At 42.7% G+C, this 57,671-nt stretch carries 62 protein-coding genes, 1 pseudogene and 1 riboswitch (2 of these 64 only partly in view); of the genes and pseudogenes, 54 read left to right on the forward strand and 9 right to left on the reverse strand.

Annotation, left to right across the window (positions count from 1 at the left end; all coding sequences use genetic code 11):
- From D829_RS32340 to D829_RS0106310, 16 genes are all read left to right on the forward strand, one after another.
- Window positions 1–1,112 carry the end of an NlpC/P60 family protein gene (locus tag D829_RS32340; protein WP_017687996.1) on the forward strand. Its footprint begins 5,755 nt before the window's first position, so only the last 1,112 of its 6,867 coding nucleotides appear in the window; its start codon lies off the left edge, out of view; it ends in the stop codon at window positions 1,110–1,112.
- Window positions 1,112–1,669, forward strand: coding sequence for a phage tail domain-containing protein (locus D829_RS0106240; protein WP_017687997.1), 558 nt, complete (start codon window positions 1,112–1,114; stop codon window positions 1,667–1,669). The genes D829_RS32340 and D829_RS0106240 overlap by 1 nt, the downstream gene beginning before the upstream one ends.
- 5 nt (window positions 1,670–1,674) lie before the next feature.
- Entirely contained in the window at window positions 1,675–2,115 is a 441-nt protein-coding gene (locus D829_RS0106245; protein ID WP_017687998.1) for a hypothetical protein, read from the forward strand.
- A gap of 13 nt (window positions 2,116–2,128) precedes the next feature.
- Entirely contained in the window at window positions 2,129–3,280 is a 1,152-nt protein-coding gene (locus D829_RS32345) for a phage tail protein (RefSeq protein ID WP_017687999.1), read from the forward strand.
- Between the two features lie 12 nt (window positions 3,281–3,292).
- Window positions 3,293–3,694 carry a hypothetical protein gene (locus D829_RS0106255; RefSeq protein WP_017688000.1) on the forward strand — a complete coding sequence of 134 codons (402 nt, stop codon included), beginning with the start codon at window positions 3,293–3,295 and terminating at the stop codon, window positions 3,692–3,694.
- 55 nt (window positions 3,695–3,749) lie between these two features.
- Entirely contained in the window at window positions 3,750–3,881 is a 132-nt protein-coding gene (locus D829_RS34230; protein WP_017688001.1) for a hypothetical protein, read from the forward strand.
- A gap of 48 nt (window positions 3,882–3,929) precedes the next feature.
- Window positions 3,930–4,451, forward strand: a complete 522-nt coding sequence (locus D829_RS0106265; protein ID WP_017688002.1) for a phage tail domain-containing protein — start codon at window positions 3,930–3,932, stop codon at window positions 4,449–4,451.
- A gap of 12 nt (window positions 4,452–4,463) precedes the next feature.
- Window positions 4,464–6,686, forward strand: a complete 2,223-nt coding sequence (locus tag D829_RS0106270) for a phage tail spike protein (RefSeq protein ID WP_017688003.1) — start codon at window positions 4,464–4,466, stop codon at window positions 6,684–6,686.
- A gap of 43 nt (window positions 6,687–6,729) precedes the next feature.
- On the forward strand, window positions 6,730–7,308 hold the full coding sequence (locus D829_RS0106275) for a stalk domain-containing protein (protein ID WP_017688004.1): 579 nt from the start codon (window positions 6,730–6,732) through the stop codon (window positions 7,306–7,308).
- Window positions 7,309–7,467: 159 nt separating this feature from the next.
- On the forward strand, window positions 7,468–7,671 hold the full coding sequence (locus D829_RS0106280; protein ID WP_017688005.1) for a hypothetical protein: 204 nt from the start codon (window positions 7,468–7,470) through the stop codon (window positions 7,669–7,671).
- A 40-nt stretch (window positions 7,672–7,711) separates the two neighbouring features.
- Window positions 7,712–8,014: a hemolysin XhlA family protein gene (locus D829_RS0106285; RefSeq protein ID WP_017688006.1), complete on the forward strand. Its 303-nt coding sequence runs from the start codon at window positions 7,712–7,714 to the stop codon at window positions 8,012–8,014.
- A 3-nt stretch (window positions 8,015–8,017) separates the two neighbouring features.
- Window positions 8,018–8,287 (forward strand): phage holin family protein, encoded by a 270-nt coding sequence (locus D829_RS0106290; protein ID WP_017688007.1) that lies wholly within the window; start codon window positions 8,018–8,020, stop codon window positions 8,285–8,287.
- Window positions 8,284–9,156: a peptidoglycan recognition family protein gene (locus D829_RS0106295; protein ID WP_017688008.1), complete on the forward strand. Its 873-nt coding sequence runs from the start codon at window positions 8,284–8,286 to the stop codon at window positions 9,154–9,156. Before D829_RS0106290 ends, D829_RS0106295 begins: the two co-directional genes overlap by 4 nt.
- Window positions 9,157–9,307: 151 nt before the next feature.
- The gene (locus D829_RS0106300; protein WP_017688009.1) at window positions 9,308–9,937 is read left to right on the forward strand and encodes a hypothetical protein; all 630 of its coding nucleotides are present in this window, start codon (window positions 9,308–9,310) and stop codon (window positions 9,935–9,937) included.
- Window positions 9,921–11,000: an XRE family transcriptional regulator gene (locus D829_RS0106305; RefSeq protein ID WP_017688010.1), complete on the forward strand. Its 1,080-nt coding sequence runs from the start codon at window positions 9,921–9,923 to the stop codon at window positions 10,998–11,000. The genes D829_RS0106300 and D829_RS0106305 overlap by 17 nt, the downstream gene beginning before the upstream one ends.
- A 63-nt stretch (window positions 11,001–11,063) precedes the next feature.
- The gene (locus tag D829_RS0106310; RefSeq protein ID WP_017688011.1) at window positions 11,064–11,813 is read left to right on the forward strand and encodes a DUF5677 domain-containing protein; all 750 of its coding nucleotides are present in this window, start codon (window positions 11,064–11,066) and stop codon (window positions 11,811–11,813) included.
- Window positions 11,814–11,972: 159 nt separating this feature from the next.
- On the opposite strand, the gene D829_RS0106315 is transcribed toward D829_RS0106310, so the two are convergent.
- From D829_RS0106315 to D829_RS0106325, 3 genes are all read right to left on the reverse strand, one after another.
- Window positions 11,973–12,644: an SOS response-associated peptidase gene (locus D829_RS0106315; protein ID WP_017688012.1), complete on the reverse strand. Its 672-nt coding sequence runs from the start codon at window positions 12,642–12,644 to the stop codon at window positions 11,973–11,975.
- Between the two features lie 36 nt (window positions 12,645–12,680).
- Window positions 12,681–13,538 carry a hypothetical protein gene (locus D829_RS0106320; RefSeq protein WP_017688013.1) on the reverse strand — a complete coding sequence of 286 codons (858 nt, stop codon included), beginning with the start codon at window positions 13,536–13,538 and terminating at the stop codon, window positions 12,681–12,683.
- A gap of 70 nt (window positions 13,539–13,608) precedes the next feature.
- Complete coding sequence (locus D829_RS0106325) at window positions 13,609–13,884, reverse strand: hypothetical protein (RefSeq protein ID WP_017688014.1); 276 nt, start codon at window positions 13,882–13,884, stop codon at window positions 13,609–13,611.
- Between the two features lie 402 nt (window positions 13,885–14,286).
- Here D829_RS0106325 and D829_RS30530 point away from each other — a divergent pair, with 402 nt between their 5' ends.
- The gene (locus tag D829_RS30530; protein ID WP_017688015.1) at window positions 14,287–14,526 is read left to right on the forward strand and encodes a hypothetical protein; all 240 of its coding nucleotides are present in this window, start codon (window positions 14,287–14,289) and stop codon (window positions 14,524–14,526) included.
- Window positions 14,527–14,635: 109 nt separating this feature from the next.
- Here D829_RS30530 and D829_RS0106335 read toward each other — a convergent pair whose 3' ends face one another.
- Window positions 14,636–14,947: a hypothetical protein gene (locus D829_RS0106335; protein WP_017688016.1), complete on the reverse strand. Its 312-nt coding sequence runs from the start codon at window positions 14,945–14,947 to the stop codon at window positions 14,636–14,638.
- Between the two features lie 265 nt (window positions 14,948–15,212).
- Here D829_RS0106335 and D829_RS0106340 point away from each other — a divergent pair, with 265 nt between their 5' ends.
- The 6 genes from D829_RS0106340 (at window position 15,213) to D829_RS30535 (ending at window position 17,566) form a co-directional block, all read left to right on the forward strand.
- Window positions 15,213–15,497: a hypothetical protein gene (locus D829_RS0106340; RefSeq protein WP_017688017.1), complete on the forward strand. Its 285-nt coding sequence runs from the start codon at window positions 15,213–15,215 to the stop codon at window positions 15,495–15,497.
- A gap of 12 nt (window positions 15,498–15,509) precedes the next feature.
- Window positions 15,510–15,842, forward strand: coding sequence for a YolD-like family protein (locus D829_RS0106345; protein ID WP_017688018.1), 333 nt, complete (start codon window positions 15,510–15,512; stop codon window positions 15,840–15,842).
- An 82-nt stretch (window positions 15,843–15,924) separates the two neighbouring features.
- Window positions 15,925–16,587: a hypothetical protein gene (locus tag D829_RS0106350; RefSeq protein ID WP_017688019.1), complete on the forward strand. Its 663-nt coding sequence runs from the start codon at window positions 15,925–15,927 to the stop codon at window positions 16,585–16,587.
- Window positions 16,580–17,068, forward strand: a complete 489-nt coding sequence (locus D829_RS0106355; protein ID WP_017688020.1) for an accessory gene regulator B family protein — start codon at window positions 16,580–16,582, stop codon at window positions 17,066–17,068. Before D829_RS0106350 ends, D829_RS0106355 begins: the two co-directional genes overlap by 8 nt.
- A complete protein-coding gene (locus tag D829_RS34235) occupies window positions 17,061–17,192 on the forward strand; it encodes a hypothetical protein (protein ID WP_017688021.1) in 132 nt (43 codons plus the stop codon). Before D829_RS0106355 ends, D829_RS34235 begins: the two co-directional genes overlap by 8 nt.
- Before the next feature lie 8 nt (window positions 17,193–17,200).
- A complete protein-coding gene (locus D829_RS30535) occupies window positions 17,201–17,566 on the forward strand; it encodes a hypothetical protein (protein ID WP_017688022.1) in 366 nt (121 codons plus the stop codon).
- A 254-nt stretch (window positions 17,567–17,820) separates the two neighbouring features.
- Here the strand turns inward: D829_RS30535 and D829_RS0106370 are convergent, their stop codons facing one another.
- Window positions 17,821–18,039, reverse strand: coding sequence for a helix-turn-helix transcriptional regulator (locus tag D829_RS0106370; RefSeq protein ID WP_017688023.1), 219 nt, complete (start codon window positions 18,037–18,039; stop codon window positions 17,821–17,823).
- A 121-nt stretch (window positions 18,040–18,160) separates the two neighbouring features.
- Between D829_RS0106370 and D829_RS0106375 the strand changes: the two genes are divergently transcribed.
- Window positions 18,161–18,358 carry a hypothetical protein gene (locus tag D829_RS0106375; protein WP_017688024.1) on the forward strand — a complete coding sequence of 66 codons (198 nt, stop codon included), beginning with the start codon at window positions 18,161–18,163 and terminating at the stop codon, window positions 18,356–18,358.
- A 300-nt stretch (window positions 18,359–18,658) separates the two neighbouring features.
- Here the strand turns inward: D829_RS0106375 and D829_RS0106380 are convergent, their stop codons facing one another.
- Entirely contained in the window at window positions 18,659–19,843 is a 1,185-nt protein-coding gene (locus D829_RS0106380) for a tyrosine-type recombinase/integrase (protein ID WP_017688025.1), read from the reverse strand.
- A gap of 1,340 nt (window positions 19,844–21,183) precedes the next feature.
- On the opposite strand from D829_RS0106380, the gene D829_RS0106390 reads away from it, so the two are divergent.
- Both D829_RS0106390 and D829_RS0106400 read left to right on the forward strand, forming a co-directional pair.
- Entirely contained in the window at window positions 21,184–22,203 is a 1,020-nt protein-coding gene (locus D829_RS0106390; protein ID WP_017688027.1) for a phosphotransferase, read from the forward strand.
- A 1,432-nt stretch (window positions 22,204–23,635) separates the two neighbouring features.
- Window positions 23,636–24,355 (forward strand): hypothetical protein, encoded by a 720-nt coding sequence (locus D829_RS0106400; protein WP_017688029.1) that lies wholly within the window; start codon window positions 23,636–23,638, stop codon window positions 24,353–24,355.
- 74 nt (window positions 24,356–24,429) lie between these two features.
- Here the strand turns inward: D829_RS0106400 and D829_RS30545 are convergent.
- Window positions 24,430–25,609, reverse strand: a pseudogene (locus D829_RS30545) (IS3 family transposase).
- Window positions 25,610–26,962: 1,353 nt separating this feature from the next.
- On the opposite strand from D829_RS30545, the gene D829_RS0106420 reads away from it, so the two are divergent.
- Window positions 26,963–28,264 (forward strand): aldehyde dehydrogenase, encoded by a 1,302-nt coding sequence (locus D829_RS0106420; RefSeq protein ID WP_017688033.1) that lies wholly within the window; start codon window positions 26,963–26,965, stop codon window positions 28,262–28,264.
- A 103-nt stretch (window positions 28,265–28,367) separates the two neighbouring features.
- On the opposite strand, the gene lexA is transcribed toward D829_RS0106420, so the two are convergent.
- Window positions 28,368–28,994 (reverse strand): transcriptional repressor LexA, encoded by a 627-nt coding sequence (gene lexA, locus D829_RS0106425; protein ID WP_017688034.1) that lies wholly within the window; start codon window positions 28,992–28,994, stop codon window positions 28,368–28,370.
- 296 nt (window positions 28,995–29,290) lie between these two features.
- Here lexA and D829_RS0106430 point away from each other — a divergent pair, with 296 nt between their 5' ends.
- The 4 genes from D829_RS0106430 to D829_RS0106445 all read left to right on the forward strand — a co-directional run bounded on the left by D829_RS0106430 (window position 29,291) and on the right by D829_RS0106445 (window position 31,428).
- Window positions 29,291–29,668, forward strand: coding sequence for a LysM peptidoglycan-binding domain-containing protein (locus D829_RS0106430; RefSeq protein WP_017688035.1), 378 nt, complete (start codon window positions 29,291–29,293; stop codon window positions 29,666–29,668).
- A gap of 95 nt (window positions 29,669–29,763) precedes the next feature.
- Window positions 29,764–29,973 carry a DUF896 domain-containing protein gene (locus D829_RS0106435; RefSeq protein WP_017688036.1) on the forward strand — a complete coding sequence of 70 codons (210 nt, stop codon included), beginning with the start codon at window positions 29,764–29,766 and terminating at the stop codon, window positions 29,971–29,973.
- A gap of 125 nt (window positions 29,974–30,098) precedes the next feature.
- Window positions 30,099–30,608 (forward strand): hypothetical protein, encoded by a 510-nt coding sequence (locus tag D829_RS0106440; RefSeq protein WP_017688037.1) that lies wholly within the window; start codon window positions 30,099–30,101, stop codon window positions 30,606–30,608.
- Window positions 30,609–30,636: 28 nt separating this feature from the next.
- Window positions 30,637–31,428: an HAD family hydrolase gene (locus D829_RS0106445; protein ID WP_017688038.1), complete on the forward strand. Its 792-nt coding sequence runs from the start codon at window positions 30,637–30,639 to the stop codon at window positions 31,426–31,428.
- Window positions 31,429–32,376: 948 nt separating this feature from the next.
- On the opposite strand, the gene D829_RS0106455 is transcribed toward D829_RS0106445, so the two are convergent.
- The gene (locus D829_RS0106455; RefSeq protein WP_017688040.1) at window positions 32,377–32,922 is read right to left on the reverse strand and encodes a cupin domain-containing protein; all 546 of its coding nucleotides are present in this window, start codon (window positions 32,920–32,922) and stop codon (window positions 32,377–32,379) included.
- Between the two features lie 180 nt (window positions 32,923–33,102).
- Here D829_RS0106455 and metH point away from each other — a divergent pair, with 180 nt between their 5' ends.
- The 23 genes from metH to thiS all read left to right on the forward strand — a co-directional run.
- On the forward strand, window positions 33,103–36,543 hold the full coding sequence (gene metH, locus D829_RS0106460) for a methionine synthase (protein WP_017688041.1): 3,441 nt from the start codon (window positions 33,103–33,105) through the stop codon (window positions 36,541–36,543).
- 76 nt (window positions 36,544–36,619) lie between these two features.
- Complete coding sequence (rnz, locus tag D829_RS0106465) at window positions 36,620–37,558, forward strand: ribonuclease Z (protein WP_017688042.1); 939 nt, start codon at window positions 36,620–36,622, stop codon at window positions 37,556–37,558.
- A 360-nt stretch (window positions 37,559–37,918) separates the two neighbouring features.
- Window positions 37,919–38,725: a TIGR01457 family HAD-type hydrolase gene (locus D829_RS0106470; RefSeq protein ID WP_152416970.1), complete on the forward strand. Its 807-nt coding sequence runs from the start codon at window positions 37,919–37,921 to the stop codon at window positions 38,723–38,725.
- Window positions 38,726–38,731: 6 nt separating this feature from the next.
- On the forward strand, window positions 38,732–39,553 hold the full coding sequence (locus D829_RS0106475; protein ID WP_017688044.1) for a DNA-formamidopyrimidine glycosylase family protein: 822 nt from the start codon (window positions 38,732–38,734) through the stop codon (window positions 39,551–39,553).
- Complete coding sequence (locus tag D829_RS0106480; RefSeq protein WP_026081034.1) at window positions 39,543–40,391, forward strand: deoxyribonuclease IV; 849 nt, start codon at window positions 39,543–39,545, stop codon at window positions 40,389–40,391. The genes D829_RS0106475 and D829_RS0106480 overlap by 11 nt, the downstream gene beginning before the upstream one ends.
- Window positions 40,392–40,410: 19 nt before the next feature.
- Window positions 40,411–40,749, forward strand: a complete 339-nt coding sequence (locus D829_RS0106485) for a cyclic-phosphate processing receiver domain-containing protein (RefSeq protein ID WP_017688046.1) — start codon at window positions 40,411–40,413, stop codon at window positions 40,747–40,749.
- Window positions 40,749–41,066 carry a thioredoxin family protein gene (locus tag D829_RS0106490; protein WP_017688047.1) on the forward strand — a complete coding sequence of 106 codons (318 nt, stop codon included), beginning with the start codon at window positions 40,749–40,751 and terminating at the stop codon, window positions 41,064–41,066. The genes D829_RS0106485 and D829_RS0106490 overlap by 1 nt, the downstream gene beginning before the upstream one ends.
- 2 nt (window positions 41,067–41,068) lie before the next feature.
- The gene (locus D829_RS0106495) at window positions 41,069–41,842 is read left to right on the forward strand and encodes an ATP-binding cassette domain-containing protein (protein ID WP_026081035.1); all 774 of its coding nucleotides are present in this window, start codon (window positions 41,069–41,071) and stop codon (window positions 41,840–41,842) included.
- 6 nt (window positions 41,843–41,848) lie between these two features.
- Window positions 41,849–42,898, forward strand: a complete 1,050-nt coding sequence (locus D829_RS0106500; protein ID WP_017688049.1) for an SAM-dependent methyltransferase — start codon at window positions 41,849–41,851, stop codon at window positions 42,896–42,898.
- Window positions 42,899–43,125: 227 nt separating this feature from the next.
- Window positions 43,126–44,604: a serine/threonine protein kinase gene (locus tag D829_RS0106505; RefSeq protein ID WP_017688050.1), complete on the forward strand. Its 1,479-nt coding sequence runs from the start codon at window positions 43,126–43,128 to the stop codon at window positions 44,602–44,604.
- Window positions 44,605–44,630: 26 nt separating this feature from the next.
- Window positions 44,631–45,650, forward strand: coding sequence for an SAF domain-containing protein (locus D829_RS0106510; protein ID WP_017688051.1), 1,020 nt, complete (start codon window positions 44,631–44,633; stop codon window positions 45,648–45,650).
- Between the two features lie 75 nt (window positions 45,651–45,725).
- Window positions 45,726–46,439 (forward strand): hypothetical protein, encoded by a 714-nt coding sequence (locus D829_RS0106515; RefSeq protein WP_017688052.1) that lies wholly within the window; start codon window positions 45,726–45,728, stop codon window positions 46,437–46,439.
- On the forward strand, window positions 46,436–47,266 hold the full coding sequence (locus D829_RS0106520) for a ParA family protein (RefSeq protein ID WP_017688053.1): 831 nt from the start codon (window positions 46,436–46,438) through the stop codon (window positions 47,264–47,266). Before D829_RS0106515 ends, D829_RS0106520 begins: the two co-directional genes overlap by 4 nt.
- 7 nt (window positions 47,267–47,273) lie before the next feature.
- The gene (locus tag D829_RS0106525) at window positions 47,274–49,100 is read left to right on the forward strand and encodes an ATPase, T2SS/T4P/T4SS family (protein ID WP_017688054.1); all 1,827 of its coding nucleotides are present in this window, start codon (window positions 47,274–47,276) and stop codon (window positions 49,098–49,100) included.
- Window positions 49,090–51,156, forward strand: a complete 2,067-nt coding sequence (locus D829_RS0106530; RefSeq protein ID WP_017688055.1) for a hypothetical protein — start codon at window positions 49,090–49,092, stop codon at window positions 51,154–51,156. Before D829_RS0106525 ends, D829_RS0106530 begins: the two co-directional genes overlap by 11 nt.
- A gap of 61 nt (window positions 51,157–51,217) precedes the next feature.
- Window positions 51,218–51,703: a hypothetical protein gene (locus D829_RS0106535; protein ID WP_017688056.1), complete on the forward strand. Its 486-nt coding sequence runs from the start codon at window positions 51,218–51,220 to the stop codon at window positions 51,701–51,703.
- A 16-nt stretch (window positions 51,704–51,719) separates the two neighbouring features.
- Window positions 51,720–52,118, forward strand: coding sequence for a hypothetical protein (locus D829_RS0106540; RefSeq protein ID WP_017688057.1), 399 nt, complete (start codon window positions 51,720–51,722; stop codon window positions 52,116–52,118).
- Complete coding sequence (locus tag D829_RS0106545) at window positions 52,115–52,666, forward strand: hypothetical protein (protein ID WP_017688058.1); 552 nt, start codon at window positions 52,115–52,117, stop codon at window positions 52,664–52,666. The genes D829_RS0106540 and D829_RS0106545 overlap by 4 nt, the downstream gene beginning before the upstream one ends.
- Window positions 52,653–53,636 carry a hypothetical protein gene (locus D829_RS0106550; protein ID WP_017688059.1) on the forward strand — a complete coding sequence of 328 codons (984 nt, stop codon included), beginning with the start codon at window positions 52,653–52,655 and terminating at the stop codon, window positions 53,634–53,636. The genes D829_RS0106545 and D829_RS0106550 overlap by 14 nt, the downstream gene beginning before the upstream one ends.
- A gap of 137 nt (window positions 53,637–53,773) precedes the next feature.
- A complete protein-coding gene (locus D829_RS0106555; RefSeq protein WP_017688060.1) occupies window positions 53,774–55,324 on the forward strand; it encodes an ABC-F family ATP-binding cassette domain-containing protein in 1,551 nt (516 codons plus the stop codon).
- A gap of 103 nt (window positions 55,325–55,427) precedes the next feature.
- A riboswitch (TPP riboswitch) is annotated at window positions 55,428–55,537 on the forward strand.
- 193 nt (window positions 55,538–55,730) lie between these two features.
- Window positions 55,731–56,426 carry a thiamine phosphate synthase gene (locus D829_RS0106560; RefSeq protein WP_017688061.1) on the forward strand — a complete coding sequence of 232 codons (696 nt, stop codon included), beginning with the start codon at window positions 55,731–55,733 and terminating at the stop codon, window positions 56,424–56,426.
- A gap of 17 nt (window positions 56,427–56,443) precedes the next feature.
- Window positions 56,444–57,610 carry a glycine oxidase ThiO gene (thiO, locus tag D829_RS0106565; RefSeq protein ID WP_017688062.1) on the forward strand — a complete coding sequence of 389 codons (1,167 nt, stop codon included), beginning with the start codon at window positions 56,444–56,446 and terminating at the stop codon, window positions 57,608–57,610.
- Window positions 57,607–57,671: the start of a sulfur carrier protein ThiS gene (gene thiS, locus D829_RS0106570; RefSeq protein ID WP_017688063.1), read on the forward strand. Its footprint extends 139 nt past the window's final position; the window shows 65 of its 204 coding nt (coding positions 1–65); its start codon is at window positions 57,607–57,609; its stop codon lies beyond the right edge, outside the window. The genes thiO and thiS overlap by 4 nt, the downstream gene beginning before the upstream one ends.

A 57,671-nucleotide genomic window follows, 5' to 3' on the forward strand; every position in this document is an offset into this window, starting at 1 on the left:
AGCAGAAAAAGTTACTGGACAATGCGAGAGATGAGGAGATTAAACGTATCCAGGCAGAGAAGGATGCTTTCACCTCGGCTCAAGAGGCCAAAATCAAAGCCATTGATGATCTGATTCAAGCCATGGAGCGAAGTAACGATCAGGATGACTATGAGAGATTACGTGCGGAGAAAGTAGCACGTCTGGAAAAACTTCAGTCCGCTGTTGGACCAGAAGGTATTGAAGAGCGGAAACAGGTTCAGAAGGATATTGAGGATATGGATCGTGAACACGGGCGTAAGCTTGCGAAACAAGCGCTTGAAGATCAGAAAACGGCGTTGCAAGAGGAAAAAACAACTCGCGAAAAGGATTTTGACGATAAAATCCAAGATGCTAAATCTCATTATGATAATCTTTCTTCCGCTTTTGATGAATTTTCTTCGAATACTGAGCTGTCTGCTGAGAATTTGAAAAACATTCAGATTTTGAAGGAGAGCGAGAAAAACGAAACGATACTGGGAATGCTTGATGCATTTGTTTTGGAATATCAGAGCCGTCTTGATCAGATTGCTGCAGCAAGTGCTTCACTTGGAGTGACTGATGTCTCTGGGGGAGCTTTGGCTCCAGGAACCGCTTCGAAGGACTCTGCATATCAAAAGGAAATTGATCTTTACACCTATAACGCTAATAAGGATGCTTGGGATGCAGCTAAAGCTCGTGGCGATGCTGAAACCATGCGACTCCTTCAAGAACAAAACGATGCCATTCGTAAGAAATATGGAATCGATAAAGATACAGGTAAACTCCAACATTTTAGTGAAGGGGGAGTAGTCAAAGGTCCTCGTGGGGCAGCGGTACCAGTAATCGCACACGCTGGAGAAGCTATCCTCAATGACCGACAACAGGATTCGTTGTTTAATCTCCTAAACCTACGAATGCACAGACTAGACTTCACAATGCCTGAATTCTCAGTTCCTCAAGGTTCAAACGGAGTAAATCCGGAGAGAACCAGTAATCAATTCGTAATTAAATCAGGAGATACTTATATCGCGGACGAATCGGCTGCGAAGGTCTTCTGGAGTGAACGCGATAATTTGATGCGGAGGATGCAGGCAAGGGGAGGTAAAGGCTGATGATTGACGCTACAGCGGACGGTAAGTCTTTCCGATCAATTGGTCTTGGTTTAAAAAAACACAACATCCCGGTTTTGCCGCCAACGAGGGACTACAGTCTCGAAATTGCAGGACGGGATGGAGAGATCGATTTTGGTAGCACCTATGGTCCAAGATTAATTAACCTAGAGTGTATCGTCATGGCTGATGATACTACCCTTGACTATCAAAGAAGAGTCGCCCAAGTGGCGGCTCTTTTTAATGCAAAAAAAGGGGATATCGTATTCACTTTCGATGATTTACCAGGAAGGAGATACATCGGAAGATATGCTGGCACTCTTGATATTGAAAAGATTCTTTTTGATGGAGAACTGACAATCCCGATCAAGATGGGAGAACATCCTTTTCCGGAAAGTGATGAAAACATGCTGGAGGAGACAATCGTTAATTCACCTGAGACTATAAAAGTTGTGTCATTGGGGGACGAACGTGCCAGTCCTGTAATTGTTCTAACTAACACAGGCTCCAATACGATTCAAAGTTTCAGGCTTCAGAATGAATATTTATTAGAGGGGTGAACATCTTGGCGAATATCGGCAAATATTTAGCAAACAAAATCCTTAACGCCACAGCTCGCGGCGAACAATTTGTGTTTCCTGAGAAACTGTACGTGGCTTTGTATACATCTAACCCGACATGGAATGACACAGGGCAGGAAGTGAGCGGGGGCGCATATGCGCGGAAAGATATTTTATTTGACGCACCGGCTCAGGCGACTGTTAGAGAATACCACCCTAAAACCGGAGCCCTGAGCGATATTCAGAAGATGGTCATTAAGTCTTCCGCAGATGTCGCCTTTGATGTGGCTTCAGGCGATTGGGGCGTGGTTACGCACTTCGCTTTGCGGGATGCAGCAACTGGCGGGAATTTATATTACTTCGGTGAGCTGGAGTCACCTCGCAGTATTCTGAGTAACGACATATTTAAATTTTTGGCAAGCCAAGTTGAAATCCGTTTGAATTAAGGAGGAATGACCTTTGCTTGGAAGCATGTACCCAGCAGCGGCCAATAGCAGGCAAACCGAATTGGCTGCTGCAATCAATGACACACAAACCAGCTTTACAGTATTGGATGGATCTGTTTTGCCTCCTGCACCGAACCAACTGACGCTAGGGACGGATGAATCTGCTGAAACGATACTTTACACCGGAAAGAGCGGAAACGAGATTACAGGCGTAACACGAGGGTTTGAGGGCGTGGCTAAATCGTGGGTTGCCGGAACTAAACTGGCAAGGTATTTCACGGCTTACGATCATGATACATTCCGAGACAACATAGAGGATCTTGACGAGCGACTGAACAATATCCCTGCGCCTCAGGATGCTTCATTGACTGAAAAAGGGATTGTACAGCTCTCCAGCGCTACTGGATTGGATATCGAGGACCAGGCGGCCACACCGAAAGCGATTAAGACGGTGAATGACTCTCTTGCCACACATACGTCTGGCACATCAGTTCATGGAGCTGTAAGTGCAGCAACAGCTAATCGCCTGATTATTCGAGACGCTTCTGGTAGAGCTCAGATCGCTACTCCAAGCGCAGCGGCAGATATAGCTAGGCTGGATACGGTAACCGGACAGGTAGGCACGTTGGCGGATTTGCAAACAACCGTTAAAGGAAATGCAGTCGCCGCTATCAATGAGCTTTTTCAGTCTGGCGTTAATGCAAAGCAAGGCGTCGTGGATGCCATTAACGCTATGGGAGGTAGTGCATCCACATCTGATACATGGGCAACGCTTGCAACTAAAATTCAATCAATAAACACAGGTAAAAAGTTCGCTAGCGGTACGACTACATCGACAACGAGTACTTTCAGAAACTTCACAGACAGTGCTGGTAATACCGCTAGTGGTAGATACGTTCAGGTTTCTGGAATCTCATTCAGGCCCCGGTCCATATTACTTACAAAAAATACAGACAATTATACTGAATTTGGGTATTACCGAACGATTGCCGCGGGTAGCAGTGCATATGGAATTGGTATAGATGTGTTACGGGGACCTATAAGAGTATATGAACGTCCCGGTACTGTTACAGCAACCAATGACGCATACATTAATGATTCTGGATTCTTGTTGCCTGCACAACTAAGCGGTGGCGCATACACTTGGTATGCCTACGGAGATTAAAGGAGGAGCATTATGTTCATTGGAATGAAAATATACTATGAGATGTCGACAGGTAACGTCATCTTGAACACTGGCGAACGTTTGGGTGATGTTGCACCAACAACTAAAGAGCAAGACTTCTCCACTTACATCCCATTGAATGATCGCGTACCTAATACGGTCGGTGTGCTCGAACTCGAGTACGGAGAGTGCCGCTCAGATTATGAATCGGGCGGTTACATTAGCAGGGTTGATCTTGAAACACTCCAACCGCTATTCACCTATCCTGATCCAATCGATCCAGAGACACCACAAGAGCCACGTCCGGCACTCAGTAAACAGGTGGATCAGTTAGCTGCAGAAAGCAATGCAAACCAATTGGCACTCATGGAGCTTCACATGATGTTGCTTGGCGAGATGACAGATGCGGAATAATCTAGCCAGACTGCTGATACGTTGGGCTGTAGCACTCATGAGAGGGGGTGACACTATGTTAGTTGTATACGTAATGATGATTCATAAAGGCTTGATTAAGCTGGAGCAAGTACCAGCAGGCAGCCGGGATAAAGTAGCCGCAGCATTGGCTGATGGAGACATGGACCAAAACGGTAATATTGTGTAACAGGCGCTCCGATATAGGAGCGCTATTTTTTATGGAGAGGTGAGGGCCATGTTTAACAGAGGGGCTTTTAACCGCATGGCCTTTAACCGCCAAATATCCGTATTCGTCTTTGGCCGGGCAGTTGCTGACATATCAGGATCTGCTGTAGCTGCTGCAACGATGGAAATGACGGGTTCGGCGGTTATGGATGTCAATGTGGGAGCGGCGGGGGATTTTGTCCGTGAAATCTCATTTGCGGCTGTTATGGATGTAGCTGCTGGAGCTAAGGCGGATTTCATTCGAGAGATTACCAAACGGGCGATTATGAATGTTGGTTTCGGTGCAGTTGCCAAAGGGAGTCGGTACCATGTGGAGTTTTTGGAATTCGCGGGACCATTTAAACCTGGTGATCAAGTTGTTATCGATGCCAATTCGTACAAGATAACTCAAAATGGAGTTAATGCTTCACATTTACTTGAAGGTGATTTTTTTGATTTAAACCTTGGAGAAAACAATCTCACATGGACAGATCCTGAAACAGGCAGAAACGTACTGATCCGTGTTACACATAGAGACAAATTCCTGTATTAATTGAGGTGTGATATGCCTAACCCAACAATGAAAGTATTTGATAAGAACATCCGGCGTGTAGGTACGTTGATTGATAGTTCAGATATACAACGAAGAAGACGTATTAACAGTGACTATGAGGTAACATTTATGGTCCCAATGACCTCAGATGATTACCGCGAAAAAATAGCAATCAAAGGCCACGTTCAAGACGAACGGGGCCAATTTTATGTTATTCAGTCTAGAAGCCGGTCCCGTGAAGGTCGTAAGCTCATGGCTTCAATTTATTGCAACCACATTATGTTCAAACTGAATGATTTTAAGTTTCCTTATGCCTCATATATTGACGAAGCTTATGGAGTACATCTCAACGAACTGACGGAGTTAATTACAAAAGCTACAGGCGGGAGATTTACATTCGTTATTCACGATACGTTTGATCTACATGACGTTAAGGATTTTGGGCGAGGTACATGTCTTGAAGCTCTGAACCGGATTGTAGAGATGTACGAATGTGAGGTTGAACCTGACAATTTCGTTATTAACCTCAAAAAGAGAATTGGATCAGACCACGGCTTACAGTACCGGCTTAAAAAGAATATCGTATCCAGTTCCTTCAAGGACAAAGGCGAATCCCTCGTTACCCGGATGTTTGCTCAAATGAAGGATGGCCGGACATTCATCGGTATGGATGCTTCCTTGCTGACGGATCTGGAGAGAAGTCTATTGTCGAGCATACCAGGAACAATTGTGAATGGTAAACTGGCGGTCAACTATCTAATATCACCATTTGCTCAATATTGGGCGAGTGATTCGGTTCCATTTTACGATGGAGAAATTATTGAACAAGATATCGAAGAAGCAGAGGACTTGCTGAAGGCTACACGTAAGGCGCTGCTTGAGCAGGAGGTTGTTTCTCTGGAGGCAACCATATCCACGGCAGACTTGTTCAAAATCGATCACACCGAACCTAAACCTCATTTAGGTGATGATGTCATGTGTATCGACCCGGACATGGGGATGAACCGGATGAAGGCTCGTATTACAGAACTTACCGAGTATCCATATAGTATGGATAAGCATGCTGAACCAACAATCTCCAATTTGAACTTGAGGGACTATGATGACATCATAAGTGACCTGGAACGAAATAAGAATATTACCAACAACCTGTTTTCAAACGGGAAGATCCGGACGGATGTTTTTGAATCTTTTGCCAAGCAAGCGGTCATTGACATCAACAACAGCAAAACCGAGCTGATCTACCCACCAGAAGGCGGGATACTGGCTCAAGAAAAGACGAATCCTCTGGAACAAGTCAGATTCACTTCTAAAGGTGTAGGCATATCCACTGATGGATGGAAGTCAATAAGAGCAGCAATCACAGCGCGGGGTGTTGTTGCGGAGCAAGTAATAGGCCAACTAGGTAACTTTGTCTCCATGCTGATCGGTAATGGTGAGGACATTGTACAGATCAACACGAATGGTATTGCAGCAGGGGCCTCGTCATTTAATAGCGCACCTTTCAGACTAAATATGAAAGGTGACTTGATAGCGAATAGCTTAACAGCGAACTATGCCAATATCGAATATTCCAACTTTAAAAACGGGGCCATCGTCGGTTCCTCAATAAACGTAGGCAATGGGATGTTCACAGTTACTTCAGGCGGGATAATGTCGGCTGTAGGAGCAAACTTCTCTGGCTCTATAACAGCCTCTACTGTAACAGGAACAAATATCAATGGCGGTACAATTACCGGTGCTTTAATTCGTACAGCAGCAAGTGGTAGGAGAATAGAACAAGACTCTCAAGGATTCCGTTCATATGATGCCGGTAATCGAATACGTATTCAAATCGCAACAACAGATGACGCTGCTGCTGCGGCAATTATCTGGAGAGATACAAACGGATCTTCAGTAGGCGAGATAAATTCATATCAATCTAGTGGACAACTCACGATATTTAGTAATAACTTGTTTCTTGGATCAAATAATACTGGTAATCCTATTCGTTTACAGGGGGCGACTACATTTGGTGGTGCGGCTTATTTAAGAAGTGGAGCAGTTTATGGTTTAAACATCACAGATGTATCCGGCCTTCAAACAATGCTGAATTCTCTTCAAACAAAGATTGATTCTTTGCAGGCGGCCTACAACAACCACAGACATAACGTAACTACTGCTCATCACAATCATGGTAATAATGCAAACAATCCAAATACTGGTGGTGGAACCTTCACAACATCTACTCCGTAATGTATCATAATAGGAAAATAGAACCAATTGCGGAGGTATAGACATGAAGAAGTTTGCACACAAAGTTGCGTATATTGCTGGTGGTTTCATCATCGGCATAGTTTTTTCGACACCAGCAGGATCATTTGCTGATGCGGTTAAAAGTATGGTCGGCAAAAAGGTAACTGGCGAATATACAATTGTAGTTGATGGCAAAAAATTATCGGACAAGGGAGCTGTCATTGACAATAAAGCGAACGTTCCAGCGCGTGCCCTGTCTGAAGCATTAGGAGCTGATGTTTCAGTGAGCGGAAAGACTATAAACATTACATCTGAAGGTGAAGGATCGAACGTGTCTGGTTCGGGTATTACGACCATTGATACTTCACCCTCAAGTAACAAGTATATTGGCTATTCGAAATCAAGTTTGCAAGATTTAAGGAAAAGTACAGTGGATAATATTCTCACGCCAACTACAGCGGGTAGAGAACAATTAGGAAAAGGATTAGAAGAGGCTAAAAAGACAGGAGATCCATCAATTATAGAACAAGCTGAGAAAAGAGTTGCTGAATATGATGCTGAGATAGCGAAATATGAAGCAGAATTAAAACTAATTGATGAAGCATTACTTACTGCTAAATAGATTAAGTCTCTGAGGGTTCGTTATCGACGGACTCTTTTTTTTGTTTGTGTGACTATAAATACGTAGCCACTCCGTAACAAAGATAAAAGATAATAAATACATGAAGCCCTATTCCTTAATTGGAAGGGGCTTATTTTCGTATAGAGAGGAGGAAAGGTCTTGGCAAAGATGACACATACACTCCAAGTTGAAATGGATTTGAATAAACCGGTTGAAGAATTGACACAGGTGATTACTACTGTTCTTAGCTCGCATCCACTTAATCAAAAAGAGATTCTGACAGCTTTAGATTTGGAGATCGGGAATGCACTAGCAGCAATTGAGATTCAAGAACAAAAAGATAAACAAGAAGTTGTTGAATAGGTCAGGAAATTTATCCTGAACAGAGAGATGGGGGATTAATTTGACTGACACAACTATAAGTGAGGTGAACAGTGTTGTGGAAGAGACTACAAAAGTTCTTATGGGTATCCAGGTTCAATTGGCCCGGATGGAAAAGACACTTGAAGGAGTACCGGCAATGGCTGCCACGTTGGAAGCTACACGGGATCTGGCAAAGGAAGCTATGCAATCCACCAAATCAGCCCATCACAGGCTCGATAAGATTGAGAATGCTCAAACCTGGTTGTGGAGGACTATTGCAACAACACTGATTGGTATAGCTATCGGAGCAATTGTTCTAATTTTGAAGACAGGAGGAGTGTAGAAAATGGATTGGAGTACTGTATTTTCACTTATTGATCCTAAGTTATTTATTGTATTGGCTGCATGCTGGGTACTTGGTATTGGCATAAAGCGCATCCCGAAGATTCCGGACTGGACCATTGTTTTCATCGTGACTGCATTCGCTATTGTTATTACAAGTTGGACGCTTGGCTGGTCTCCTGAATCGCTTATCCAGGGAATATTGGTTGGAGCATTTGCGGTGTTCGGTAACCAGGTGATTAAGCAAGCGAAGAAAGGAACAGAACAGTCATGATCTCAAAGGGGAATTTCTTGCTACTTGAGCCATCCGAATTTAAAGGGTGGCTCGACAAACAGACAATCACCAGAAGCATAGACAAACTTCAAGTCCATCATACTGCTGCGCCTAACTATTCCACTCGTCAAATAGTCAATGGAGTAGCTAAACAAGATGTCTGGAAATGTCTTGAGGGAATGAGAGCGTACCATCTGTCACAGGGATGGTCTGGTACAGGTCAAAACATAACTGTACTTGAGGATGGACGTATTGCTATCAGTTTAGATCGGAATCTCAATAAAACGCCTGCGGGAATCAAGGGAGCAAATACAGGCGCTTTGTGTATAGAAATTATAGGTAACTTTGATCAAGGTGGAGACACAATGACTGTTGCGCAGAAACAAGCTGTAGTCCACCTATACGCTTGTCTCGCACTAAAACTAAACATACCTGTTGATACATCTCATATCGTATATCATGCCTGGTATACAGCTTCTGGAGCGTGGCTGGGAGATTATAAAAAGGGTCAATCAAGGAAGACATGTCCAGGAACCAAATTCTTCGGTGACGGGAATACACGATCTGCTGCTGAGCGAGGATTTATTCCGGCTATCAAAGTAAAACTTAAGCGAATTAAAGAAGGGAATGGAAATCCAATGACATCAGAAGAAAAGAAACAAATCGAGGAATTGAAGGCTACTGTTGAATCTCAGTCCAAGTGGATCAACGCTCAGAAAGCCAAGGAGAACATGGAGTGTCCAAAATGGGCAGAATCAGCATATGAGTATTACAAGGACTATTTGTCGGATAAAACTGGAAGTTACGACTTTTGGAGACAACTTGTGATTAGTTATCGAAAAGAAAATAAAGTGAAAATTATTCTATGATGAATGCTCAATCCCCTATCGGTCTCATGACGGTAGGGGGATTTTTTTGTTTCAAGAATATAATTCGGAATATTTAACGGAATAATTTACGTGAATTTTGACAAATGAATAAGTATAAAATATAATATCCTTATATAAGGAGGTGGGTTGCTTGGAGGCGCTTTTAAAAGCAGATGCTATCGAAATTCTTGAACCATATATAGTTAGAATCAAAGAAGCAGTTTCCATTGCTGTAATGGAATATTTTTTAGGAAATGAGTATGCCTTAACTAGGCATAAGCATAGCGCTAGAACAGCAGCTTCTATATGTCATGATAATATTAAAGATCAAATAAAAATGAAATTTGAAGATCTCCCCAAGACTAGAATTAAGGAGAGAAGCGGTCTTTTCATGTTGATTATCGAGGAAAAGATAATACTTCGCTTCAAAAAGTTCGATGGGAATTTGATGTCATCAGGTATAGCAACTAATCAAGCGATGGCATACGATTTACATGACACGGTTCAGTTAGAACTAGACGGCATGCCTGCAAATGGACTCCTTTACGTAGGTTATACACTAAACAGCCTCCAATCAAATATCGACGGAGTATTTATTACAAGTCGGTATGGAAATGTTAACATATGGGACTGGGAAGTCACCAACGAAGGTGAAATTCCAACTATACAACCAGTATTGTTTCCGCAACCTACAACCACAGAAACTACAACTAAGAAAAGAAGAGTTCGGGCAAAAGACAAATCTATTAGCGCTGGTGATATGAATGCAATTAACGAATAGTGTTGATTATAACAATCAATTGGTTGTTTTAGCGAGGGAGTCAAGATTCATTAGCCAAAGTGAATTGGCTAATAAACTCGGGTTTTCGCAGGGGAAATTATCCAAAATTGAAAATGGGCTAATTTCCATAACGCAAGATGAACTGAACAAAATATCTGAGGCGTTAAACTACCCTAACAACTTTTTTCAAAGAGAAGAAAAGGTATATGGCGTGGGATTGAGTGAGTTTTTTCACAGAAAAAAACAAGCTGTTCCTCAAAAAGTTTTAAGTACAATTTATGCAAAATTGGAATTACGCAGAATGGAAATTCAAACTTTGCTCAAATCGGTGGATACGGATGATCCAGCATTTTTTCATATGGACCCTGAGAAATATGACGGTGATATTGAGATGATAGCACAAACGGTTCGAGCGGCTTTAAAAGTTCCGAACGGTCCTATTCACAATGTGGTGGATATCTTAGAGGATGCAGGAGCTGTGGTTATTCCTTTTGATTACGGTGGTGCCAATATAGATGCCATTTGTTTATCTAATCCTGGCGTTCCCCCTCTAATTTTCACAAATTTCGATCGTCCAATGGATAGGATCAGATTCACTCTATGTCATGAATTAGGTCACATCATTATGCACAGGAAACCTCCTACAGAAGATGTGGATATCGAAGAACAAGCTGATCGTTTTTCTTCGGAGTTTCTTATGCCTAGAAAGGAAATATCACATTATTTAAGCGGAGTTAATATCCAAAAATTAGCTGCACTTAAACCCTACTGGAAGGTGTCAATGAATGCTCTTTTGAAAAGAGCGGTTGACTTAAATAAAATAACGGAAAGACAATCACGTTATTTATGGACTCAAATGGGGAAATCAGGGTACCGTGTAAAAGAGCCTGCTGAACTCGATTTGCCTTACGAAAAGCCATCTATGCTGGAAGAGATTATTCAAGTACATCAGAAAGATCTACGCTATACTCCAAAAGATCTGAGTTCAGCTACTTTCCTAAGTCAATCTGAATTTGAAGAATTATATCCAGTTGAAGCTCCACGAATTAGGCTTATAAAATAATTTGTCCATTGAAAACAAGGTCAGCAGAGAGACCTTGTTTTCAATGTAGATAGGGGATATCCGATGAAACAAGAACAATTAGATGAATTTCAAAATAAAATGACGTTACTTTTTGATTTATTAGAGGCAAACGAAAAGTTTAAGAAACCCGAAAATGGTAAGGTGGACAGTTTGGTGTTCCATCTATACTCTAAGGCTAGAAGATTGTTTATGACTTGCCATTTTATATTAAAATCGCCAATGGAATGTAACTATTTAGAAGCCATGCCTTTAATTCGGATTTTATGCGAGACCTATCTACACATTGCATACATAGAAAAAAATATAAAGAGTGAATCAATCTATAATGAGTATGAAAACTTAGGTAAATTAAACAGGTGGAAGATGGGATACTACCTTAAAAAATGGGGAGATGATAGACTGGGTGGTTTGCATCCTGACTACGAAGGTTATGTACAAGAGCATTATTCAAGAAAGCAAAAACCAGCGGTTCCTGATAACCTATTAAAATTTTATAAGTTAGCCCAGGCTGTTGGAAGATATGACTTCTATATCGAAATTTATTCTGTCCTAAGCAGTTATATCCACTATGATCCCACTACACTATCCAATTACGGAAGCACATTAAATGGATCATTTGTGTTCAACAAAATGACCTACGATGAACATCTTGATAAAGCAACTAGAAAACATTTAATTATGATAATGCTACTACTGATTCAGTCAATTATAAATATATTTAAGTTAGACGAATTCGAAAGAAAAGAATTTAATACTCTAGCGAAAGAATGGGAAAAAGTAAAAGTAATTTAAAAGAGGGCAGTCTCTATGCTACCCCCCTAACAGATGAAATCCAATCGTAATCATTTTAAATAGTTTTAATATACAACTTTAATCGTTACGAGTTATCCTTAAATCGCAAGCAAGTTAAGCAAAAAGAGCAGTAGGGTCCAACCTCACCGCTCTTTTTGCTTAACTTATCTCATAAATCAATTCTTCATTGTTATTCCGCACATTACCGACTTCCTTTTGTACCTCGTAAGCTCGCATCTCAGACGCTTGATATGGCTTCAAAAGGCCAAGCAAAGACTGAACATTGTCATTATCTCTCCCAAGCCATTCCAACTCATCCTCGGGTCTTAAGATAACCGGCATACGATTATGAATGTTTTCCATAAGACTATTTGGTTCAGTGGTGATAATGGTGCAAGTACTCAGTTTGTTACCGTCCGGATCTGTCCAAGTATCATACAAGCCGGCAAGAGAGAATAAGCTGTCATCTTTCATCAGAATACGCATTGGTTGCTTTTCCGTTCCTTCCTTACGCCACTCATAAAATCCGTTCGTGGGGATGATGCAGCGTTTGGAGCTGATTAGACGTTTGAAGGAAGTCTTCTCGGTTAACGTCTCAGCACGGGCATTAATCATCTTGTTACCGATCTTGTCATCCTTGGCCCATGAAGGAACGAGTCCCCATCGGAGCGCACCCAATCGATTACCGTCTTTGCTGCCAATAATTGTAGGAATGTACTGCATGGGCGCTGCATTGTAATTAGGCTTGTAGTCAAAGCCATCAGCTATAGATGCATAGTACCTGTCCATTATCGCGTCTAAGGGGTCAGTGATCGTAAATCTACCACACATACAAAGCACCTCCTGTATTGTCTTTACAATATATAATCACACGATAAATTGATCAAACACAGGGATACGCAGCAAGCCTGATTTGGTCCAGTTGCGCATTTTAACTCTGGCCTGAATACGAGGTTCAAGGTAAACGTTGTTCTTGTCTTCACCTGTTATCAGCTGCTGGCAAACTCCACGAAATGCTTGCTTATGTTTTGGACTCGGGCCATGCTCAATAATCCCTACCGGGCGCATCTTGCCTGACGGATCTGGAACAGCAGCGAGCCATCCAAACTCAGATTTCTTGTATCCTGTGATGAACACATCAGCGTAGGACCAGTTAATAACCTTCAACCAATCCTTGGACCGTCTGCTGACGTACTGGCTGTCTTTGCGCTTGCCAACCACACCTTCCATACCCATAGTCTCTATCTGAGCATATAGATCTTCTCCAGCCCCTTCTATATGGGGCACTACTCCAAAGTTAGGGGAAGGAAGAGGTAGGTTGTGTAGGATCATCTTGCGTTCCATAAGAGATAGCTTACGTAGATCCCGGCCTTGGTAGAAAAGAATATCAAATATAGCAAATGTGGCAGGCAGTTTATGAGTGAGCTGCGTTATCTTGCTGGTCTGCTTTGTACTGAATCTACTCATAACTGCTTCAAAGTCGTTAAGCCCTGTCTCTGGATCAGTGCAAGCGACCTCGCCGTCCAAGATAACATCAGAGTCAAACGGCAGAAGTAATTCCGGGTACTGACGGGTACAGTCGTTGTTGTGACGAGTGAATAGCCGGACTTCTCCGGCTTGTAGCGAATATATCAACCGGTGACCGTCAACTTTAGGTTCAAAAATGAATTCTGAATGTGAGAAGGGACCCGGTGCTGTTCCTAATAACATAGGACTGATAAACATAAAAACACCTCAACCCAATTATAGCGGTTTGCCATAAAGGATAGAGGCGGTAAGTTGTGGAACTGTGATTTTAATGCTGTAATGATTTTTCAATGATCTGTTCTAAAGTTAAATCTTTGTTATTAATCCACCAAGCTGCAGAAGTCTTTTCTTGGAGTGGACCTAAACTCACCAGAGTAAGATCTTTGTCATAAGCCTGATTGAAAAATCTGATTCTTATATCTCTCGCCCATTTAATTTGAGCTACAGAACCTTTGAGGTCTGGTATGTTATAGTGACTCTCAATTTCACTTGCTAAGTTATTTAAATAATCTTCCATCTCTTTGGAGTGTACAATCTTAACCAAGGTAATCACCTCGTTTTTAGTTTATAAGGATTATTTGTATCGTTTAGAAGAGTTTCTTCATACTGATTAGCCAATTTTTATAGAATATCTTTTTCATTCTTCTTTCTCCTGATATAGTAATAATTAACAATATGACTAGTCTATCAGAACTAGGTATATTTTTCTATTAAATTGTATGGGTGTGAAAAAGTGAATACATATAGAGTATTGCAAACAGACACAGAATTCCTAGTGGCAGCATTATCCCAGACACGCGTATCAGTCTGGTTTGTCTTACCTGACCGAGAACGTATTATGGACTATGGTGGGTTATTGGAAGCGTACAGTGATGTGTCCGTAAAAATCGCTGGAAATCGATACTTTAGAGACAAGTTTGAATTTAGAGCGGAGAGAGGTAGGTAAATGGTTAATCTTAAGAGCATTATTGATGAGGAATTGAGGAAGAGGTTTAGTGAAGCAAGAGCGGCCGGTAGCGAATACCTGGATGTTATTTCAGGGGATATACATAAGGAACTTGGTTTCAAAAACCGAATGCCTTCTTGTTGTCATGCTATGAGAGAAATGATGAAGATGGGCGATGCCATTTTAGAAGCACCACCTAAAGGTGATGGAGCAAAGTTTAAAGTCCGCTATTTCTTGTAAACCTTAACACAAAAAAGAGCAGGAGGGGGAACCTCACTGCTTTTTATTCACTATGAACTGCACAGATACAGTCAAACATACTTACTATTTTATTATTATCTACAAAAAATTACTCCACCTTCATTACAGTACCTTTATAGTTTCCGTAATATAATCCGTTTGAATAGGTAGTTGATAATAGTGGTAGCTCTCCATACCAACCGTTTTGATAATAACTGTATGTTGGTGGAACAAACTCTGGTTTTCCGTATTTATTATTTTCATCATGAAAAATCACAGTTTTATACGTCGACTGAATTGTAATACTTTGTGTAGCTACAGAATCTTGAGCTGAGGATTGGGCAGCAGCAAATGATGCTGGAACAGCAATACTTGCTACAATAGCAGTAAGTGCTCCGAGTGTGATCAGTTTCTTTTTCATGTAAATACCTCCTAAGTTTTATGAAGATAATCGTGATACTTTACTTTCTAAAAATACCATATAATACAATGTAAAAATATGACATGTATCACGTCGTATTTAGTCTTTAGCACCTCTTGAGATTTACTAAAGTTAATTCGGTTAAGATGTTACTACTCTCTCTCCCATGAGTGCTACTATAAAAATACCTAGTCTGTGTGACTGGGTATTTTTGTTGTTGATTAAAGAACGTATGTTCGCATATAATATTCATGAGGTGATTTACATGCTAACGGATTATCAACGAAAGGTCCTTCGGATCTTATATAACTACAAAGGTGGACGGCGTAGGTTTCCTACAATCCATGAACTTACAGTTAAAACGGGTAAGCATAAGCCGGAGGTCTTGGCTGCTCTGGACGCTCTTGTGGCTGCGGAATACATACATTGGGAAGACAGGTCTGACACGGCCAACATAGTGATCTTGGAAGGCTGGGAACGTGAGGGAGAACGTCCCAAGGTGGACCACACACCATCGTCTGGGAACATTGACTATTGGACTCAATATTAAGGGGGGCTTATCATGCGTAGCAGACTGAAGGAAAACGGGTTGTATGAGACATCCAGGATGATTATGCCTGAACATAGAGAGGCATGGTTGGCTCAATGTGAACAACAGAAGAGACGCGGTAAGCCAGATCTGGACGATCAAGAGATACAACAGATCAGTGAAGTTTTAGTGGAGTCCTATAGTAGTAGCCGCACAGTTGATCTGGTGTTATTCAGCCCATTCGATGATGAGGATGTTTCCGGGATAGTTGTTGGACTAAATACGTCTCATCATAGAGTTAAGTTGATGTTAGAAGAAGAATATAGATGGATTCAGCTTGCGGAAATTATATCTGCATCTGTATAGCATTTGTATGAATTTGGCTATGGAATTGCCACGTTGTCCTTTATAATAACTTTAAAAGTTATTTTAATTAGGATGGTGCCAAGTGGGGGTAATTGCTTATATCTTGATAGGTGCATTTGATGTATTTGCTGTCCTGGCACTGATGTTGAGGCTTTATCGTTTGCCAGTAAGGGATAGATTTTGGGAAAAAATCATCTTTTCTGTTCTGGCCGCAGTAGCATCATATTTCATAAGGATTGTAATTGGAATACCTATGATAGATACTGCTGTGTTAATGCTCCTAGTTATACTATTTATGCGTTATGTACTGGAGATCAAACTATTTTACGCGGCTCTCATGTCTAGCGCAGGTATGAGCGCGTATGTTGCTATTCAATTAGCGTTAGCTATGGGTTACATGGCTATCGGTGGCAATGCGCAGGCCGTTATAGTTGAGACGCATGGATACAAAGTTCAATTGCTTCAAATTACAGCGATATGTATTGCGTACATTGTCTCGTCGATAATGACGCTGTTCCGTTGGGGATTCTCATTTGTACCTCTACCACCGCACGATTTCAATATTGAATTGGACTACTCTAAGAACAAGGGTCTTTTGATTACAACTATCGGTGTTCTAATCTTCATTTCATTCGCTATGGTGTTATTGCTGAATTACATGATTGTGTTGTTGGTTCCAGCAGCCTTGCTGAGCTTCGGTATATCATATTATTTTTCAAACCGGAGGGATCTCCAAATTGATTGAATTGGTATCACGTAAGTTTGCAATGTCAGTTAAACGTGCATATCCGCCGGCCAATGAGGAAGTAATAGCTTATGAGGTGGGACGGCAACTAAATCTTTATTCTATTGTTATATTGACAATAGTTTTTTCATTGTTAATAGGTCAATTAATTGGGTCGATTGTTGCCATGTGCACCTTTGCATTTGCCAGAAAAATTACTGGTGGGTTACACCTTAAGTTGACTCTGTGTACAATAGTTACTGTGTCATTATTCATAATAGCACCTGTAATTCCCATGAGCACATTTAGTGTGGTAATATTAAGCGTGCTAGTATCCTTTTTTTACATGGGACTTAGAAGAGAACAGTCACGTTGGTTGATAGTGATCGTCAGCCTGGCTAACGTGAACATTCTTTCTTCAGAAATTACACTTGTGCTTATGGCGCAATTATTGTTGGTATGGGCGGCCAAGATAAAAGGAGGTGAAAACGTACATGAATGAAAAAATTGCCAAAATGTTATCTCTTAAAATCGAGCAAGATGCAGCCGATAAAGTAGATAGCAAGAAAGTGTTCATCGGATCACAACCAGTTCCGGAGGCGCTTAAAAAGAAGAAGCAAAAGTAGAGTGAATTATGGATGAATTAAAGCATCATGTGGCTGGATCAAGAACGGTTGATGGCAAAGAAATTGGAGAGTATGATTTCTATAGTTTAGCGGAACTTTGTTACATAGATATGTTCTCTCCTAAAAAGAACTACCTTGTCCCTCACTATCATACGAAGCAATTATCCTTCAGTGATATTCGCACGTTTGAAGCATCTAAAAAGCTTTATCCGAATCTGGTGCAATTAGATAGTGGTTTACTAGTTAACATGGATCAAGTAGAGAAGATAGAGGAAACGAGGTTCGGCCTAATGGCTCACTTTTACGGTGGACTTCAACGAGAAATAGCGAAGAACAAGATCCACTTGGATTTTGTTAAAGACAAGCTGAAATGAACCCGAGTTCTTCGAGAATCGGGTTTTTTTGTACCATGAATTAACAAAAGTGTCAAGAAATTTCGATACTAGGTACGAAATACTGAAAGCATCAGGGGATAGACGACACTCTTCGACATATTCCACTATTTTCATGTGCTATGCTTTATTTGGAAGTAGAGGGGAGGGGTTGAAAGAAGTTGTTAGATGATTTTCACTATAAAAAGTATCTACCCGTCGATACTTTTTCCCGGGGGGGCGCCTGCTTATAGGCGTTAGGGTTCGATATGCCAGATATACAAATCCTCAGCGTGGCAGTCGAGGATTTTCGATATAAGAACAGCGGCTTCGTAAGGCATTGGCTCACGATTATTGGCCCAGTTAGAGATACGTTGTGGCGTATACCTGGTTCTCCGAGATAACTGTGCTTGAGTCGTACGAGCCTCCTTAATCCTAACTTTAAGCAGACATCTGCCCCGGGAGATTTTACTCACTTCTTATTCTCCTTATATGGGGTAAGACTATTTAGTTTCGAGAGACATTATAACATGGTGGTAATATCAGGTAAACCCTATACTATGACAGCACATCACATACATCGTGGGAGAGATAATTATGCAAAGTCCGGAGAGAGATTTTTTCCAAATAAAAGATACTGACAAATTCAAATTTATTCTTGAAGGAGGAACCGTAGAAGAGTTGAAAGTAGGGAACATGTTGGAGAAAGAGTGGGAGTATGATGGGAAGAAAATATCCAATAAAAACTTAGTGAAAATTCTCAATTTTATTAAGAACATAACCTTAGCGGATTGAGGCCAATAAAATGCTTTGGATCAAAGTTTCCTAAGCTATTTATTGACCGCATTTTGACCGCGCATTCTGAAGAAATAGGAATAATTAAAAGAATATATAGTTTATGATTTTTATGAAAACCGTAGTGAATACTATATAAAAGTATTTAAAAATACGTAGAAAATGATACTGGCTTTGTATAGAACACAAGTCCACCAATGGGAACGCGATCAATATATTACGTTGTACTAATTGAAAAAACCTTGTAACTACGGGGTTTTGAAGAAATGAACCGGGGGACGTTTTGGGAAGATTGCACTTCTATTGAGGTTGCGTCCCCCAAACGTCCCCCGGTTTTTGATTTTCTGATCCAAAAATACGGGAAGTGTACTCTTCATACTTATCAATGTTCCGCTTTTCTAGCTTTTTAGAAATATGAGCATACACATCTGATGTAATTTGCACACTGCCATGCCCAAGCCGCTCTTGTACAAATTTTATATCAGCCCCAGCTTCAAGCATCATCACAGCATAGGTATGTCTCAAGGAATGAATTGTTAATTCCTCACTCAAACCAGCCTTTCTCAAAATCCTCTTTGAAGCATTAAAGAGACTGGATTTAGGCATCGGACTACCATCATTCCTGCACAAGACCAGATTTAAATCGTGTCTGTACATGGACTCCCCTAAATTGATCTTATTTTGATTCTGCCATGAAGCATGGTACCTCAAATCATTTATGATGCCGTTACTTATACTAATGGTGCGTGTAGATTTTTTGGTTTTTGTATCTCCGAAAAGTTCATCCTCGTTTGCGGCTTGAAAATCGAGTGTTTCATCCACGCGGATCGTCTTTTCTTTGAAATTGATATCCGACCACTTGAGAGCGGCAGCTTCACCTTTTCGTAAACCCGTTTCAATGAGCACTTTGAAGAAAATCCAATAAATGTACGCATCACCTCGAGCCGTATGAAGAAATTGGGGAATGTCCTCTGAATCAATGAATTGGATCGTCTTCTTTTTGTACTCTCCTTTAATAATTGAACCTTTACATGGATTTCGTAATATTTCCCCTTGAATCAAAGCATGCTCTATGGCTGAGTATACAGTGGAGTTGATGATCTCGATCGTGCGCTTGCTGAGTCCCTTTTTAAATAAAGAGTCCAAAAAGACTTGATACATATCTGGTTTCAAATCCTGAAGCATAAGACGCTTAAAGTAAGGTTGGATATGGGTGTTTAAGTTATTCTCATGTTGTTTGATCGTATTCTTTCGTACAACTCCTTTTTTGTAGTTATCTATCCAATTTCGAATGTAATCGACCAAAGGAATGTCTGTCTGTTCAAACCCTTGCTTTAGCTGCCTTAAAAATTCAGCAGCAGCTAGTTCAGCCTCTGGTTTAGTTCGAAAACCAGCCTCGGATTTCTCTTTTTGTTGTTGAGTGAACGGATCGGTGTACTTTAACCGATACCTCCAGCCACTTTTCAATTTCTTGAAACTTGCCAATTTCATTCCTCCTACTAGAACGTTAGTTTTTTTGTATGTAAAACCGCCTCACAGCGGTGTAAGCGTAAGTTAATCAATTTTGAGCAGAGTAGTGAAATGTTCTGGGTTAAAGATGAAAAAGGAGAAAGAGCTTCGAATTAGAGTCGGAAAAGATATTTTAAAAAAATCATCAAAAAACGAGCCTTCGGTAACTAAGGCTCGTTTGTGCAGGAGTCATATTTGGCTCCAATAACTATGTTTGGATTAGTGCAGAAGTTTCTTGCGGAAAAGTAACTAAAACAATTCTACCCTATTTCACAGGATTTGACCATACTTTAGCTTTAAAGTTCGAGACCAGAAATTGTACCGATTGCCGAAAAGGACAAGGAAATGATCTGATTACCGATTAGATAAGTATTTAACTACTTGTCACTGCTCTAATTCATTAAGCTAGCGGGCAGTTTAGTTTAAGATTAAACTGCGGTGAACCATATCATCGCTAGTGATAAAGCAGAGAATTGAACTGGATATCGCATCGGCAACGCTGAGTTTGCAGGAAGAGCTTAAAGTATTCACGTACTCGATACATGTGGAGTGTCTTATATTGATGGTCCGTAAGGAATAGATGAGATGTGACAGTTTAGCTCAAACGACTTAATTGTATAGTGTTGACACTTCGCCCACTTGGAGTAATATGTTACTATTGAGATAGTATTCTATTTCCGATGAAGACATATTTTAGTTTGAATGTTATTTAGGAAGGAGAGACACTATGACAAGGTTCGAGATATGTTCTATGCAAAGTCTATTTTATGAACAACGGCGGGTGTTTGTATAGAGCTAATAATATAAGTAACCGCTTAAATCGGGATAGTGATAATTGTTATAGTGTAGACTTTGCTACCTTAAAATTCAACTATTTTTAGGAGCGGCTATCATGAGATATGTAAATGCCGAAATCATCTTTCCGGAAGAATTATTAAATGAAATACAAAAGTATATGAACGGTGGATTGGTTTACGTCCCTAAATCAAAAGGTTTGCGTTAAAAATCGGGGTGAAAATTCAGGCAGCAGAAAAATTATAATCTTAGAAATGATGAAATCCGGCGAAAGTTTCTCGATGGTGACACTATCGAGAAACTTTCAGATCGATTTTTCCTTTCAAGCGATACTATTAAAAAGATCGTTTATACAAAATATAGCTTAACAAAAGTCGCATTGGAAGAAATCCTAATGTGACTTTTTTGTGTATAGTATAGTTTAAATTGTTTATTACATATTTTCAAGCTTTTACTATCGTTATAATAACATATAAGAGAAGTAGTTGATTTACTTCATAAAAACTGCAGGGGGGTAACAAATGAATGATTTTTTTAGATTTGATACTGATGAAGAACGGCGGGCGTTATTAATTAGAGCAAGGAAAGTCGCTTTATCTGCAATTCGAAAGTATGACTTAGAGTGGGATAACATCCAGTTTATTCAACTATCCGATACGATCACGTATAAAATTGAAACCAGTACAGATAACAATTATTTACTTCGCATTCATTCGGACCGATTAAGCAGAGAGGAAATTCGTTCGGAACTCCTACTGTTACAAGCACTGAACAATTCGAAAGATCTAACTGTACCAGAAGGGATGGCAAGTTGTGATGGTACTTATGTATTGGACATCGAAACAGAGATAGGATATAGGCGCCCTAATGTAACGATGATGCGATGGATAGAGGGTGAAAAAGCAACAGGTGACTTTACGGATAGTCATGCATATAATATGGGTGTATTGATGAGCAGGCTCCATGCAGCGGCAAAGGATTTCAATCCTCCTTCTGATTTTGTAAGACCTACTTGGGGAGTAGAAAGTTTTAAACGTGAAATGGCTAAGTTGGAACGTTATTATGAACGTTTTTTATCCGAAGAGGGGTGGAAGCTGTATCAAGATGCAGCTGAGAAGGTTGTATCCCAACTTACCACTATGCATCCAAGTGAACATAACTATGGGCTCATTCATGCTGATTTACATACCGGTAATATGGTTTTTGAGGATAATCAACCCTATCCGATTGATTTTGGAAGATGTGGGTACGGATATTATCTCTACGATATGGCAGGCACCATATCGGAGCTTTGGCCAAAGCATCGATGGATGCTTATCCAAGGTTATGAGAGTATTAGGAAGTTGGAAACGGACTATATTCGGGATCTGGAATGTTTTTTTGTCATGTTCATGATCGAGAACTCCTGCCATCACTCCTCTGATCCAAGAGAAACAACCAGTTTAATCGATGAACAAAAGTATGCCCAAGCATACATAAGAGAATATTTAAATGGTAATCCATTTTTATTCGAAGTGATCGAGCCTGTAAATGTGGATTAATACTAACCGATACCGGGCTAAAATAATGATATCTTATGGTGATGATTTACAATAGGTCGCTGTTTAAAGTGTTTGTTCATATCATCAAGTTTAAAAACGTGAGCTATGACTTCGAGTTTATATAAGATCTACTTGTGTACTTAGCGCTGAAACTTTTCTGTTTATTATGAAGATTTATGCTTATTCATGAAGTTTGTCCGATCCAGTTGTTCTTCAGCTTCTCTAGTTCCCCTTCATTTTCGGGGTATATTTTGACGGAGCTGTTTGGGTCGTTTCGTGATTTTTTAAACTGGCATTGAGTTGGAATGAAGGCGACTCGAATTGGTGGGTCGTCTTTTTTCTTTTCTAGGGGCTTGATGGTTTGCGCCGGATGTTCAGGTCAGCGAGATGCCAAATACGGTTGAGGCATTATGGAAGATCGAGCTTTTATATGGAAAGCATCCGTCCTATACGGAGCGTCCAGAATGGGTGGCTGTAGGAATGATGGGAAAACTTCTGATAAGAGATGATGGCACATGTCGAGAGAACGGGTACTGTATAGAACGTTATTTCTTTTTTTGTGTATGTAAAACCGCCTTACAGCGGTGTAAGCGCAAGTTAATCAAAGTATCGAACAGAGCAGTAAAATGTTGTTGTTGAAAGATGTAAAAAGGAAAATCTTCGAATTAGTAACAGAAAAGATATTTTACAAGATACATCAAAAAACGAGCCTTTGTATATAAGGCTCGTTTGTGCAGGAGTCATATTTGGCTCCGAAAGTTATGTTTAGTCTACTACATTTGTTTTATCGCTGAGAAAGTAACTATAACAATTCTACCCTATTTCAGAGAATTTGACCATACTTTAGCTTTATAGTTCATGTCCTTAGTTCGAGACCAGAACTTGTACCTTGTATCAAGTGTCGGAATAGAGATGTGTCTAATAATTGTGCGTTTAACTGAAAATATCATTTAGTATCCTAGCGCATGAGAAGTTACATATTATTATATAGCAACTGAAACGCTGAGATAGGGAGTCAGATATTAAAAAACGAAATATAGTACTGAAAATAGCTGTTGAGCAAAGGGAATTATACTGGTTAAAGCTATCATCATAAATATTATTTAAAAACTTTAAGGTATATAAGAGAAATTATACCAAATTTATGTTATAATATTTTTGAGTTGGAAATACAATACTTGATTCTGTGAACAAGAGGTGAGAGTAACTATGAAAAATAGAAACATAACAGGTATTGTATTGGCTATAATCTATTGCATTGTTCTTTACTTTATTTTAACAGATTCTCCGCCTGGTGAAGCTCCAAATAATCCGTTCTGGGTTTATTTGTTTATTCCAATTGGGGCTATTGTGATTACATCTTTGTTTGATTACGTAATCAAATTCGATTTTTTTAGAAAAAAGAAAGATTAGAATTGAATGGAGGACTAAAATGATACAAACAATGAAAATTGCTAAAACATTTTTAGCCGGAGTCATGCTTTCTACATCTATCTCAATTCCAGCATTCGCTCAAGATCAGGCAAATTCTTTACCAGCACTTCAAGTGGAAAATAGCCTTTTAGAACTAGTCGAAAGTACAACCGATAATTCCATCACTTTTAAAGACGGTTCTACATTAATTCAATATGACAGCTATTATATTGCAACAGATTTAAATGGTAAAGATGAGTTAAAAATTACAAAAGTTGATGAGACTAAAGTAAAGTATGAAAATCTTCAAACTGGCGAAGTGAATTATGCTACAAACGAAATAAAACCTATTCACGAAGATCTCAGTTTCTCGCCACAAGCATTAGCAGACGGTTATGTATATAAAGGCAAAGTAGAAAATTCCACAGAGATAATATATGCAACTGCTTCTGCAATAGCAGGTATACTTGCTTCCTTTATAGGAGGACCTGTAGGTGGTAGAATAGCGGGCATACTTGTAAGCATCGGTGGTTATTATCTTTCTAAGGATGCTCCTAGAGCCTATTGGGTAACAAAAACATATACTAGAGATGTTAGGCATAGTGATTTTAGTGCGACATTATTCATCAGGAAGGACCATCACTATTATAAATATCATGATTATACAGGTTTCATTGAAACAGCATCGACAATCCAGACTTGCCAACCTTTTGGTTGTGGTCCAGTAAACGAGTATTAATTCTTTTATGTTGTGGGATAGAAAATATCCCATTAAAGTGGTCATACCCCTGTCAAGTAGACAGATGAAAAAAGCTATGCTGCCAGTGCGCATCGATATTCAATCGGTGCGCGCTGTTTGAGTTTGGCTTGAAAACGTCGGTAGTTGTAATTGTACATGTAATCTTCCACGGCTTGTCGAATCTCTGCTTCTGAATTACACTGGTTAAGGTACAGCTTATCTGTCTTGAGATGCGAAAAGAAAGATTCGATGCATGCGTTATCCAGGCAGGTTGCTTTGCGAGAGTGGCTGCCCTTAATGCCGAATGCTTCTAATCGTGTGTTGTACGCCTGAGACGTGTATTGGAAGCCCTGATCCGAATGGAGCACGGCTTCTGAAACGTCTCTTTTTTGTGTCCATTGTTCCACCGTATCCAATACGAGCTGAACATCGTTCCGTTTAGATAACTGCCAAGCTACGATCTCGTTGTTGAACAAGTCTTGAATCACGGACAGGTAAACAAATGAATTCCCATCCGAAATATAGGTAATATCCGTCAACATTTTTTGCTGGGGTGCTGTAGCGTGAAATTTGCGTTTCAGGCGATTAGGATAGATCACAGATGGCGTATAGCTGGACTTCTTCCGCTTCTTACGAATTACCGATTGGATCGATAGTTCCCGCATGATTCGCCTACTTTCTTGTGATTCACGTTCAGACCAGCCTCCCACAACGCCGTTGTCATGCGAGGATAACCAAACTCTTTGTTTTCAAAATGAATAGCCATCATGTGTTCTTTGATCTCACGGTCACGTTCTTGTCTTGCGTCTCGCTGCGGCTGGGTTGCTCGCCATTTATAGTAACTGGATCGGGGTATTCCTGTAATCGATAGTAGGCGTGTAATGCCATGCGAGCAGCGCAATTCATCGATGATATCGTAGTTCTCCCGTTGGCTCAGCGCTTCTCCTTTACTAGATTTGGATATCGCTTTTTTAAATAATCCACCTGTGCTTGAAGATAGTCTCGTTCTTCCTCCACGCTGCCAAAGGCTGTACGGGGACGTCCCTTCAGTGGATTGGGCACACTGTTTTTTCGTTGATCGAACGCTTCCCCGTTTTTCCACTTTTTCACCCACACCTTCAGTTGTGAACAGTTGCGAATTCCTTCGCGTTCAGCGACTACTTTGTAACTTGAAGAACCTTCGACATAGGATCTAACTGCATTCAATTTGAATTCTTCCGTATACGTCTGAAATGTTCGCCCTTTTTTCGCCATAAAAATATCCCCTCCAAGTATCACTTGAACCCCCATGATAACATGAAGGTTTTTTCAAGTGTCTACTTAAAGGGGATAATACCAAAAGTCGCTATTATAGCGGCTTTTTTGTTTTATTCGTACAAGTTCATTTTTCGATTACCGATTAGATAAATATTTAACTACTCAGCAGAAACTAAATAAATTGATAGAGTGGTCTTACGAAAAAGCAAAGCTCAACCGATAAAGCAATTGATGCTTTAATCCGTTGGCAAAATATTAAAGGAGTAACAAGCAGGTTTCTAACTGGCGTAGGTGGTGTTGTCACTCTTCCAGTAGCTAAACCAGCTGATTAATGTACGTGCAAATACGAGTGATAGTTGCCATTGCTCACATGTGTGGTTATAATCCAAAAGATGATGAAGTTAAAACGTTGGTTTTTTCGTGTCTTACCAGACAAGCTGCTACAGATATTTTGAAGGCTGGTATAAAACCGGGCAGTATACCTGTAAAGAATGCGATTAAAAAGATTCCAAACGTAGCAATTAAGACTATAAATCAAGTTTGGTGAAAAAGGTATTATGTTTTCTTTCCGATTAAGTGTAGCCCAGCTGAATTAGACTTAAAAATAGTTTTAAGATAACGGACAGGATAGTGTAATTATTACGCGAATTATCCTAGGGAGTTGCATAAAGAAGGAAAAACGTATCTAGAAAAAATAAAAAAACTTCTTGGTGAGACTGGTGGAAAGTGTGCAAACCCGGGATGTTTAAGAATAGAGCCTGTTGATTACCCTCAAATCAAGGTATGGGCAATTCATAAAAAACACGAAACTAGGCACATGATTGCGTGGAAAACTTAAAATAACTGATGATGAGTTATATAGATGGAAGCAGATAAAAGGGTCACCAAAGAAGCCTATGTTTGTCTGTAACCATGGCTTACTTTTAACATGATGCATTCGTTCACCGATAAATAATCGTAAAGCTCTCTTTTCATTAATGAAAGGGGAGTTTTTTATATGTGGTAACTAAACATTTCTATTTTGAAGAAATGTATCAATTCATGTTAGTAACAGCGCAAATACCATTATCATTTATCTACTAACCTATTAAAGAGAAACTGAAATTAAAATTCTTTCTACAGTGCATTAAACTGTCTGAAACAAAAGATTTAAATCAAACTTCCTTAGAAATTCTGATAGCCACGAAATAGAAAGGAATACTAACATTCACTCTTTTAAAATTCAAACCATCATTCAAATACATACAATGTGAATGTTTCATTTGTATGTTGAAAGTTTCATATAGAAGAGGTATACTTTAATTAAATTTTGAACAATTTAATTTTAAATAATTAATTGGAGATGTTAATATGAATCAGGCAAAACAACTGGTGACAGAACAACGTACATTTTTTTATACAGGACAAACTAAAAATATTGAGTATCGGATTAATGCGCTTCAACAGCTTAGAAAGGGAATTGAAAAGTATCAGCAACGGATTCAAGACGCACTTCGGGCGGATCTGAACAAATCTGAGGCGGAAGCTTACGGTTCCGAGATTCGCATTGTTTTGGGTGAACTGGATTTTGCATTAGAACACCTGCAGGAATGGGCTGCACCAAAACATGTCCCAACCAATTCGGCTATGCCGGATGGGGTGAGCACCATTTACCCTGAACCATACGGGGTGGCTCTTATAATTGCACCTTGGAACTATCCTTTCCAACTGGCCTTTGGTCCACTGATTGGAGCAATTGCAGCCGGTAACTGTGCAGTTATCAAGCCTTCTGAATTAACACCAGCCGTATCTCGTCTGACGTATGATCTGATTCAAGAGATCTTCCCTCAGGAGTATATTGCGGTTATGGAAGGGGAAGTCGAGGCTAGCACAGCATTGTTGAAAGAGAAGTTTGATTATATTTTCTTCACAGGCAGTACGGGGGTTGGTCGCATTGTTATGAAGGCAGCAGCGGAGCATTTGACTCCTGTAACCCTGGAGCTAGGGGGCAAGAGTCCTGCTATTGTGCACAGTGATGCAGATCTGAAGCTGGTGGCCCAGCGTATTGTTCGTGGTAAGTTCCTGAATGCGGGGCAAACATGCGTTGCTCCGGATTACTTGCTTGTGCATGAACAAGTTCATGATGAACTGATCAATCTGATTGGCGCAGAGATCAAAGATAAATTTGGGGATGATGTGTTACAGAACGCTGATTTCCCGCATATTGTTAACGCGCGTAACTTTGATCGGTTGTCGAAATTCCTCACAGATGGCAAAACGCTGATAGGTGGGCGTTCTGTACGTGAGCAGTTGCTTATTGAGCCGACGGTAATTGGTGATTTGAACTGGGAATCAGCTGTCATGCAAGAAGAGATCTTCGGTCCGATTCTTCCTGTATTTACGTACAGTGACCTGAACCCTATGCTGGATGAGATTGTCCGCCGGCCAAAACCATTGGCGCTATATCTCTTCACACAGGATGAGCAATTGCAGGATCAGGTTCTGAATCAAGTATCCTTCGGTGGCGGATGTATTAATGACACACTTTCTCATATGACTTCACACTATCTCCCGTTTGGTGGTGTAGGAGAGAGCGGTATGGGCTCATATCACGGACAACAGAGCTTTGATGTGTTCTCGCATCACAAGAGTGTTCTGAAACGCAGTGAGTAATTAGCCGCTAAAATAACATAAACATGAAAAAGAGGTTGTCCTGTTCATCAGGACAACCTCTTTCGTATTTCATTGCATCTAGTTTTGTTACTCAAGTTAAATATTAATGAATATCTCGGAAAAGGCCAATGACTTTACCCAGAATACTAACGTGTTTCAAACGTAAAGGTTCGAAGGTCGCATTCTCCGGTTGAAGGCGAATATGATCTTTCTCTTTATAGAACGTTTTCACTGTAGCTTCATCGTCTTCAGTCATTGCAACGACAATATCACCGTTATCAGCAGTTTGCTGTTGACGGACAATAACGTAATCTCCGTTAACGATTCCAGCTTCCACCATACTATCTCCGACTACCGAAAGCATAAACACTTTCTGTTCGCCTACATAATGTGTAGGAAGAGGGAAGTAGTCTTCAATGTTCTCGGTTGCAGTGATCGGAACCCCGGCTGTAACCTTACCAACGACAGGAATACGTGCGACGCTATGAGCAAATTGATGAGAATGCTCAGATTCTTCCTGGCTCAAAAGCTCAATGGCTCTTGGCTTGGTAGGGTCGCGTCGGATCAAACCTTTTTTCTCCAAACGATCCAAATGTCCATGTACTGTTGAGCTGGAAGCTAGTCCAACAGCTTCACCAATTTCCCGTACGGAAGGAGGATACCCCTTCAACCGGACTTCATTTCGTATAAACTCCAGAATAGCCTGCTGCCTGCTGGATATCTTCGACATACCGTATCAACCCCATTTTAGTAACGTTTGGGAAAATTATAACATAGAACCTCCGTTCGTACAAACATAAGTTCTAAATAAAATGGCATTAAATCAGTGTTTTTTACCTTTCAGAACAGAATTTGTCCAAAAGTCAGAGCATAATACTGCAAATGCTTTGCAAAAGGACATCAATTCAGATACCTCTGTTTCAAAAAAGAAGCGAACAATTGTTCTGAAAATCTATTGAACAAAACAAGTGTTCGTGTTATATTGATTTCAACAGATAGGAACAAACGTTTGGAGGCGGGTATTTAATGAGATATTCTACTTATCAAAGCATTTATGAACCAATGAATTCGGAACTGGTGAAGTCTAACATAGGGAACTACAAGAAGGTTTTAGCGCGTTTCAAGATTTCTTCATGGATGTTAAAGGTAGCCATTACCTCTATGATTATATTTATTGGATGCAGCACCGTTTTAACTGTATTTGCCGGCAATGAGAATGATGTTCTGCCTGGAGGAAAGATAGCTGTTTCACAAGGGGAAACACTATGGAGTATTTCTTTGGAACATAAACCGACGAATATGGATACACGTATTTATATAGAAGCAATTAAGAAAGTGAATCAACTTCATACGACTTCCATCCGAGTGGGACAAGTACTAGCTCTACCGCAATTTGCAGAATAAAATGCACATCAATGAGTGTTAGCGCGTGTCAGCTTGACAAGCAGCCTTTATCATGGCAAAGTTAATATGACTTTGTATTTTTGGAGGGGACAAGCTTGGATATAGATAGTCTGGTAGCGCGCATTAACGAATTGGCTCGTAAGCAAAAGTCCACTGGATTGTCGGAGGAAGAACTTGCTGAACGTGCCGAGCTAAGAGAGATTTATTTGAGCAATATTCGCAGTAATTTCAGACAACAACTGGATACCATTGAGATTGTTGATGATGAGAATGACAAAGGCCACCAAGGCAAACTCAAACACTAACGAAACCTAATGATATCATTATGATATTTAGGTTTCTTCCTGTTATTTTGAGTGTGCAATTTATAGGGGGAAATGTTGGTTTACAGTTATGTAAGCCGATACAAAGACACATAAGGGGGATTCTCATGTCGCGTTCGTTCGAGAGAACGGTTAAGAAAAATTCCAAGCAGTTAAATCAGCAACGCAAAAAAAGTGGTCAACCAATCACAGGTACACCAGGTGAAGAAGTCTTTAAGGGACGCAGCCTGTTGTTCCCTATATTTTTGATCGGTCTCGCCTTTTTGTACCTGTTTATGAGCACGTTCCTTGTGCAAGCTCCGATGACAACCTGGGACTGGGTGACGATGCTGCTTTACGTATTTTTGGCAGTCATCTTCATGCTTCGCCGTCCATACATCAAGATTAGCAGTAATCGGATTATAACGACGAAGGGTAATCGTGAACGTTCAATCGGGGTTGACGATATTGTTAAATTCAGAATTGAACCAGGTACAGTTGTTATCGAACATAACAGTCGCGGGAAAAGATGGGTGTTCACCAAGTTATTGAATCGTTACGATACAGATGCGATTGCAGAACGTTTGCTGAAGTTTGCAAAAGCACACCAGATCACCGTGGAAACCGTCGAAAAGTAATTATTGCATAAAGGGGTAGATGATCGGAATGGCGTTAAAAGCGATTTTGTTCGACCTAGATGATACTTTATTGTGGGATGAGCGTAGTGTTCGAGAAGCTTTTCATGAGACTTGTCTCATTGCGGCTACAGAGACTGGTGTTAAACCAGAAGAACTTGAAGAAGCTGTTCGTAATGAGGCACGTGGGCTGTATGAATCTTATGAAACCTTTCCTTTTACCAAAATGATTGGAATCAATCCATTTGAAGGCCTATGGGCCAATTTCACAGGGGGAGAACAACCGGAATTTCGTCAGCTTGAACAGTTGGCTCCAATCTATCGCAAAGAGTCCTGGCGCCGCGGCTTGCTAAAGCTGGGTGTTGATCAGGAAGAGCTTGCGGAACGTTTGGCCTCGCAGTTTGGGACAGAACGCCGATCGAGACCTCATATTTATGAGGAAACGATGGATACGCTGCGTCATTTGCAAGGGAAGTACAAATTACTGCTTTTGACTAATGGATGTCCTGCGTTACAGCAAGAGAAGCTTGATGGTGTGCCTGAGTTATCTCCATTCTTTGATGAGATTATTATCTCGGGCAGCTTCGGTAAAGGCAAACCAGACCCGTCCATTTTCGAACATGCTATATGTAGACTGGGTGTTAAACCGGAAGAAAGCATGATGGTTGGGGACAAATTAACAACGGATATTCGTGGTGCGCTGTCTTCAGGTATTCTTGCAGTTTGGATTAACCGGGAAAACAAAATTAACAATGAAACCTATTCGCCAGATCATGAAATTAAGCACCTGACTGAATTAGAGGGCCTGATCGCTAATTTCTAAATTTTTTTGATAACATTAGGTTTTAATATCTATCTTTAGCACTCTCTATTATCTTAACGGATACTTATCGTTAAATAGCTAGGGATTGCTTTTTTTTTGCAGCACAAAAAAGATTATTTCACTGAATTATATGTTTTTTTGATACTGAAATATTTGTATTGAGCATTTTGCATTAATCTAAGCCCTTGTTACACAAAGGTTTTTCGAGCATAAAAAAGGACTTCACCCCAACTTGGAGAAGTTTTTTGGTAACGACACCAAAACACTCAAGAGGAGGAACTCCCCTTTGTACATTCTTCAAGAAAGTATATTTTCTTTGAGGAACTTTTTTTAAAAAAAATCTAAAGAATGGTGAGAGCATTTTCAAATGTATTCAAATAATTAAAGGCATACACGAAAAAGAACTGGAGTTTACCGAGCGCTTATTTAATTTACTCACAGAGGCAGCTGACTAAGATATGATAACTATAAGCTCAAAAGAAGGGTTAGCACCTTCATGAACTTCTATACTGATTTCAGAGCCGAAGCAAAATCGGTAAACACTTCTGAAGTGCACTCTTTAAAAAACACATTCGGATAAATCTCTGGTATACCATGGAAATTTAGGAGGTGTATTTTTATGCCAGCAATGGGATATGCCCAATTTAGGGACGTAAGACTGTTCTTGGCGAAGGAAAAAGTGTTTTGGTACAGGAATATATTTAACTGGTTAAGTAGCATAGAATAGTGTGTTAGAAATGTGGGGAAAGCTTTACAATCAAGATAGAAAATTCATCATTACATAACGGTCTCTCGTTAAAATGTAGAAGAAAGATGTAAATTTAAAAGATTGAGACAGGCATTGGGGCAACAAAGGGAATGTTTAGTGAAATATAGAAAACAAACGGAACGAAGAAAGCTGTAGCTTTGTTCGTTCCGTTTTGCATACTAAAATTTTATAGAGTCATGTCAGGCTTGTTTGATAAATGTAGGATCAGGGTATGGATCTGCAATCCAGCCATCTTTTTCGATGAACAGACGTACAGCAATAATTTGTTTGTTCTCCATTAAGGTGAAGAAGTGCGGTGTATTCTCAGGTACAGAGATAACGTCTCCAGGAGACAGTTCTACATTAAAGTAGCCCACATCATCTGTAGCTTTGATAACAAAGATTCCTTTACCAGCGACAATGGCGCGAATCTCATCTTCAGCGTGGGTGTGGATCTCTTCGAACTTGGCCAGCTTTTCTTCGATATCTGGTGTTTGTTCGGACAGTGTGATGACATCCCAGATCTGGTATCCGCGACGTGCAGCCAAATCTCTGATTTCAACATCGTAAGTTTCCAAAACCTCGGTTTTCTGTTCATCCGTTAATCCAAAGTTATTTTGCAGATCAGTGTTCAGTTTGGATGCGTCCCACTTCTCATATAATACTTCGTATTTGTTTAAGAAATTTCGAACATTTTCGTCACCAGTGATGCGTTCGTTCGTATTTCGGATAACAATTTCAGCCATGTTCTTTCCCTCTTTTCCACTTGGTTTAATTGAATTATATCGGATTGCTCTGTTTTTGTCGATTCTCAAATTTCCGTTCATATTCGTGCAAACTCGCCATCTTTCGGGACTAAACCCGATCTTTCACATTAAGTTAGTTTCTGTTAAACTAATATTTAACGTTTTGCGGGGGTGAAGATATTGGATAAGATTAGTCTACACGATGCATTAAAACAACGAATATTAATCCTCGACGGTGCAATGGGGACCATGATTCAACAAGTTGATCTGACTGGCGAAGATTTTGGCGGCGAAGATTTGGATGGATGTAATGAAATGTTAGTGCTTACTCGTCCAGAGATAATCCAGCGCATTCATGAAGAATATCTGGAGGCCGGCGCCGATTTAATTGAAACCAATACATTTGGTGCGACATCTGTCGTGCTTGCTGAATACGATATTCAGGATCGGGCACGCGAGATCAACTTGGAAGCAGCCAGAATTGCGAAAGCTGCGGTTGATCGTTTCTCTACACCTGAATCTCCACGTTATGTGGTAGGTGCGATGGGACCAACAACCAAAACACTGTCTGTAACTGGGGGAGTGACGTTCCAGGAACTTATCGACAGTTATTTGGAGCAAGCGCTTGCTTTAATAGAGGGAGGCGTTGATGCGCTACTACTCGAAACCTCACAGGATACCCTCAATGTAAAAGCAGGCAGCATTGGAATTCAGCAGGCCTTCGAACAGAGTGGCGTTATACTGCCCCTGATGATATCAGGAACGATAGAACCGATGGGAACGACCCTTGCAGGTCAGAATATCGAATCCTTTTATATATCCTTAGAACACCTTAACCCAATTTCGGTAGGACTAAACTGTGCTACGGGTCCGGAGTTCATGCGTGATCACATTCGCTCACTTTCCGCTATGGCATCGGTTGCTGTTAGTTGTTACCCGAACGCGGGTCTTCCGGATGAGAATGGTAATTACCATGAGTCACCAGACTCGCTTGCTCAGAAGATTGGTGCTTTTGCCGAACAGGGCTGGTTGAATATCGCTGGTGGATGTTGCGGGACAACCCCTGCACATATTCGGGCGATGCGCGACACACTTGCCCAGTACCCCCCAAGAGAAATGAACGGAACACATCCACCGGCATTGTCTGGTATAGAACCAATTTATATTGAACAGGACAATCGTCCATACATGGTTGGTGAGCGTACGAATGTGCTAGGATCACGGAAATTCAAACGACTCATTGTAGAAGGCAAATATGAAGAAGCTTCGGAAATTGCCCGTGCTCAAGTGAAAAATGGAGCGCACATTGTTGATGTGTGTGTACAAGACCCAGACCGCGAAGAGTCTGAAGACATGGTGAAGTTCCTTGAATTGGTTGTGAAAAAAGTTAAGGTTCCTCTCATGATTGATACGACAGATGCTTCCGTAATTGATCTGGCCCTCCAGTACTGTCAAGGTAAAGCGATAATTAACTCCATTAACCTTGAGGATGGCGAAGAGAAATTTGAGCTGATTACGCCGTTGCTTCATAAATATGGTGGTGCTGTTGTTGTCGGAACGATCGATGAACGGGGTCAGGCGATTAGTCGGGAGGACAAGCTTGACGTAGCCAAGCGCTCTTACGATCTGCTGGTGAACAAATATGGACTCAAACCAGAAGACCTCATTTTCGATACGTTGGTGTTCCCGGTAGGTACGGGAGATGAACAGTACATTGGTTCAGCCAAAGAAACCATTGAAGGTATAAGAGTTATTAAGGAAGCGATGCCTGAATGTCATACGATACTCGGAATCAGTAACATTTCATTCGGACTGCCAGAAGCAGGCCGTGAAGTGCTGAACTCTGTATTTTTGTATGAATGTACCAAAGCAGGTCTCGACTATGCCATCGTAAACACAGAGAAACTGGAGCGTTATGCGTCCATTCCGGCAGAAGAACGCAGACTCTCGGAAGAACTCTTATATAATACGAATGATGCTACACTGGCGGCGTTCGTAGCGGCGTTTCGTAACAAGAAGGTTGAGAAGAAGGAGAAAATCTCGAACCTTTCATTAGAAGAGCGTCTCGCTTCATATGTTGTGGAAGGAAGCAAAGAAGGATTGCTGCCGGATCTCGAACAGGCACTTGCCAAATACACAGCACTTCAAGTGATTAACGGTCCACTGATGCGGGGGATGGAGGAAGTCGGTCGTCTCTTTAACAACAATGAATTGATTGTAGCTGAGGTGTTGCAGAGTGCTGAAGTCATGAAGGCTTCTGTAGCATATCTGGAGCAGTTCATGGAGAAGAACGAGACTTCGGTTAAAGGCAAGATCATTCTCGCCACGGTTAAGGGTGATGTGCATGACATCGGTAAGAACCTGGTTGAGATCATCCTGTCCAATAACGGTTACCGGATCATTAATTTGGGTATAAAAGTACCACCAGAACGTATCATTGAGGCCTACCGAGAAGAAAAAGTCGATGCGATCGGCCTCTCGGGTCTATTGGTAAAATCAGCGCAACAGATGATTCTTACCGCTCAGGATTTGCGAACAGCAGGTATTGATGTGCCTATTATGGTTGGTGGAGCGGCGCTAACACGTAAATTCACCAAAAATCGTATCCGTCCTGAATATAACGGAATGGTTGTATACGCTAAAGACGCGATGGACGGTCTGGATCTGGCGAACAAATTGATGAATCCCGTTTCACGTGAAGTGATGCAACTGGAGATGGAAGCTGAAAAAGAAGCTGACGCTTCAGGTGCTGTAGCTGTTCAGGCTCTTCCAGAGCTTACACGAGTGGAGCGTTCGGATATTGCTGTAGATAATCCAGTTCTTGTCCCGCCTGATCTGGAGCGGCATACGATGCGCAATTATCCGTTATCACACATCCTGCCATACGTGAACATGCAGATGTTGCTTGGACACCATCTGGGTCTGCGCGGTTCAGTAGAACAACTGCTTGCTTCAGGTGATAAGAAGGCTACCGACCTGAAAGCAGTCGTGGATGATATCATGCAAGAGGCTGTTCGTGACGGGATTATTCAGGCTCATGCCATGTATCGTTTCTTCCCGGCTCAGTCCAGTGGTAACAGCGTCATTATCTATGATCCAAAGGACACCAGTAATATTTTGCATACATTTACGTTCCCACGTCAAAAAGTCGAGCCGTTCTTGTGTCTGTCCGACTTCCTGAAGCCTGTTGAATCCGGTCAAATGGATTACGTTGGTTTCATGGTAGTCACTGCCGGACACGGGGTACGTGAACTATCCACTGCGTGGAAAGATCAAGGGGATTATCTTCGCTCGCATGCTCTGCAATCCGTAGCGCTCGAGGTAGCAGAGGGGTTAGCTGAACGTGTGCATCACATGATGAGAGATATCTGGGGATTCCCTGATTCTGCTCAGATGACCATGAAGCAACGTCACGGTGCACGCTATCAGGGGATCAGGGTATCCTTCGGATATCCGGCTTGTCCGGATCTGGAAGACCAAGGGCCGCTATTCAAGTTGCTGCAGCCTGAGGATATCGGGGTGGAATTGACGGAAGGTTTCATGATGGAACCTGAAGCATCCGTATCAGCGATGGTATTCAGCCATCCGCAAGCCAAGTATTTTAACGTAGAAAAGGCATAAATCAGTTGAGTGTCAGGCAAAGCCCTCCGCAATGTCGGAGGTTTTTTGCTGGCAACAGAAAGAGGTGCGATCCAGAATGGAACTATATTTCCTGGGAACTAATGCTGGTGTACCTACGCTTCAACGGAATGTAACTTCCATTGGGCTACGCATGTTGGATGAGCGCAGAGCTTTGTGGTTGTTTGACTGCGGGGAAGGAACGCAGCACCAGATTTTAAGTTCTCCGCTTAAACTAAGCAAATTGGAGAAAATATTCATTACTCACCTGCATGGTGATCATGTATTTGGGCTTCCGGGACTGCTTTCAAGCAGAGCCTATCAAGGTGGCACAACACCATTAACGGTATATGGTCCGCCAGGTACAGAACGAATGATCAGTACAACAATGGAGCTTAGCCAATCCCGGGTGAACTATGATTTGAATATCGTGGAACATACGGGCGGCGTCCTGTTCGAGGATGACAGTTTTATCGTGGAAGCTGCTTTGCTTGAGCATCGGATTGACAGTTATGGATACCGGATCACAGAAAAAGATCGTCCAGGAAGCCTGGACCCAGCCAAACTGGCGGAATATGGTCTGAAACCAGGCCCATTGTTCGGCCGACTGAAACGTGGAGAAACCATTACGCTGGATAACGGTGATTCGCTTCGTCCAGAAGATGTATTGGGAGCACCAAAACGAGGCATGGTGATCACCATATTGGGTGATACACGTCCATGTGACAATGTACAGCCTCTTTCCATCAATGCGGATGTACTTGTGCATGAAGCTACATTCATGCATGATCTGGCCGATACAGCGCATGAGTACTATCATAGTACTTCTAAACAAGCGGCAGAAGCGGCTAGAGCAGCCAATGTAGGGCAACTAATCATGACTCACTTCAGTTCACGCTATAAGGATGAGGATCAACTTCAGCCACTTTTGGAAGAGGCGCAGTCCGTATTCCCGAATACCAGACTTGCAAACGAACACCAGCTTATTCCTGTCGTGCATCGCAAGCAAGAATCTTAACCCTGATTGCGAACCAGTGCACGGCTAAACACGTCATATAAAGATCCGGGTAATTGCACGGGACTGAGGGAGAGGAACTCCCGCGGTCCCTTTTGCAATCTGGTCAGAAAGCGTGTAGGATGGGCAATATGAAGAGGGAAATGATTCGAATTATTTTCCGGGAAAGCGCAGGAAATGACAAGCTTGTACAGAAGACGCGCGAGTTAAACCGTCGGTGTTCGATCCGGTTCGACTTGTTGCGTGCTCATGTCAGCAAGCCATTATTTTTTGCTTGAATACATATGTTCGCGGTCAAGTTCGAGGTAAATTGATTAAGGACATGAAACGTTAATGGAATAAAGAAAGGAAGTGCTGTGTGTGATTAAGGCCTATCTGATTGACTTGGATGGTACGCTCTATCATGGCAGACATCGTATCGAAGGAGCCGATCAGCTTATTCGAACACTGCAGGAGCTAGGAAAGCCGTATTTATTCGTAACCAATAATTCTTCCCGTACACCACAAGGTGTGGCAGATCATCTGAACGGGATGGGCATACCTGCCGACGCGTCTCAAGTATGTACTTCTGCTGTGGCGGCTGCCGAATATGTTGCTGAAGAGTCCCCGGGTGCAAAAGTGGCATGTATTGGAGAAGCAGGACTGCTGCAAACCATAGAAGAAGCAGGACTACAGCTGACGGAAGATGCACCAGACTATGTAATACAGGGGATTGATCGTGAATTTTCCTATCATAAACTGACCAAGGCGCTAAGGTGGATTAATGCGGGATCAAAATTCATTATGACCAACCCGGATTTGCAGCTTCCTTCCGATGATGGACTGACACCTGGAGCGGGGACTATTGGAGCAGCAATTGAAGCAGCGACCGGAGTTCATCCTACCGTTATTGGTAAGCCATCGAGTGTTATAATGAAGTCAGCCATTAGCCGGCTAAATCTGGCGTCTCATGAAGTGGCAGTGATCGGAGATAATATGCGAACCGATATTGCAGCTGGAGTGGCAGCAGGGTGTGAGACGCTGTTGGTACTTACCGGTGTGACAACACGGGATAATATGGATGGACACATTCAAGCAGCCAAGGCTCGACCTGATCATGTGTTTGAAGATTTGCATAAATTGATGGAGTGGCTGTCGCAAGAGACAGACCAAGCTTCCAAAAAGGGGTAATGTATGATGCCGGAACTGCCGGAAATGGAAAATTACCGGACCTTGCTGTCCGAGAAAATACTTGATCTACTGATTACAGGTGTTGTAATTAATCGCGATAAAACGATAAATACGGAGCCTGATCTGTTCATCAGTGAACTTACAGGCAATCACATCATATTTGTTGAGCGCCGAGCGAAGCATCTGATTTTCCACTTGGCTAATGGCAAACGTCTGGTGCTGCACCTCATGTTGGGCGGTATGATTTTCTGGGGCACGGAAGAAGAACGCCCTGATCGTTCCACGCAAGTGGAAATCCAGTTTGGGGATCACATTTTATTCTTTATCGGACTGCGCTTGGGTTATTTACATCTGCTTACTTCGAAAGAAACAGAAGAGGCGATGTCTGATCTTGGACCTGAACCACTGGATCGACGGATGAACGTGGAACGTTTTGCTTCCCTGTTGAAAGGCCGTCGGGGTACACTCAAGACAACGTTGGTGAACCAGCATATTATTGCGGGGATCGGCAACTGTTATTCGGATGAGATTGCGTTTGCTGCCGGTCTGAGACCAAGCTCCAAAACGCAGAACATCGCGACTTCACCAGAGCTGACGGAGCGCTTGTTCCATTCGATGCAGTCCGTGTTGCGCGAAGCAGCTTCTGAGGGTGGTTATATGGAAATGCCACTGATGCAAGGGGATACGAAGACAGGAAGCTTTGACGAGCAATGTCGCGTATACGACCGGGAAGGTGAGACTTGTCCGCGCTGCGGGGGAACGATTGAACGAGTGGAAATTACGGGCAAGAAGGCATTCTTCTGTCCGAAATGCCAGAATGAGGCCTAAAACCGGTATCGGGGCACATGTCAGCACTAGAGGTGGATTTCTTCAGGCAGCCAAGAGAGCACATGCGATGGGGGCAACGGCGTTTCAGTATTTTCCGAAGAACCCGCGTAGTCTTGGTCTGAAAAGTCTGGATCTCAAGGATGCTGAGCAGTGCAGGGATTGGTGTGAACAGCAGGGACTTGCTTCGATTGCACATTCACCCTATCCTACGAATCCGGCGTTGGGCATGACCCGTGGAGAGGCGGGGTTTCATGCTACAATAGCCTCTATTCGCAATGATCTTGAAATTTCAAATGCTTGCGGTTCTGTTGGGACGGTGGTCCATTTTGGACATATCAAAACCAGCGATCCGCTGGAGGGCTATCAGAACCTCATTCATTGTCTGGATACCGCCTTGGAGAATTGGAATGGACATTCGAAGGTGCTGATTGAAAATCAGGCAGGTGATCATGGCCCCATGGGCACGACAATGGAAGAAATGATACAGATTCGCAAATTGAGTCGATATCCGGAGCATATTGCTTTTTGTTTTGACACATGCCATGCTTTTGCTTCAGGTTTGTGGTCGTCAGGCAACGAAGCGGCGATGCTTGATAAGGGTAGGATGCTAGGATACTGGGATAATGTTGCTGCTGTACATTTTAATGATTCCAAATATGCGTCTGGTTCGTGTAAGGATAGACATGCGAGGATCGGACAGGGATATATCGGAAATGAATCAATGAAAGCATTGTTAACTGCGCCTGAGTTCCAAAAAGCGGTTGTTGTGCTCGAGACAGAAACGGGCGAAGATGGAACGCACCGTGATGATATAGCGCTCATGCGTTCCTGGCTATAATGGGGAGAGGAGCGATTGTATGCATGTTTTTTTGGATGACTATCGGGCCTGTCCGAAAGGATTTGTTCTGGCAACGAATGCAGAAGAGTGCCTGATGCTGCTAAGAGAAGGTGACGTGGACATTTTGTCTCTGGATTATGAGCTTGGTCCGGATTCGCCTAATGGCGGTGAGGTCGCGGCATCCATTGTACGAGAAGGTTTATTTCCGCGTGAGATCTATTTGCATACGTCCAGTATGTTTGGGAAACGCCAGATGTACGAGATGTTATATAGCAATAAACCGGATTCGGTAACCATTCATAATGGACCAATGACGGGTGAGGTCATGCTGCGTGTTGCCGCGGGAGAAGAAAGTTAATGAAGCCAATTACATCCAAAATGTTAATGCGCAGTGTATGGGAAGGCATGCCACAGGCTGTATTTATATATACCCCTTTATGTGGGACATGTGCGGCAGCACGGCGTATGTTGGAAGTAGTAGAGCACATGCTGCCAGAAGGTATTTTATTCGAAATGAACATCCATGACATTCCTGAACTTGTACAACAATTTAAAATTTCAAGTGTGCCAGCAGTGATGCTGTTTGACGGCCAGCAAGATGTTCCGAAAATGGTTTATCGGATGAGCTCTGTGGAGCATTTGCTCTCGGAGATCCGGAAGGCGGTGCTGAAATGAGTATAATTTCGATGGAACATGTCTCACTTAGACGAGAAGAGAATCAAATCTTGGATGATGTACATTTGCGCATCGAACAAGGCGAACATTGGGTTATTCTGGGTCGGAATGGTTCTGGCAAAACAACGTTGCTGGAAATGATGAACGGATATATGTTTCCAAGCCAGGGACGCATTGAAGTACTCGGTAATCTGTATGGACAATGTGACGTCAGGGAAGTTCGTAAGGAAATCGGTTATATCAGCCAAACGTTGATTGAGAAACTCACACCCAGAGATCCGGTATGGGAGGTCGTCGCTACAGGAGCTTATGCTTTTTTGCGTTTTTATCAGACAATTCCTGATGAAGTAAAAGCAAAGGCCATGAGTTTGCTGCATGACATGGGTTTTGCCAACCTGGCTAACAACCCGCTAGGAACGTTATCCCAAGGGGAGCGCAAAAAAGTCATGCTTGCTCGTTCATTAATGGCTGAGCCGAAATTGCTGATTATGGACGAGCCTTGTGCCGGACTAGACTTATATGAACGTGAGAAAATGCTGGCTGAGATTGATCGTCTGCGCCAGCGTAATATTACAGTTGTGTATGTAACACATCATGTTGAAGAGATCGTACCTTTATTTACACATGTGGCCTTGATCCGCGATGGACGTATTGCAGCAGCTGGCCCCAAACATGAAGTTTTGACACAAGATACAATTAAGCATACGTACGATGTTCCGGTCGATATCCAGTGGGATAATGGTCGTCCGTGGATACGCGTACGTTCTGGAGGGTAACACAATTTGAGTACACAATCGTCTTGGGAAGAAGGCAACTTCTCCCGTTTTATCTGCACGGCCAATCATGGCTTTGCCCCTTATGCTCAGGAAGAGTTGCGCCGTACGTTTGGTGCGGTGAAGAGCACGGTACTCGTACCAGGAGAAATATTGCTTGCGGGTCTGCCTGTAGCGGAGGAAGAAGTTGCAGATAAGCTGTGGGCAGAGTATCCAACGTTTTTACGTCATATCCAACCTGTTCAGTTTCAGGAGAATACAGAAGATTCGGAGCAGTCTATTGAAAAATTGATTGCATTTGTGTTGAATCATAAGGAATTGAACGGTGCCTCTGTCGTGCTACAGGTACGGAAGGCAGAAGGGGCTTTTTGGCAAGAAAATGCAGCCTCATTGAAGCAACTGCTAACTGAAAAGCTGGATGAGCTAGGCTGTGAATGGGTTGTACGTGATGCTGAATATGTCATTTCTGTATTTGCTGCCAATGATATGTTGTATGCTGGCATATCCAGACCTGAACAGAACCTGTCAGACTGGAGTGGGGGAGCTGTACGTTTTCAAAAAGAAGACGGACAGATCTCGCGGGCCAAATTCAAATTGCTTGAAGCCGAGCAAACGTTTGGCATTGACTTTACTTCATTTCATAAAGCACTTGATATCGGTGCAGCACCAGGTGGATGGACCTCCTTCCTGCTTGAACGCGGGCTTGAAGTAACGGCGGTAGATCCGGCGAAGATGGATGCGACCCTACTGGCATCGCCTAAACTGACATTTTTGAAAAAAAATGCAGGGGATGTTCGTTTCCGCGAAGGAGAATTCGATCTGCTCGTATGTGATATGAGTTGGAGTCCGAAGCTGATGAGCCGACTTGTATCGGATCTTCTATACAGCCTTCAGCCGGGGGGGACAGCGGTCGTTACCGTGAAGTTATTGCACAAAAAACCGTTGGCAATGATTAAAGATGTCATCGATACGTTTGAGCGTTCGCGTATGCAGATTCAACGTTCCAAGCAGTTGTTCCATAACCGGGAAGAGATTACACTCTATATGGTCAAATATTAAGAGATCTAGCCTTGATTAAAGCAGTTAAAGGTATTATGAAATTGATTCGATTAAGCTCATTAAATTTTGTGCTTTACAATCTATTCCTGCCTGTACTATAATGATACCAATATTAACCATAACAAACCTGAGGGAAAGCATCCCGAAGCGAACAAAACCGGATATCCGGTCTGTTCTTCTTCGGTGAAGCTTTCCCTTTTTTGTTGTGTATTGAAGGAGGAATTGATATGAGACATCCGGCCAGGCTGGAACGCGGAAGCCTGCTGGGAGGTAGATATCGTATCGTATCCATTCTGGGAACAGGCGGAATGAGCCATGTATACGAGGCGGAGGATCTGAAGTTGCCGGGCAAGATATGGGCAATTAAAGAAAGCGTAACGATTATGCCATATGAAGGCAGTATGGAGACGGAGGCCGCTCTCCTGACGTCACTTCGCCATCCAAGATTGCCGCAAATTGTTGATTTTTTTGTACCAGATGAAGATGGGTATACGTACTTGGTGATGGAATACATCGAAGGGTTAACGCTCAGTGAGTATTTCAAGCAGTGCCGCGGGAAGATCCCGATGGAGCAGTTGACGGAGCTGGTGCTTCAATTGCTGGATGTGTTGAGTTATCTGCATAATCTGAATCCACCTGTCATCTATAGGGATCTGAAACCATCAAATATCATGATCACCCCGGAACATGAAGTACGATTAATCGATTTTGGTATCGCCAGAAGTTACAAACCGCAAAGTGCCGAAGATACCGTCAAGTTGGGAACAGCTGGCTTCGCCGCTCCAGAACAATATGGCTCGGGTCAGACCGACGCCCGTTCAGATCTATATGGACTCGGGGCATTGCTGCTGTATCTTATGACAAGTGGGGCCTATACGGAATGGATTCAAGGTGTGGAAAGCTCTATCCGGAGTGATGTTCCACGGACGTACATCCCTGTGGCAAGAAGGCTGTTGAGATATAATGCCGAGGAGCGATTCCAATCTGCCGATGAGGTGCGGAAGGAACTGCTCCGCATACCCGGTGGAATATCGCCTGGTGGAGATGCAACCCTGACCTTGAATGGCGGAACAAGAGTGATTGCCTTGACTGGTGCTTCATCTGGTGTAGGGGTTACCCACACGGCTATAGCTATCAGTCATTATCTCGAAAGGCAAAACTTCAAAGTAGCTGTGATTGAAATGTCACCTCGCTCTCAATCCTTTGCAAGAATCCAACAAATCGCTCAAGCGGGTAAACCGGTGCCAACAGGCAGACAGTTTGCAGTGGATGGTGTGCATTATTGGAAACAATCCGGGCGAGCGGATATTTTGTCTTTGCTTGGGGGGAGTTATCAATTCATCGTGATGGATCTTGGTAGTGGTCAGGACCAGAACCGGCTGGAAGAATTCCTTCGTGCAGATCTGCCGATTGTTATAGGATCGGGTGCCGAATGGAGACAGGCGGAGATTGGCGCTTTTGTTCGATCACATCATCGGTATCCACGAGAAAAATGGATATATTGTCTGCCCTTGGCAGCAAGTGAAGCTGTTCAGCGCATTCGTAAAGCTCTGGATACATCGAGTGTATATGGTCTGCCGTTACATATCGACCCTTTTGACAAGGACGCACAGATGGATAAAGTGTTTTCACATATTTTAATGCATATGATGGCACAACAACCCAAGAAACGTTCGTTTTTTTCACGAAGGAAAGTACATGATTAGAAGAGATTACGAAAGGAGAGCCTCTTTTGTCTAAATTAAGAAAACAAAGCCGTCAACTGATCTATGCCGGACTTATCGGAGCAGGAGCTGTAGGGTTGGTGTTCGGAGGATATGTTATTTACAATGTCAAAACGATGGGTGATGTCAGGTCAGCCGTAGAAGCCCGTTATTTATCGGCATATGAGGAAAAGGAAGCTGAATTAAAGCAACAATGGGATTCGGGAGCGCAAGGATGGGTAACGATTCGGGATATTGAAGCAGGTGAACCGATATTACCGGAGGATCTGAAGCTCATTGCTGTTCCGGATGCACAAGCACCACGAAATCTCTGGTCCAGTACCAAGCAGATGGAAGGCCAAGTGGCCAAAATAGAGTTGAAAAAAGGAACAGCCATAACCACTGAGATGGTATATGAGGATACACCGGCTCCGCCTGATTTAAGAAATCGAGAGCTGCAAGTTATATTACTGCCGTCCTCACTCGTTAAGGGAGATATTATTGATGTTCGTATCCAATTCCCCACCGGACAGGACTATGTTCTTTTATCGAAGAAGAAAGTGGAACGACTCAATGCAGCTACCTTATGGATTACGATGACAGAGGAAGAGATTCTGTCACTCTCAAGTGCAATTGTAGATGCCTATTTACATAAAGCTTCAATCTATGCCTTAACCTATGTAGAACCACAGTTTCAGACACCTGCAATCGCAACGTATCCTGCCAATTCAGAAGTGTTAAAACTGCTGGAGAGTGATCCGAATATTGTCCGACGAGCCGAACAGGAGTTATCCAGACAGGTGAGAAGTTCGCTTGAAAGTTCACTGGCAGCCTTCGTGACAGCACCGTCAAAAGGGGTTGAACAGGATGTGGCACAATCCTCAGTTACCTATAACAGTCGTCCATCAGCCAATAATCCGGCAACGTCGGATGGAGTGATGTGGAATGATGGTTCAGGAAACGGAGCAGGAGCTAATTCTGGAAGCGTAAATGATCCTGCTGATGCCTCACAAACAGAACAACAGAGCTTGCTAACGGGTGGAGAATAGAGCGAAATCCGAGGTTTACTTTAGAATAATTCAGATAACAGGGAGTTTAAGAAAAAGAAAGGAGTTGTAACATCTATGCATACATGGATCTTTGCGGGTTTATGTGAGAAGAATGATCTGATGTTATATCTTTGCAAGATATTGGCTTCGACAGGCAACAAGGTCTTGCTCGTAGATGGAACCTTACAACAGAAGTATGGGTACGGTGTAGGTGACAGTCAGCAGTCTTTGCGAATTACGGAATTTGAAGGATTTGATATCGCTTGTCATTTTGTCACTTCAGCAGCTGTAGAGAATCATCTTGAAGTAAATGGAGAGCGATTGGACAGTTATGACTATGTGTTATATGACATGGAGACCTCCCATTTTGCATCGCGTAATCTCTGGCTAACCGCTGATGTAAGAGTCTGGGTGAGTGATTATGAGCGTTACAATCTGGAACGTGGCAAGGGATGGTTGAAGCGGTTGCTTGAAGAACAATCATTACCTGGTGAGCTGTCATTTCAGCGGCTCTTAATTAACGGGGTTGACTGCAAGCTTGAAGCTCGTTATCTGTGGGCGTATCTGGAGGGCAGTCCGTTTGTGTGGACAGGAGAATCCTTAGTGCTTCCGTGGGATGAGTTAACAGCTGCGGTTAAGCTTGAGAATGAGCATCATCGCCGAGTTCATCTTGGACCTTTGTCACGAAATTACAAAAAATCGTTGTGTCGCGTGGTCGAGCAGTTAACAGGTTGGGAAAGTGTTCGTAGTCGCCGTGCGATGAAAGAAGCAGAGAGGATGAGAGCATGAGCACCATTACCTTTTGGAGCCCTTTTGCAGGAACAGGTTGCACTTCAAGCACATTAATTAGTGCTTATGCGATGGCACTTCACTACAGGACAAGAGTGTTACTTGTTAATGCAGGCCTTGCCGGAACTGGCACAGAAGCTGCTCTACCATCCAAAGATACGGATTCAGCGGATTTTATGTTCTCCTTCGAAGAGGGTGGCTGGGATGCGATTGAACGGCTGCATTTGAGCGGCAGTCTGAATAAGCACAATCTCAGGGATTATACCAAACCACTTCTGAAGGAAAGACTTGATTTCCTAACCGGAAGAATTGATGAGATGGAACGTTCCTCGCAGGAACATGGTGAGACTGTGAAAAAGCTGCTGAATGTAGCTAACGAGTATTACGATCTGGTTCTTCTGGATGCGGATCATGCTGGTGTTGATTCACAGCTCAAGCTGCAGCAGGCGGACTATGTTGTAATTAATCTCGATCAAAATATGCGAAATCTGGAGTTGTTCTTTGAAGAGATCCTGCCAGAACGAATGAACAATAAGAATATACATGTTGTAATTAACAAATACGATTCGCATTCCCGTGCAACGCTTTCCAATATTCGGCGCCAGTTCAGATATAAAGGCACGATATCTGCGATACCGTACACAACCGGATACCTGGATGCAATGAATCGGCGAGATGTCGCTAGATACTTGCAGTTGGAAAGTTTGACTGAGGATAAGGATATTCGTAAAGGGAGTTTTGCTGCAAGCATGAGCGAACTCGCTTGCCTGATTATGGACGGTGCAGGTATGCGCACAGTTCTGAAGAGGCTGGAAAGGGGAGCCTGAACCTCCGATGCTCTGGAATACCATATGGATAAGTTTGATTTTGATTCTGTGCCTGACTTATATCTGGTTCAAGTATAGAACGTTTCTTCGTGAAAAGAATGCTCGTGTTCCTGAACAGGAATCATTCACGATTGACATGTTGATTGAGAAGGTGAAGAACTCACTTCATGAGCTTAGTCATAGTCAGCTCGCGGATGCGGGTCTGCATGAAGAAGAATATCGTCGAAGAATTAATCAGCGTGCCGAGATGAGAAAAGCACTGAAGGGCTGTGTCTCAGGCAGTATCAGCGACAAAACGTATGTCAAAAATCTGATAGGGGATCTCCTGACCCGAAGCATAGGGCTGAACAAATCAAATGTAGATGAAGTTATTTTGTTTGCAGAAACAGATTTGTTGACGATCCAGGACCGATTCGAAATTGTGTTTTATCTGTACCGACAGCAATTCGGTGTGGATGCACTCTCCCGAATGATTGATACCTACGATCTTGGCAGACTGAGAATGGAGGAAGGTACGGACGATGGAGGAAGTTATTATATCTCTGAGGAGGATATTCAGTATGTTTTCGAGTGCGAATATCGAGAGCTTGGATTCAGAGAAAAGACGGATATCATCGTGCAACGTATCTACCAACATTATAAAGGATTCTCGGTTGTTGATGAGATAAGGGACCAACGTATTGACGGCGTTAGTGGTGGTGTTAGCGGTATGCTTGATGCTGTTCATAATATGGGACTTCGAAAACCGGCATCATGGAATGATTTGCTGGATCAAGGACTGGAGGATGATGCACATGAAGAACCGCTTAGCGGCATGGAAAGTGTCTGGATTTTCTATAAAGGTAAGTCCATTCATCTATCCTTTCTGTCATTCGGAAGCATCCGTGAACTGAAAAGGGTATGCCAGAATATATACAAATACAATTATCCCGGACAGTTGTCGGAAGCAAGCGGATACAAGGTGAACGAGATGAAAGACGGCTCCCGTGTCGTTGTTGTTAGACCTCCTTTTGCAGAATCATGGGCGTTCTTCGTCCGGAAGTTCGATATTCCGAATGCTTCACTTGAACAGTTGATTACGGGTAACAACGCAGATTTACCAATTACATTGCTTCAATACCTGATGAAAGGAAGCCGGATCACAGCTGTAACCGGGGCCCAAGGTTCTGGTAAAACAACGTTGCTTATGGCTATGGTCAAACACATCTATGCATCGTACACCCTTCGGGTGCAGGAGATGGCGTTTGAACTTCAATTAAGACGGATCTATAGCCGACGTAATATTTTGAGTTTCCGAGAGACTGAACACATTTCAGGTCAACAAGGGCTTGATTTGCAGAAAAAAACGGATGGTACCGTCAATATTCTCGGTGAGGTTGCGAGTGATGAGGTGGCCGCATGGATGATTCAAATGTCTCAGGTTGCCAGTCTGTTCACCCTGTTTACCCACCATGCCAAAACGTTTCGTGATCTGGTCTTCTCCCTCCGTAATTCCTTGCTCAAGACAGGTATGTTCCAGCATGAGCATATTGCTGAGGAGCAGGTTGTGAGTGTAATCAACTTCGATGTTCATATGAAGAAAGATGCTGAGGGACGAAGATATATCGAACGAATTACGGAGTGTCTTCCTCGTGCGAATCAAGGTGATAGCGTGGAAGAGAGGGCAGGTTTTACATTTCATAATGTTGTGGAGTACAGAGATGGAGCGTATGTTGCAACAGCTCCAATCTCCTCTGGAAGCATGGTGGATATGCGAGACCAGATGACATTACAGGATGCCGAGAAATTTGAACTGTTTATGAAGCAACACTGGGGTGATCAGCATGACAATTAAATGGATTCTGCTCCTCGTATTAAGTATTTGTGCAGGAGGTTTGCTGATTACACTTCTGGTTTTAAGTATGTTACGTCACAGAGGAGGTGGTTCAACAAGTCAATCCGGCGTGATTTTTGCTCCTAGCGGGAAGGGATTCAAGGGACTGGGATCAATCTTGTTGCAGTCCTACCGTCTTGGAATGAAAGTGCCATTGCTATCAGCTTATATTCTACAGGTGCAGAAACGTATTTCATTCCGCCATGTTGGGGATGAGCCTTCACTTCGCAGGCTGACGATGACAGTGGTTCTGATTATTCTTGGAGGTTATGGAGGCATAAGTGTCATTCTGTTTCTTATGCAGCCGGGTATCGCTTTTGTAATACTGTCCGTGCTCTGTGCTGTGGTACTAAACAGCCTGGTATTGGATATGTGCCTTAGTCGTATGGAGAAAAGGTTGCTGGTGCAGATGTTGGATCTCTTTGCAGATGTAAGGCATCGGTATCATCAGCATGGCATGGTTGAGGAAGCGCTCTATGAAGCCGCTGAAGCAGGTACAGGAGAAGCAGCAGAACAAGTAAGACTGATCTACGAAGCTCTAACTTCTCCAGATCCGAATGAAGCACTTGAGCGTTATTATGAAGTGGCTCCCAACCGTTTTCTCAAAGGATTTGCCGGCGTTTCCTATATGGTTATGGAGTTTGGGGATAAGGACAGAGCACAAGGTTCTATTTATCTTAAAGGACTTGGTAACCTGACTCAGGAGATTCATCTGGAGATTTTGCGGCGTGATAAATTGGATTACCTGCTCAAAGGACTTAATATCATCGCGCTAGCTCCGGTATTATTCACCGCTCCAATCGAACGCTGGGCCAGAGTCAGTTTCCCAACGATGGATGAATTTTATCGCAGCAAAATCGGTTTTGTTACCAAAATATCGATCTATGTCATCATTATCCTTGCTTATTTGCTTCTGCAAAGGCTCCAGCAATACGATGAGACCCGTTACCGGTCAGGGCATAAGCATTCATGGTTGGATCAGTTTCTGTACAGGAAGACCTTCATACGGAAATTGGCGATGTTGTTTGCAGCAAAACCTGGCAGTGCACAGTACAGTCAAACGATACGGCTCATGAGGGAGAGCAGCTCAGAGTTGAAATACGAATGGCTTGCCATTCGACGAGTGTTGTTATTCGCAGGTTGTTTGGTCCTTACAATGGTGTGCATCTTGCTGTTGCACCAGGTTGAACGTAACCACATCTTGTATGATCCAATCCGCGATGATCGAATGTTTGGTGCAATGGCTGAAGCGGATCTCAGGAAAGCTGAGGAAAAAACAGCGTTGGATCAATCCGTGTTGGAAAGTGTGGAAATGAACCGAGGAGCTACATACGAAGAAGTCTCCAAAGCGTTACAGCAGTTATCTCCAGTTCAGTTAGACCATGATACCCAGAATGAGACCATCACGCGCATTATGCAGAAACTTGAGGTGTATAACAAGCAATATGTACGCTGGTGGGAAATGATTATAGCCATTCTCATGGGTGCAGCGGGGTACTACATGCCCGTATGGCTCATGTTATTTCAGCGGAAAATGCGAAGGTTGGATATGCGACATGAAATCTATCAATTCCAGACAGTGATTTCCATTTTGCGTGAGATGGACCGGATGTCAGTCGAGGAGATATTGGAATGGCTTAATCGATTTGCGGTCATTTTCAAGCGCCCGCTGCAAAAATGTTTGTTGCATTTTGAACATGGACCAGAGCTTGCACTTGAACAATTAAAGGAAGAGGCGGGCTTGCCCGAGTTCCAGCGACTGGTTGATAAATTGCAGCTTGCCCTTGGCAAAATATCAATACGTGAAGCCTTCGATGATCTCGAGAGCATGATGGCATTTTATTTTGAACAACGCAAGCAGGAGTATAGCAAAATGATAGATGTCAAAGCATCATGGGGGAGAACCATTGGATTTACACCTATGTACGCCCTTATCTTTTTGTATCTGGTTATTCCATTGGTCGGTATGAGCTTCTTACAAATGAACATTTATTATGAACAGATTCAGAAACTGTAAACAGTTCATCTGTGTGACAGTTTGAAATGTATAGAAAACTTATAACTTGGGAGGATTTATTATGAATAATGCATCAAGCGCTTTAAAGGTGGCAGCAGGGATATTCTTGACGATCGCTTTAATCACAATTGTAGTTCTGTTGTTTATTTCGGCTCAGGAGGCAACCAAGACGGCCCAGAACAATTTTGCTGATATCCAAACCGAGTTGTCCCAGGCTGCATTTACGGTATATGACGGAACAACTATCAGTGGATCACAGGTAACCAATGCGCTGCGTAAATACGCTGACAAGGAACAGTTTGGTATTAAAGTGATTACGGGTAAAAATGTAGCTGGTCAATGGTACGGTAATCAGTTGAATATTTCTCAGGATCTCAATAATGCGGATTATGGCTCTGTTATTGGACCTGAAGATAAGGTGGGTATTATTAACCAAACCATGAGTGAAAAAGACAATCAGTATGTCAATCCAAGTGGTAAATTCAAAGCGATTATCGTGAAAGACCGATCGAACGTGGTAAGAGGGCTGATCTTCCAGCAATCCTGACAGGAGTTGGTTTAACATGTCCCGGAATACACAGCATCTCATGTTGTTTTGTACGGCGGTTGTCCTGTTTGTGACAGCCTGCCTGTACGGGCAACAGAATGTTAAGATTTTATCAGCGGCCTTGAATGACAGAGTACAGACAACAGCAGGCATGGAAGGTCGGCTGACAACAACACTGCGTACCACTAATCCGGATCAGTATAGTGGTGCAGAAGTGTTGCATACCGTAAGACAGATGACAGGCACTGGCATTCCTGTGGAGGTAGATGGAACTTCGTATGTGATTGATCCACTTGTCAGCAAAACAGCGACGATTCCTGTCCAGCTCGATGCCACCTACAGACCAGAGTTTATACGAAATGAAACTGGAGAACTGCTCAAGATTTTTTTTTGGAAGGAGGCGAGTGTGAATTGATTAATGCCGCATCCAAGCTGCTTGCCGTATTGCTCGCAGTCCTTCTGCTCTATGTGTACCCAGCTGCTGAAACAGCCGATCGGCAGGATGATATAGCACGTATGACGGCTGTTCAGAATGTAACACGTTTTGTTGATGCTGTCCGAACGAAAGGATATATTTCACCTCGAATGTTGGCTGAGTTTGAGGAGCAACTGGCCCAGACCGGCAATGTGTATGAGGTGTCGATGGAACATTTACATAAGAAATATGTACCTCACTATACAGACCCGATGGACAATAACAGTTTTAACGGGACCTATGAGGTGGTGCAGGATGGATATTATGCAGCTCAGATTCGAGAAAGACTATTCCCATCCTCAGGTGTGATACCGGTTGATGATCCTGGCCGAAGATATACGTTGACGACAGGGGATTTTTTCACCGTGACTCTCCAAAATACTAATCGTACACCTTCCATGCTCATTCGTGAATGGTTGAGTGGTACGGCTCAGGCTTCAGCAGTATTTGTAACATACGGAGGTATGGTCCTCAATGAAGATTACTGAGCTATCCATTGTATTCGTGATGATCTTCTTCCCACTCTTCTGGATCATTTCACTCCATAGCCAAGATGCAGAAGAGGCTCAATATCTGGGCCACCGATACAGATTGGCGCTTCAAACTGCAGTCATGGATGCTGGTGCAGTGATGCATCAGAATGAGAAACAAAATGATGAAGCGGGTTATGATTCAACCAAGTTTGTTAAAGCGGATAAGCAACTTGCGCTTGCAACGTTCACCCAGACGATGGCTCTGAATATGGGGATACAGGATGATCCCGCAGCTATTCGAAACATGTTTAATTACATTCCTGCCGTGGTTATTCTGGATTATGATGGCTATTATATGTTGTCCACAGAAACAGAGATGACGGGTAACCGTGAAGATTCTTTCAGGCAAGTGTGGAGCCCCAAGAAACCTTATACATATTCAGATTCTAATGGTAACAGTATTAACTTTACACTGGACGACTACGTATATGCCTATGACGCAAACGCAGGGAAATGGATTGAAGGATTTCAAAAAGAACTGGCCTCAAGCACACAGATTCCTTTACTTCAGAATACCAGCGTATTTGAGCAAGTTAGACAAAGCCGGATTGTGACTACTGTGCAGGATGATCTGGCTGATGTGATTAACCGCCATAATGAGTTTGCCAGAAAGAACGGTATTTCCTATACGTTTACGATGCCCCTGATTGCGCAGGAAGATTGGTACAACTCCATTAACGATACAGGGATTATGGCTTTTATCCAAGGTATAGGTGTGGGTGACCAAAAGATCAACAATTATGCGATCGGTGGAGGCAGACTTGTGAAGAAAACGGCCATCGTAGGTGGGGTAGATCCTTTAACGGGAATCAAATACTATTATCCATCCACTTGTGGTAATGGTTACCGTGCTGAAGAAGTGTTTACAGATGCCAAACAAGCAGCCGCACAGGGTTATTTCGAATATAACTGTTCTATTCATTAGGTTACCTACATGGGGAATTCATGGAAGAGGTTCCTGTTATGCTTACATTACTTTCAGAAAAGACGGAACCTGTGCTAGAATAGGGTTTCAGAACTATAAGCAAAGTAATGTCTAATAGATAGGAGCAACCTCATCTTATGAGTTTATTGTCAGTAGAGAACGTGAGTCACAATTTTGGAGATCGCACGTTATTTAAAAATGTATCGTTTCGCTTACTCGCCGGAGAGCGTGTAGGACTTGTTGGTGCCAATGGTGTGGGTAAATCCACATTAATGAACATCCTTACCGGAAAATTGCTTAAAGACAGTGGGAAAGTAGAATGGACACCTAGAGTCCGTTATGGATATCTGGATCAGCACACGAAGCTCACACCAGGCAAAACCATCCGTGATGTGCTAAAGGATGCTTTCTTGCCGTTGCTTGAATTAGAAAAAGAAATGATGAATATTACGGACCAGATGGCAGATGCAGATCCAGATAAGCTGGAGCAGTTGCTGGAAGAGATGGGCGATATTCAGGAACAACTGGAACAGGGCGACTTTTATCTGATTGACGTAAAAGTGGAAGAGATGGCCAATGGTCTTGGTTTGTCCGCAATTGGTCTTGATCGAGATGTCGCAGCTCTAAGTGGTGGACAACGTACCAAGGTGCTTCTTGCCAAGCTTCTGCTCGAGAAACCTACAGCTCTTTTACTGGATGAGCCGACCAACTATCTGGATGTAGAGCACATTGAATGGTTGTCACGTTACCTGAAGGACTACCCGCACGCGTTCCTCTTAATCTCCCATGACACGGAATTCATGAATGAAGTCGTAAATGTCATTTATCATTTGGAATTTGCCAAATTAACGAGATATGCAGCGAACTATAACAAGTTCCTGGAGATGGCGGATATGAATAAAGCTCAGCATATTGATGCGTACGAGAAGCAGCAAGAGTACATTAAGAAGCAGGAAGATTTCATTCAGCGTAACAAGGCACGTGCGTCCACTTCAGGTCGAGCGAAGAGCCGTGAGAAGCAGTTGGATAAGATTGATCGAATTGATCGCCCAGATGAAGCGATGAAACCAACATTCAAATTCAAGGATGCCCGAGCGAGTAGCAAAACGGTCTTTGAGGGTATTGATTTCGAAATAGGTTATACGTATGCTTTGCTGCCCAAGATGACGATGACGATTGAACGTGGTGAGAAAATTGCCATCGTAGGTTGTAACGGTGTAGGTAAATCCACACTGCTCAAGACCATCCTTGGTAAAATATCTCCACTTAATGGAAAGACCTTTTTGGGAGATTATCTCGAAACGGCCTATTTTGAGCAGGAAGTCCGTGCTGGAAATATTACACCGATCGAGGATGTGTGGAATGAGTTCTCACATCTGACCCAGAATGAGGTTCGAGGTCACCTTGCCCGCTGTGGATTGAAAAATGAACATATTACTCGTCCGCTTAACATGTTGAGCGGTGGCGAACAAGCTAAAGTTCGTTTGTGCAAGCTCTTGATGCGTGAGAGCAACTGGATTCTGTTCGATGAGCCGACAAACCATCTGGATGTAACGGCCAAAGCGGAGTTGCAGCGTGCTTTGCAAGAGTTCAAAGGAACCGTGCTGCTTGTATCTCATGAACCTGATTTCTACGAGGGTTGGGTTACCAAAACATGGAATGTCGAAGAATGGTCCGAGAAAAACTAGATTGTCGTGCAGCGTTATATAGCGAAGTCGTCTTGAAACACGTTATAATGGAAATGAACGGTGACAAAAAAATCCGTCTATGGTAACATAAGCTACAACTTCATATGAACACTAGGGGGGCCGCACGATGCGGCTGAGATGGAAGAATGCGATTCTGGACCCTTTGCACCTGATCTGGATCATACCAGCGTAGGGAAGTGGCGCGCGCACTTCAGTGAATGACGTGAGCAAACGAGAATTCGAAAGAATGTCAACCGTCTGCTTAGCGAATGGAAACATGTAGTTCCGTGTATAACGTTATGGATATAAGGTCCATAGCTGTATTACACGAAATGAACTGTATGCTTCAGTCAGTCATCTGGTCCTATAATTAATACGCAGCCACTCCCCTACGGGAGTGGCTTTTTTGTGTTTTCATGGCATTCACAATTGGAAGGAGAGGGATGGTACGGTAATTTCTCATGAACATGTTCACGAATCATTTGAATTGCATGTTGTATCTACGGGTACATGGGATCAAGCATCTTTTGTAAAAGCTGCAAAGGACGTTTGGCCTTGGGTGGACTATATTCATATACGAGAGAAACAACTCTCGTGGCAAGACAAGATCGGTTGGGCTGAAAGTCTGCGTAGCATTGGCGTTCCATCTTGTCGCATCGTTATCAATGGTTCAGAGCTGCCTTCACAGAATGACATCTATGGCGGTGTACATTGGGGGCAAGATGCGATACGTAACTATAACCCTGCTGTTATAAGCAATGTGCAGCGACTTCGTCTGGGTGTATCTGTTCATTCAATCGCTGAGGCAAAAATCGCTGAAGAACGTGGAGCCGATTACCTATTCTTCGGGCATGTCTACTCAACCAACAGTAAGCCTGATCTTGAACCAAGAGGATTATATGCTCTGGCTGAAGTGTGCTCTGGTGTCTCCATTCCTGTCATGGCGATTGGGGGCATCGAACCGGGGAACATTCACTCTATTCGCTCTGCAGGCGCACAGGGAGTCGCTGTGATCTCGAATGTATGGGCGAGCGATTCCCCGGATCGGGCGGCTGCATTATTAAGGCAGGCTATCGTTGATACAGAAAGTCTGAGCCGCTGAATCAAGGAGATGAGAGGATGAAAGAGATCATTACTGATAGACCGGATAAGATTTATGCAGAAACGATTATTGTAGGCGGAGGCGTTGTTGGATGTGCCATTGCGTATGAGCTTGCTTCCCGTGGACAGGATGTGCTGTTACTGGAGCGTTCGGCGATTGCAGGAGGCACTTCTTGCGCGGCGGCTGGAATGCTGGCGGCAGAGAGTGAGGATTTTGCTCATCCTTTGATGGCTAAGCTTGCCAGGCAGAGCAGGCAGTTACTTCATGAGCAACAGGTACTAATGGCTACCCTCAGTGATGTAGAGGTTGGTCTGCAACGCCAGGGGTTCTTAACTCCTTTTCGTTCATACAGTGAATTAAGTAACTATAAGAATAATCGAAATTCTGCTAATTCTGCGGATGAGGTGTGGTGGGACCGTTCCGTTGTGCAACAGGAGGCACCATGGCTTAACAGAGATACGTATGGATCCTACTACAGACCTTACGAGAGTGAGATTCTTCCAGTCCATCTAACGAAGGCATATGCTGAATCCGCTCAAGTATTGGGAGCACGGGTTATGGAGGACATACAGGATATACGTGTGCAAGCAAACGAACACGGCGTGCAGGGGATCACCACATCGATCGGTGAGATGAAATGCAAACATGTCATTATAGCGGCTGGATTACAGAGTGAAGAACTGATGAGATATGTGAATCTGAGCTTGCCTGTGTGGTCGGTAAAAGGAGAAATAGCCGCCGTTCAGTTCTCAGCTGAACATGCAGGGTACAGACCTGACAGAACGGTGTATGCAGAAGATATCTATATTGTTCCCAAAGCTAATGGAGAGGTTTGGCTCGGGGCGACCAGTCTGCCAGGCAGAACGGATCTGAACGTTTCTGTACAGGGTGTTCAGAAGCTGCTAGCAGCTTCTACCCACTGGGTGCCTGGGATGAAAGAAGCACAATTTTTGCGAGCGTGGGCAGGCGTAAGACCGGCAACTCCGGATGGACTGCCTTATATAGGTGCTTGCAAGAGTATACCCGGGCTGTTCGCCGCCTTTGGGCATTACCGCAACGGTATCTTGCTTAGTGCGATAACAAGCAGGCTTATTGCTGAGTTGCTCGCTGGCAAAAGCTCAGAAGAACTCGGAATTGAGGCGCTGAGCCCTGAGCGATTGAACAGAAAGGGAGTGGTGCAGTGAATATCATCGTTAATGGTCAACGGATGGAGATTGAAGAGAGGTTGAATCGTGTGGATAAATT

Origin of the sequence: Paenibacillus sp. PAMC 26794 (assembly GCF_000316035.1) — a bacterium.
Classification (GTDB): Bacteria; Bacillota; Bacilli; order Paenibacillales; family Paenibacillaceae; genus Paenibacillus.

What these genes read in the sequence shown, in the direction of transcription:
- D829_RS0106240 (WP_017687997.1), top strand. Translation starts at nt 1,112, where the DNA reads ATGATTGACGCTACAGCGGACGGTAAGTCTTTCCGATCAATTGGTCTT.
- D829_RS0106255 (WP_017688000.1), top strand. Translation starts at nt 3,293, where the DNA reads ATGTTCATTGGAATGAAAATATACTATGAGATGTCGACAGGTAACGTC.
- D829_RS34230 (WP_017688001.1), top strand. Translation starts at nt 3,750, where the DNA reads ATGTTAGTTGTATACGTAATGATGATTCATAAAGGCTTGATTAAGCTG.
- D829_RS0106265 (WP_017688002.1), top strand. Translation starts at nt 3,930, where the DNA reads ATGTTTAACAGAGGGGCTTTTAACCGCATGGCCTTTAACCGCCAAATA.
- D829_RS0106270 (WP_017688003.1), top strand. Translation starts at nt 4,464, where the DNA reads ATGCCTAACCCAACAATGAAAGTATTTGATAAGAACATCCGGCGTGTA.
- D829_RS0106275 (WP_017688004.1), top strand. Translation starts at nt 6,730, where the DNA reads ATGAAGAAGTTTGCACACAAAGTTGCGTATATTGCTGGTGGTTTCATC.
- D829_RS0106290 (WP_017688007.1), top strand. Translation starts at nt 8,018, where the DNA reads ATGGATTGGAGTACTGTATTTTCACTTATTGATCCTAAGTTATTTATT.
- D829_RS0106295 (WP_017688008.1), top strand. Translation starts at nt 8,284, where the DNA reads ATGATCTCAAAGGGGAATTTCTTGCTACTTGAGCCATCCGAATTTAAA.
- D829_RS0106305 (WP_017688010.1), top strand. Translation starts at nt 9,921, where the DNA reads ATGCAATTAACGAATAGTGTTGATTATAACAATCAATTGGTTGTTTTA.
- D829_RS0106310 (WP_017688011.1), top strand. Translation starts at nt 11,064, where the DNA reads ATGAAACAAGAACAATTAGATGAATTTCAAAATAAAATGACGTTACTT.
- D829_RS0106315 (WP_017688012.1), bottom strand. Translation starts at nt 12,644, where the DNA reads ATGTGTGGTAGATTTACGATCACTGACCCCTTAGACGCGATAATGGAC.
- D829_RS0106320 (WP_017688013.1), bottom strand. Translation starts at nt 13,538, where the DNA reads ATGTTTATCAGTCCTATGTTATTAGGAACAGCACCGGGTCCCTTCTCA.
- D829_RS30530 (WP_017688015.1), top strand. Translation starts at nt 14,287, where the DNA reads ATGGTTAATCTTAAGAGCATTATTGATGAGGAATTGAGGAAGAGGTTT.
- D829_RS0106335 (WP_017688016.1), bottom strand. Translation starts at nt 14,947, where the DNA reads ATGAAAAAGAAACTGATCACACTCGGAGCACTTACTGCTATTGTAGCA.
- D829_RS0106340 (WP_017688017.1), top strand. Translation starts at nt 15,213, where the DNA reads ATGCTAACGGATTATCAACGAAAGGTCCTTCGGATCTTATATAACTAC.
- D829_RS0106345 (WP_017688018.1), top strand. Translation starts at nt 15,510, where the DNA reads ATGCGTAGCAGACTGAAGGAAAACGGGTTGTATGAGACATCCAGGATG.
- D829_RS34235 (WP_017688021.1), top strand. Translation starts at nt 17,061, where the DNA reads ATGAATGAAAAAATTGCCAAAATGTTATCTCTTAAAATCGAGCAAGAT.
- D829_RS30535 (WP_017688022.1), top strand. Translation starts at nt 17,201, where the DNA reads ATGGATGAATTAAAGCATCATGTGGCTGGATCAAGAACGGTTGATGGC.
- D829_RS0106375 (WP_017688024.1), top strand. Translation starts at nt 18,161, where the DNA reads ATGCAAAGTCCGGAGAGAGATTTTTTCCAAATAAAAGATACTGACAAA.
- D829_RS0106390 (WP_017688027.1), top strand. Translation starts at nt 21,184, where the DNA reads ATGAATGATTTTTTTAGATTTGATACTGATGAAGAACGGCGGGCGTTA.
- D829_RS0106400 (WP_017688029.1), top strand. Translation starts at nt 23,636, where the DNA reads ATGATACAAACAATGAAAATTGCTAAAACATTTTTAGCCGGAGTCATG.
- D829_RS0106420 (WP_017688033.1), top strand. Translation starts at nt 26,963, where the DNA reads ATGAATCAGGCAAAACAACTGGTGACAGAACAACGTACATTTTTTTAT.
- lexA (WP_017688034.1), bottom strand. Translation starts at nt 28,994, where the DNA reads ATGTCGAAGATATCCAGCAGGCAGCAGGCTATTCTGGAGTTTATACGA.
- D829_RS0106430 (WP_017688035.1), top strand. Translation starts at nt 29,291, where the DNA reads ATGAGATATTCTACTTATCAAAGCATTTATGAACCAATGAATTCGGAA.
- D829_RS0106440 (WP_017688037.1), top strand. Translation starts at nt 30,099, where the DNA reads ATGTCGCGTTCGTTCGAGAGAACGGTTAAGAAAAATTCCAAGCAGTTA.
- D829_RS0106445 (WP_017688038.1), top strand. Translation starts at nt 30,637, where the DNA reads ATGGCGTTAAAAGCGATTTTGTTCGACCTAGATGATACTTTATTGTGG.
- D829_RS0106455 (WP_017688040.1), bottom strand. Translation starts at nt 32,922, where the DNA reads ATGGCTGAAATTGTTATCCGAAATACGAACGAACGCATCACTGGTGAC.
- rnz (WP_017688042.1), top strand. Translation starts at nt 36,620, where the DNA reads ATGGAACTATATTTCCTGGGAACTAATGCTGGTGTACCTACGCTTCAA.
- D829_RS0106475 (WP_017688044.1), top strand. Translation starts at nt 38,732, where the DNA reads ATGCCGGAACTGCCGGAAATGGAAAATTACCGGACCTTGCTGTCCGAG.
- D829_RS0106480 (WP_026081034.1), top strand. Translation starts at nt 39,543, where the DNA reads ATGAGGCCTAAAACCGGTATCGGGGCACATGTCAGCACTAGAGGTGGA.
- D829_RS0106485 (WP_017688046.1), top strand. Translation starts at nt 40,411, where the DNA reads ATGCATGTTTTTTTGGATGACTATCGGGCCTGTCCGAAAGGATTTGTT.
- D829_RS0106490 (WP_017688047.1), top strand. Translation starts at nt 40,749, where the DNA reads ATGAAGCCAATTACATCCAAAATGTTAATGCGCAGTGTATGGGAAGGC.
- D829_RS0106505 (WP_017688050.1), top strand. Translation starts at nt 43,126, where the DNA reads ATGAGACATCCGGCCAGGCTGGAACGCGGAAGCCTGCTGGGAGGTAGA.
- D829_RS0106515 (WP_017688052.1), top strand. Translation starts at nt 45,726, where the DNA reads ATGCATACATGGATCTTTGCGGGTTTATGTGAGAAGAATGATCTGATG.
- D829_RS0106520 (WP_017688053.1), top strand. Translation starts at nt 46,436, where the DNA reads ATGAGCACCATTACCTTTTGGAGCCCTTTTGCAGGAACAGGTTGCACT.
- D829_RS0106525 (WP_017688054.1), top strand. Translation starts at nt 47,274, where the DNA reads ATGCTCTGGAATACCATATGGATAAGTTTGATTTTGATTCTGTGCCTG.
- D829_RS0106530 (WP_017688055.1), top strand. Translation starts at nt 49,090, where the DNA reads ATGACAATTAAATGGATTCTGCTCCTCGTATTAAGTATTTGTGCAGGA.
- D829_RS0106535 (WP_017688056.1), top strand. Translation starts at nt 51,218, where the DNA reads ATGAATAATGCATCAAGCGCTTTAAAGGTGGCAGCAGGGATATTCTTG.
- D829_RS0106540 (WP_017688057.1), top strand. Translation starts at nt 51,720, where the DNA reads ATGTCCCGGAATACACAGCATCTCATGTTGTTTTGTACGGCGGTTGTC.
- D829_RS0106550 (WP_017688059.1), top strand. Translation starts at nt 52,653, where the DNA reads ATGAAGATTACTGAGCTATCCATTGTATTCGTGATGATCTTCTTCCCA.
- D829_RS0106555 (WP_017688060.1), top strand. Translation starts at nt 53,774, where the DNA reads ATGAGTTTATTGTCAGTAGAGAACGTGAGTCACAATTTTGGAGATCGC.
- thiO (WP_017688062.1), top strand. Translation starts at nt 56,444, where the DNA reads ATGAAAGAGATCATTACTGATAGACCGGATAAGATTTATGCAGAAACG.